General features: G+C 35.2%; 53 protein-coding genes and 1 tRNA gene (1 of these 54 running past the window's edge). 30 read left to right on the top strand and 24 right to left on the bottom strand.

The features are described 5' to 3' along the window. Window positions 1-234: the start of an MFS transporter gene (locus AWV75_RS14860; protein WP_197429588.1), read on the bottom strand. Its footprint begins 933 nt before the window's first position; only the first 234 of its 1,167 coding nucleotides appear in the window; the start codon lies at window positions 232-234; the stop codon falls past the left edge of the window. Window positions 235-410: 176 nt separating this feature from the next. Here AWV75_RS14860 and trmD point away from each other — a divergent pair, with 176 nt between their 5' ends. The 4 genes from trmD to AWV75_RS14840 all read left to right on the top strand — a co-directional run bounded on the left by trmD (window position 411) and on the right by AWV75_RS14840 (window position 6,458). After that, window positions 411-1,097 (top strand): tRNA (guanosine(37)-N1)-methyltransferase TrmD, encoded by a 687-nt coding sequence (gene trmD, locus AWV75_RS14855; protein WP_060875116.1) that lies wholly within the window; start codon window positions 411-413, stop codon window positions 1,095-1,097. Window positions 1,098-1,311: 214 nt separating this feature from the next. Continuing rightward, window positions 1,312-1,662 carry a 50S ribosomal protein L19 gene (gene rplS, locus AWV75_RS14850; RefSeq protein WP_002987216.1) on the top strand — a complete coding sequence of 117 codons (351 nt, stop codon included), beginning with the start codon at window positions 1,312-1,314 and terminating at the stop codon, window positions 1,660-1,662. A 309-nt stretch (window positions 1,663-1,971) separates the two neighbouring features. Continuing rightward, a complete protein-coding gene (locus AWV75_RS14845; protein WP_060875115.1) occupies window positions 1,972-5,532 on the top strand; it encodes an MBG domain-containing protein in 3,561 nt (1,186 codons plus the stop codon). 68 nt (window positions 5,533-5,600) lie between these two features. After that, on the top strand, window positions 5,601-6,458 hold the full coding sequence (locus AWV75_RS14840) for an outer membrane beta-barrel protein (RefSeq protein WP_060875114.1): 858 nt from the start codon (window positions 5,601-5,603) through the stop codon (window positions 6,456-6,458). Between the two features lie 88 nt (window positions 6,459-6,546). Here the strand turns inward: AWV75_RS14840 and AWV75_RS14835 are convergent, their stop codons facing one another. Next, window positions 6,547-10,203: an ABC transporter permease/M1 family aminopeptidase gene (locus tag AWV75_RS14835; RefSeq protein WP_060875113.1), complete on the bottom strand. Its 3,657-nt coding sequence runs from the start codon at window positions 10,201-10,203 to the stop codon at window positions 6,547-6,549. Between the two features lie 3 nt (window positions 10,204-10,206). Beyond that, window positions 10,207-11,079 (bottom strand): ABC transporter ATP-binding protein, encoded by an 873-nt coding sequence (locus AWV75_RS14830; RefSeq protein WP_060875112.1) that lies wholly within the window; start codon window positions 11,077-11,079, stop codon window positions 10,207-10,209. 189 nt (window positions 11,080-11,268) lie between these two features. Here AWV75_RS14830 and AWV75_RS14825 point away from each other — a divergent pair, with 189 nt between their 5' ends. Beyond that, complete coding sequence (locus AWV75_RS14825; RefSeq protein WP_060875111.1) at window positions 11,269-12,810, top strand: SulP family inorganic anion transporter; 1,542 nt, start codon at window positions 11,269-11,271, stop codon at window positions 12,808-12,810. 312 nt (window positions 12,811-13,122) lie between these two features. Here AWV75_RS14825 and AWV75_RS14820 read toward each other — a convergent pair whose 3' ends face one another. From AWV75_RS14820 to AWV75_RS14800, 5 genes are all read right to left on the bottom strand, one after another. Then, window positions 13,123-14,154, bottom strand: coding sequence for a PLP-dependent cysteine synthase family protein (locus tag AWV75_RS14820; RefSeq protein WP_060875110.1), 1,032 nt, complete (start codon window positions 14,152-14,154; stop codon window positions 13,123-13,125). A gap of 68 nt (window positions 14,155-14,222) precedes the next feature. Continuing rightward, window positions 14,223-16,283 carry a S9 family peptidase gene (locus tag AWV75_RS14815; protein WP_060875109.1) on the bottom strand — a complete coding sequence of 687 codons (2,061 nt, stop codon included), beginning with the start codon at window positions 16,281-16,283 and terminating at the stop codon, window positions 14,223-14,225. An 88-nt stretch (window positions 16,284-16,371) separates the two neighbouring features. Next, on the bottom strand, window positions 16,372-16,989 hold the full coding sequence (locus tag AWV75_RS14810) for a GNAT family N-acetyltransferase (RefSeq protein WP_060875108.1): 618 nt from the start codon (window positions 16,987-16,989) through the stop codon (window positions 16,372-16,374). Window positions 16,990-17,115: 126 nt separating this feature from the next. Beyond that, a complete protein-coding gene (locus AWV75_RS14805; RefSeq protein ID WP_060875107.1) occupies window positions 17,116-17,661 on the bottom strand; it encodes an NADPH-dependent FMN reductase in 546 nt (181 codons plus the stop codon). Between the two features lie 11 nt (window positions 17,662-17,672). Next, the gene (locus AWV75_RS14800; protein ID WP_002987234.1) at window positions 17,673-17,990 is read right to left on the bottom strand and encodes a GNAT family N-acetyltransferase; all 318 of its coding nucleotides are present in this window, start codon (window positions 17,988-17,990) and stop codon (window positions 17,673-17,675) included. Window positions 17,991-18,172: 182 nt separating this feature from the next. Between AWV75_RS14800 and AWV75_RS14795 the strand changes: the two genes are divergently transcribed. The 4 genes from AWV75_RS14795 (at window position 18,173) to AWV75_RS14780 (ending at window position 20,324) form a co-directional block, all read left to right on the top strand. After that, window positions 18,173-18,496 (top strand): YbaB/EbfC family nucleoid-associated protein, encoded by a 324-nt coding sequence (locus AWV75_RS14795; protein ID WP_060875106.1) that lies wholly within the window; start codon window positions 18,173-18,175, stop codon window positions 18,494-18,496. Between the two features lie 7 nt (window positions 18,497-18,503). Next, window positions 18,504-19,241, top strand: coding sequence for a DUF4369 domain-containing protein (locus AWV75_RS14790; RefSeq protein ID WP_060875105.1), 738 nt, complete (start codon window positions 18,504-18,506; stop codon window positions 19,239-19,241). 39 nt (window positions 19,242-19,280) lie between these two features. Next, window positions 19,281-19,838, top strand: coding sequence for a Crp/Fnr family transcriptional regulator (locus tag AWV75_RS14785; protein ID WP_060875104.1), 558 nt, complete (start codon window positions 19,281-19,283; stop codon window positions 19,836-19,838). Between the two features lie 75 nt (window positions 19,839-19,913). Then, window positions 19,914-20,324: an SRPBCC domain-containing protein gene (locus AWV75_RS14780; protein WP_060875103.1), complete on the top strand. Its 411-nt coding sequence runs from the start codon at window positions 19,914-19,916 to the stop codon at window positions 20,322-20,324. A gap of 54 nt (window positions 20,325-20,378) precedes the next feature. Here AWV75_RS14780 and AWV75_RS14775 read toward each other — a convergent pair whose 3' ends face one another. The 3 genes from AWV75_RS14775 to AWV75_RS14765 form a co-directional block, all read right to left on the bottom strand. After that, window positions 20,379-21,893, bottom strand: a complete 1,515-nt coding sequence (locus AWV75_RS14775; protein WP_060875102.1) for a PH domain-containing protein — start codon at window positions 21,891-21,893, stop codon at window positions 20,379-20,381. After that, window positions 21,893-22,474 carry a PH domain-containing protein gene (locus tag AWV75_RS14770; RefSeq protein ID WP_231738168.1) on the bottom strand — a complete coding sequence of 194 codons (582 nt, stop codon included), beginning with the start codon at window positions 22,472-22,474 and terminating at the stop codon, window positions 21,893-21,895. The genes AWV75_RS14775 and AWV75_RS14770 overlap by 1 nt, the downstream gene beginning before the upstream one ends. Window positions 22,475-22,602: 128 nt before the next feature. Next, window positions 22,603-23,310 carry a DUF4397 domain-containing protein gene (locus AWV75_RS14765; RefSeq protein WP_060875100.1) on the bottom strand — a complete coding sequence of 236 codons (708 nt, stop codon included), beginning with the start codon at window positions 23,308-23,310 and terminating at the stop codon, window positions 22,603-22,605. 257 nt (window positions 23,311-23,567) lie between these two features. On the opposite strand from AWV75_RS14765, the gene AWV75_RS14760 reads away from it, so the two are divergent. The 10 genes from AWV75_RS14760 to AWV75_RS14715 all read left to right on the top strand — a co-directional run bounded on the left by AWV75_RS14760 (window position 23,568) and on the right by AWV75_RS14715 (window position 33,618). After that, window positions 23,568-23,951, top strand: a complete 384-nt coding sequence (locus AWV75_RS14760; RefSeq protein WP_231738167.1) for a hypothetical protein — start codon at window positions 23,568-23,570, stop codon at window positions 23,949-23,951. Between the two features lie 132 nt (window positions 23,952-24,083). Beyond that, a complete protein-coding gene (locus AWV75_RS14755; protein ID WP_231738166.1) occupies window positions 24,084-25,469 on the top strand; it encodes a TolC family protein in 1,386 nt (461 codons plus the stop codon). A 12-nt stretch (window positions 25,470-25,481) separates the two neighbouring features. Continuing rightward, window positions 25,482-28,655, top strand: coding sequence for an efflux RND transporter permease subunit (locus AWV75_RS14750; protein WP_060875098.1), 3,174 nt, complete (start codon window positions 25,482-25,484; stop codon window positions 28,653-28,655). Window positions 28,656-28,678: 23 nt separating this feature from the next. Beyond that, a complete protein-coding gene (locus AWV75_RS14745; RefSeq protein ID WP_060875097.1) occupies window positions 28,679-29,758 on the top strand; it encodes an efflux RND transporter periplasmic adaptor subunit in 1,080 nt (359 codons plus the stop codon). A gap of 7 nt (window positions 29,759-29,765) precedes the next feature. Then, window positions 29,766-30,299: a TlpA family protein disulfide reductase gene (locus tag AWV75_RS14740; RefSeq protein WP_060875096.1), complete on the top strand. Its 534-nt coding sequence runs from the start codon at window positions 29,766-29,768 to the stop codon at window positions 30,297-30,299. Between the two features lie 298 nt (window positions 30,300-30,597). Beyond that, the gene (locus AWV75_RS14735) at window positions 30,598-30,945 is read left to right on the top strand and encodes an SdpI family protein (protein ID WP_060875095.1); all 348 of its coding nucleotides are present in this window, start codon (window positions 30,598-30,600) and stop codon (window positions 30,943-30,945) included. 449 nt (window positions 30,946-31,394) lie between these two features. Next, window positions 31,395-31,676 carry a DUF2089 domain-containing protein gene (locus AWV75_RS14730; protein ID WP_060875094.1) on the top strand — a complete coding sequence of 94 codons (282 nt, stop codon included), beginning with the start codon at window positions 31,395-31,397 and terminating at the stop codon, window positions 31,674-31,676. A gap of 31 nt (window positions 31,677-31,707) precedes the next feature. Beyond that, window positions 31,708-32,289, top strand: a complete 582-nt coding sequence (locus AWV75_RS14725) for a hypothetical protein (protein ID WP_060875093.1) — start codon at window positions 31,708-31,710, stop codon at window positions 32,287-32,289. A 39-nt stretch (window positions 32,290-32,328) separates the two neighbouring features. Continuing rightward, window positions 32,329-33,270 (top strand): alpha/beta hydrolase, encoded by a 942-nt coding sequence (locus tag AWV75_RS14720; protein WP_060875092.1) that lies wholly within the window; start codon window positions 32,329-32,331, stop codon window positions 33,268-33,270. A gap of 6 nt (window positions 33,271-33,276) precedes the next feature. Next, window positions 33,277-33,618 (top strand): SdpI family protein, encoded by a 342-nt coding sequence (locus AWV75_RS14715; RefSeq protein WP_060875091.1) that lies wholly within the window; start codon window positions 33,277-33,279, stop codon window positions 33,616-33,618. 3 nt (window positions 33,619-33,621) lie between these two features. Here the strand turns inward: AWV75_RS14715 and AWV75_RS14710 are convergent, their stop codons facing one another. Further along, a complete protein-coding gene (locus AWV75_RS14710; RefSeq protein ID WP_060875090.1) occupies window positions 33,622-35,820 on the bottom strand; it encodes a B12-binding domain-containing radical SAM protein in 2,199 nt (732 codons plus the stop codon). A gap of 136 nt (window positions 35,821-35,956) precedes the next feature. Here AWV75_RS14710 and AWV75_RS14705 point away from each other — a divergent pair, with 136 nt between their 5' ends. Further along, entirely contained in the window at window positions 35,957-37,861 is a 1,905-nt protein-coding gene (locus tag AWV75_RS14705; protein WP_060875089.1) for a gliding motility-associated C-terminal domain-containing protein, read from the top strand. Window positions 37,862-37,963: 102 nt separating this feature from the next. Beyond that, window positions 37,964-39,553 (top strand): bacillithiol biosynthesis cysteine-adding enzyme BshC, encoded by a 1,590-nt coding sequence (gene bshC, locus AWV75_RS14700; protein WP_060875088.1) that lies wholly within the window; start codon window positions 37,964-37,966, stop codon window positions 39,551-39,553. 60 nt (window positions 39,554-39,613) lie between these two features. On the opposite strand, the gene AWV75_RS14695 is transcribed toward bshC, so the two are convergent. The 5 genes from AWV75_RS14695 to porU all read right to left on the bottom strand — a co-directional run bounded on the left by AWV75_RS14695 (window position 39,614) and on the right by porU (window position 47,593). After that, window positions 39,614-40,009, bottom strand: coding sequence for a GNAT family N-acetyltransferase (locus tag AWV75_RS14695; RefSeq protein ID WP_231738165.1), 396 nt, complete (start codon window positions 40,007-40,009; stop codon window positions 39,614-39,616). A gap of 370 nt (window positions 40,010-40,379) precedes the next feature. Further along, complete coding sequence (locus AWV75_RS14690) at window positions 40,380-41,771, bottom strand: hemolysin family protein (RefSeq protein WP_060875086.1); 1,392 nt, start codon at window positions 41,769-41,771, stop codon at window positions 40,380-40,382. A gap of 218 nt (window positions 41,772-41,989) precedes the next feature. Then, window positions 41,990-42,472, bottom strand: a complete 483-nt coding sequence (locus AWV75_RS14685) for a cytidine deaminase (RefSeq protein WP_060875085.1) — start codon at window positions 42,470-42,472, stop codon at window positions 41,990-41,992. 87 nt (window positions 42,473-42,559) lie between these two features. Further along, window positions 42,560-43,705: a type IX secretion system outer membrane channel protein PorV gene (gene porV, locus AWV75_RS14680; RefSeq protein ID WP_060875084.1), complete on the bottom strand. Its 1,146-nt coding sequence runs from the start codon at window positions 43,703-43,705 to the stop codon at window positions 42,560-42,562. Window positions 43,706-43,744: 39 nt separating this feature from the next. Continuing rightward, window positions 43,745-47,593: a type IX secretion system sortase PorU gene (porU, locus tag AWV75_RS14675; RefSeq protein WP_231738164.1), complete on the bottom strand. Its 3,849-nt coding sequence runs from the start codon at window positions 47,591-47,593 to the stop codon at window positions 43,745-43,747. Window positions 47,594-47,798: 205 nt separating this feature from the next. Here porU and gldJ point away from each other — a divergent pair, with 205 nt between their 5' ends. The 5 genes from gldJ (at window position 47,799) to AWV75_RS14650 (ending at window position 52,838) form a co-directional block, all read left to right on the top strand. Continuing rightward, window positions 47,799-49,328, top strand: coding sequence for a gliding motility lipoprotein GldJ (gldJ, locus tag AWV75_RS14670; RefSeq protein ID WP_197429587.1), 1,530 nt, complete (start codon window positions 47,799-47,801; stop codon window positions 49,326-49,328). A gap of 68 nt (window positions 49,329-49,396) precedes the next feature. Next, window positions 49,397-50,701, top strand: a complete 1,305-nt coding sequence (locus tag AWV75_RS14665; protein ID WP_060875081.1) for a UDP-N-acetylmuramoyl-tripeptide--D-alanyl-D-alanine ligase — start codon at window positions 49,397-49,399, stop codon at window positions 50,699-50,701. 63 nt (window positions 50,702-50,764) lie between these two features. After that, entirely contained in the window at window positions 50,765-51,217 is a 453-nt protein-coding gene (locus AWV75_RS14660) for an NUDIX hydrolase (RefSeq protein WP_060875080.1), read from the top strand. A 632-nt stretch (window positions 51,218-51,849) separates the two neighbouring features. Then, window positions 51,850-52,194, top strand: coding sequence for a hypothetical protein (locus AWV75_RS14655; RefSeq protein ID WP_060875079.1), 345 nt, complete (start codon window positions 51,850-51,852; stop codon window positions 52,192-52,194). A 5-nt stretch (window positions 52,195-52,199) separates the two neighbouring features. After that, the gene (locus tag AWV75_RS14650) at window positions 52,200-52,838 is read left to right on the top strand and encodes a hypothetical protein (RefSeq protein ID WP_060875078.1); all 639 of its coding nucleotides are present in this window, start codon (window positions 52,200-52,202) and stop codon (window positions 52,836-52,838) included. 494 nt (window positions 52,839-53,332) lie between these two features. On the opposite strand, the gene AWV75_RS18775 is transcribed toward AWV75_RS14650, so the two are convergent. Continuing rightward, entirely contained in the window at window positions 53,333-53,491 is a 159-nt protein-coding gene (locus AWV75_RS18775) for a hypothetical protein (protein WP_156424209.1), read from the bottom strand. On the opposite strand from AWV75_RS18775, the gene AWV75_RS14645 reads away from it, so the two are divergent. The 3 genes from AWV75_RS14645 to AWV75_RS14635 all read left to right on the top strand — a co-directional run bounded on the left by AWV75_RS14645 (window position 53,492) and on the right by AWV75_RS14635 (window position 54,744). Continuing rightward, on the top strand, window positions 53,492-53,653 hold the full coding sequence (locus AWV75_RS14645) for a hypothetical protein (RefSeq protein WP_231738163.1): 162 nt from the start codon (window positions 53,492-53,494) through the stop codon (window positions 53,651-53,653). 151 nt (window positions 53,654-53,804) lie between these two features. Further along, the gene (locus AWV75_RS14640; protein WP_060875077.1) at window positions 53,805-54,107 is read left to right on the top strand and encodes a hypothetical protein; all 303 of its coding nucleotides are present in this window, start codon (window positions 53,805-53,807) and stop codon (window positions 54,105-54,107) included. Between the two features lie 298 nt (window positions 54,108-54,405). Beyond that, window positions 54,406-54,744: a hypothetical protein gene (locus tag AWV75_RS14635; protein ID WP_060875076.1), complete on the top strand. Its 339-nt coding sequence runs from the start codon at window positions 54,406-54,408 to the stop codon at window positions 54,742-54,744. 271 nt (window positions 54,745-55,015) lie between these two features. Here the strand turns inward: AWV75_RS14635 and AWV75_RS14630 are convergent, their stop codons facing one another. The 6 genes from AWV75_RS14630 to AWV75_RS14605 form a co-directional block, all read right to left on the bottom strand. Further along, window positions 55,016-55,309 carry a DUF805 domain-containing protein gene (locus tag AWV75_RS14630; protein ID WP_060875075.1) on the bottom strand — a complete coding sequence of 98 codons (294 nt, stop codon included), beginning with the start codon at window positions 55,307-55,309 and terminating at the stop codon, window positions 55,016-55,018. Window positions 55,310-55,726: 417 nt separating this feature from the next. Further along, window positions 55,727-56,059 carry a hypothetical protein gene (locus AWV75_RS14625; protein ID WP_060875074.1) on the bottom strand — a complete coding sequence of 111 codons (333 nt, stop codon included), beginning with the start codon at window positions 56,057-56,059 and terminating at the stop codon, window positions 55,727-55,729. A gap of 54 nt (window positions 56,060-56,113) precedes the next feature. Further along, the gene (locus AWV75_RS14620; RefSeq protein ID WP_156424208.1) at window positions 56,114-56,569 is read right to left on the bottom strand and encodes a hypothetical protein; all 456 of its coding nucleotides are present in this window, start codon (window positions 56,567-56,569) and stop codon (window positions 56,114-56,116) included. Between the two features lie 22 nt (window positions 56,570-56,591). Continuing rightward, window positions 56,592-56,834: a glucosaminidase domain-containing protein gene (locus AWV75_RS14615; RefSeq protein ID WP_060875072.1), complete on the bottom strand. Its 243-nt coding sequence runs from the start codon at window positions 56,832-56,834 to the stop codon at window positions 56,592-56,594. Further along, window positions 56,806-57,024, bottom strand: coding sequence for a hypothetical protein (locus tag AWV75_RS14610; protein WP_060875071.1), 219 nt, complete (start codon window positions 57,022-57,024; stop codon window positions 56,806-56,808). The genes AWV75_RS14615 and AWV75_RS14610 overlap by 29 nt, the downstream gene beginning before the upstream one ends. A gap of 414 nt (window positions 57,025-57,438) precedes the next feature. Beyond that, a tRNA-Leu gene (locus tag AWV75_RS14605) sits at window positions 57,439-57,520 on the bottom strand. On the opposite strand from AWV75_RS14605, the gene AWV75_RS19155 reads away from it, so the two are divergent. Further along, the coding region (locus tag AWV75_RS19155; protein WP_231738162.1) for a hypothetical protein at window positions 57,490-57,671 on the top strand (182 nt) is incomplete at its 3' end. The genes AWV75_RS14605 and AWV75_RS19155 overlap by 31 nt on opposite strands.

Raw genomic sequence — 57,671 nt, 5'->3', positions numbered from 1 at the left:
GGTGGTATAGGTAATTTGTTTTTTGCGCTCTAATCGATCCCCTAATGGAATCATCAGAAACATACCTATCGCATAGCCTGCCTGGGTTAAATAGGTTAAGGTACCTGCCGAGGCTTCTGAAACACCAAACTCATCTGCAATTAGTGGTATTAAGGGTTGACAATAATATAAATTAGCAACAATTAACCCTGTAACTGCTGCCATGAATAATACATTTGCTTTAGATAAACTCATACCCACAAAGGTAAACATCTCCTTTATCTCAATCCAAATAAAGGGATAATTTCTACAACAAATAAATAATACACCCAGCGATTAAAATCAAAAATTCACAGGAAACTGATCTTGATGCGCATATAACCATTGGATTGTACAAAAGAGGATTGTACCTTTGCTCAAATTTAAAACCCATGCGCATAGATATCATTTCGGTTGTTCCTGAATTAATTGAAAGCCCTTTTCAAGCTTCTATTTTAAAACGAGCGATTGCTAAAGGACTCGTTGAAGTACACTTCCATAATTTACGTGATTATAGCACCAACAAGCACAAAAATGTTGATGACTATCAATTCGGTGGTGGTGCAGGGATGGTCATGAGTATTGAGCCGATTGATCGTTGCATCAGCAAATTAAAAGAAGAACGTGAATACGATGAGATTATTTATATGTCTCCTGATGGAGAAACACTAAATCAATCTATGGCTAATAGCATGTCACTATTAAAGAATATCATTATTCTATGTGGACATTATAAAGGAGTAGATCAGCGCGTACGAGATCATTTTATCACAAAAGAAATTTCAATAGGTGATTATGTGTTATCTGGTGGAGAATTAGGTGCCGTTATTTTATGTGATGCTTTAATTCGCCTAATTCCTGGTGTATTAAATGATGAAACCTCAGCCTTAACGGATAGTTTCCAAGATAATTTGCTTGCTCCTCCTATTTATACAAGACCTGCTGAATACAAAGGATGGAAAGTTCCTGATGTATTACTCAGTGGTAATTTTGCAGCTATTGATAAATGGCGAGAGGACATGGCATATGAACATACCAAAACGAGAAGACCTGATCTTTTAGAAGACAAACAAAAATAAAGCTAAGTTTCTAGTTTTGAATTCGTTTTTGCATTCCTTATGAGGTAAAACGCATGATTTCAATGCTAAAACAAGTAAAGAACAATATCTCAATTATTTAGCCTAAAAATTAGGATTATTTTATTGGATTTTCATATATTTGCACTCGCTTTAAACTAACCTCTGGCGAGGTCCGTGCATGTTGGTTTAAATTAATTAATTATTTTTTTCAGAAATGGCAGATTTAATGAAATTCGTTCAAGACGAATTAGTTGCAAAAAAAGACTTCCCAGCATTTAAAGCTGGAGACACAATTACTGTGTACTACGAAATTAAAGAGGGTGACAAAAAAAGAACTCAGTTCTTTAAAGGAGTAGTTATCCAAAGAAGAGGTTCAGGTGCTACTGAGACTTTTACAATCCGTAAAATGTCTGGTAACGTTGGTGTAGAGCGTATCTTCCCAATCAACATGCCTGCTTTAGAAAAAATCGAATTAAATCAAAGAGGTAAAGTTCGTAGAGCTCGTATTTTCTACTTCAGAGAACTTACTGGTAAAAAAGCAAAAATCAAAGAAAGAAGAGGATAATCTTATTTCTGAGACGAATAAAAAAGGGAAAGCACTTGTGTTTTCCCTTTTTTATTTACACTCTTTTTATCTTTCATTTCAGTTTTTATTTAGTCAAAGTATACAAATTCACCTATCCTATTTATTAGTCTATTTAAATAAAAAAACCTATAATTAACCAAATAATTAAATATCATCTATTAAAATTTTTATTATTGATTTTTTTTAAATATTTTCATAACTAAATTATGTTATATTTTTCTTAATTTTAAAACCTTATTCTCTAAATAAAGAATTAATAAAGGAAAATAAATCTAAAAATCAATATACATGAATCCAAAACTACTACTAACAGGAGTGCTGCTCTTCTGTTGTTCACTCTTGGTGTTTCCCTTAAATAAAGCATCTTCTTTTGTCCCTAACGAAAACAAAGATGCCTTACCCATACAAACAGAAATTGTATTTTCGGATTCAGGTGAAATAACCGTTGAAAATCCTTTTTTCTGTGCACCAACAGCTGTCACAGCAATTAGACTTCGTACTAGCTGTACAGGCCAGCCTAGATGGTACGCTTCAGCAACGGACGCTACTGAATTGACTACAATCACCCAATCAGGAACGTACTACGTTGAATTGAGTAACGGAAACTGTAAAGTGGAACGAAAACCTGTAGAAATCATTATTCTCACTCCCCAACCTCCTCGAGCAGATAGTACTCAATACTTATGTAATGCCCCTACCTTAGCACATATGCGAGTAGCGGTAGAAGATTTATACGTTGTACGTTGGTATGCAACCGCTACCTCAACAACACCTTTAGCTTACAATACACCCATAATTAGTGGAACGACTTATTACGCCTCAAGTTATCATTTGATCGCTGGTTGTGAATCAACACGCATTCCTATAACCGCTACTGTGGTCAATACAGCAGCACCAACTGCAGAGGAAGAACAGGTATTCTGTCCTTCTCTTCAGCCCACAATTGCTAATTTAGATGCTACTGGAAGTGCAATCAAATGGTATAATGCAGCTGAGGGTAGCACGCCTCTTGCTGTTACCGATAGATTAATCAATAATAGAACCTATTACGCTTCTCAAACCATTCACAACTGTGAAAGTAGTACGAGAACAGCTGTTACTGTTCGAATGGAAAATATTACCAGACCTACTGTAGAAAACAATGCAATCGAATTTACCTATGGTGATATTTCTACTCCTTTCACAATAGATACTGCTCCTCATCATGTATTGGTGTGGTATACAACTGCCACTGGAGGGCAAGGGACTACAGTTCCACCAACCATCCCAACAGATGCTGTGCGCACTTTTTCCTATTGGATTAGTCAGCGAAGCCCTAGCGGATGTGAAAGTGAACGCTTAGCTATAAAAGTACACGTACGCCCAGCAAAATTAACAATCACGCCAGATACATTAACAAAAGAATATGGAGAAGCCGATCCTACTTTAACCTATACCGTTAGTGGATTTATTAACCAAGAAGATATTGTTCCCCTTCGTGGCCAACTTCATCGTTTACCTGGTGAAAACGTAGGTCGATATGACCTTACATTGGGATCACTTACCCCAATACCTAACTATACCTTTAATCTGGTACCAACCAAGTTCAGTATTACCCCGGCTCCTTTAACCATCACAGTAGATGCAAAAACAAAAGTATATGGAGAGAGAGAACCCCAATATAGTTATACAGCTGAAGGTTTCAAATTTTCAGATACTACACGCTCTTTAACAGGAAATATCACTAGAGAACCTGGAGAAAATGTAGGTATATACCGCTTTTTACAAGGTAGTTTACGCAATTCCAATTACAACATCATTTTTATCGATAATATTTTTACGATTACACTTGCTGATTTATTTATCATTGTCCATAGTCCTTATGAGCTTCCACCTAATAATGCAAATATCAAAACATATGGAAACCCTGATAATCCAGAAATTTATTATAGAATTGAAGGTTTAACAAATGGAGATTTTCCAGAAACTATTGTAACAGGGGTATTAACTCGTGATCCAGGTGAAAATGTAGGATTTTACGCTATCCATCGAAATGATTTAACGATACATTCTAATAACTATACGGTTCATTACATTCCCAATGTATTTTTCATTGAACCTGCTCGTTTAGATCTTTATCCAACTCCAGGTCAATGGAAAACCTATGGACAACCCGATCCAGTTATGACTTATGACACGATTGTAGGATTCAAATTTGATGATACTATTGATTTAATTCGCGAAGTACGATTGGGAAAATTAGCTGGAGAGAATGTAGGATTTCATTATTATACACTTACCTATGCTTCTATGGATACACAAAACTATTACATCAATATCATGTATGAACAATTTGAAATTAAACCCGCCCCACTTGCTATCATAGCTAATCCCAATCAATACAAATACTATGGTAATGCAGACCCTATTTTACAATTTACAGGGGTAGGACTTCAATTTAATGATACAAACTTTCAAGCTACACGAGGACGCTTAAGTAGAGAAGAAGGCGAAGATATTGACCTCTATCCCATTACAATAGGAACTTTAGAAGGTGGTCCTAATTATTACCTAACCGATTTTACTTCCGCTGATTTTGAAATTCGCAAAGCCGAATTTAAAGGAAAAGATGATCTCGAATTTTTATCTAAAACATTTGTTTATGACGGAACAGTAAAAAGCTTAGCGGTTACAGGAACCATTCCGCCTAATACTGTTATTACCTATATTAATAATGACCAAACAGAAGTAGGAGTATACACCGTAAAAGCAAGAATAGATTTTGGTCCAAATTACGAAATACTCGAATTAGAAGCGGAACTGACTATTGTCAAAGCTCCTCAAGAAATTAATTTTGAAGAACTGGACCTTATTTATATAGAGGATACGCCATTTTTACAATTACATGCAACAGCTAGTTCAGGGCTTCCAGTTCGTTTTGAAGTAACCTATACTAGCTTACCTAATCTTTTAACAATGACAGCAGCAGGATTAGTGACGCCATTACAAGTAGGAACGGCTAAAATTACCGCTTATCAAGATGGAAATGAGAACTATTTACCTGCCACACCAGTAACAAGAACACTCATCATCAAAACCAACGTTACAGATATTTTAGATCTAATTGTTGATGGAGTGTCTTATGGTAGAATACAAAAAGAAACCTATATTCTGTTAGATTGTGATCCTAACAAAAACAGCGTCCTACTAGAGGTTCTTGTCAACGAAGGGATGACAGTAAAACCAAGCAACCGTATTGTAGTTGATGTCAGTACATATGGAATACACAAACAAGAAATTGAAGTATTCTCAGAAGATGGTACGAAGAGTACGAAATATTATGTCTATATCGACAAACGCTTTCCTACCACAAACATTGTTTATCAAAAATACGAGAACGTCTTATTAGTCAATAATAATGCAGCAACCAATGGAGGCTATAAGTTTACAAAATACGAATGGTATAAAAACAACGAGTTAATTGGCACACAACAGGCCTATTCCGCAGGAGATAAATATGGGATGAAATTAGACGACACAGCAATCTATCATGCAGTTTTAACCTTGGCCAATGGAACTAAACTCACTACTTGTCCGATTGAAATCATCTTAAAAAAGAATGGCAAACTCAAAGTTTATCCGAATCCTGTGTCAAAAACACAAGCATTACAAGTTGATTTAGAAGAGAACAAAGTATACGAGAATAGCTATACCATTTACAATGTAGTCGGTCAAATTATTTTTCATGGCGTATTTACTGACGAGAAGAAAGAAGTAAATTTACCTGCTACAATCGCTTCAGGTTCTTACTTCTTAGTACTAAAATCAGAAGGAAAACACCAATCGGTTCAATTCATTGTAAAAGAATAACAACATACAAAACTTACTAATTATCAGGCAGCAGTTAGCGCTACTGCCTGATTTAAAAAAACAACTTTATGAGAAAAGTTATATATGCATTAAGCCTAGTAGGGCTATGTTTAGCCGCTCAAACGGCAACCGCTCAGTTCAGTCGTTATTACTACAACAAACACGAAGTAGGCGTTAGCGTACAAGGCGGTTATTTAGGCATTCAAAATAGTTTGCCTTACGATTTAAAATCGGATGGAGGAATGTCTTATGGAGCCGGAATCCACTACGATTACCACTTGTCTCACAAATGGAGTGTAGGTATTGCTGGAATCTATAGTATGAATAATGTAAAGTATGAAAAGAATCGATATGAAGGTAGTATGCCTGTTACGGATTATGAAGGTGCCAATTTTATCTTGAGATACAAGACCAATTCTTTGAAAGAAAAAATAACATTAAATGAACTGAGTATTCCCCTTACAGTAGCCTATACAATGGAGAATAATATTTATTTCAGAACAGGAGTACAGGTTGGTTTGAGTATGACAAGTGAAGTTGAAACAACGTTCAATCAGCTCGAAACAGAGGCTTATTTCCCTCAATATGAATTGGTTTTAACCGAACCTAATTATTTGGACTTAGGCTCTTTAGGAGATAAAAAAGAAAAGAAAGATGTGGATGTAAATACAAGAGTCGCTTGGGTAGGAGAAGTAGGATACAAGTATGAGTTAGCGGAAAGACAAAACTTGTATATCGGATTGTATTTTGATGTTGCATTAAACGACATTAAAAAATCAACCAATGCTGCTAATACATCTTCGTTATTAGGTTATAAATCGGTCGATGAGCATCCTTTGGTTTACAACAAAGCGTATGACAATCCAGCATATAAATTAAAAACGTATGCGGTTGGAATTAAAATAAAATATGGTTTTGGCTTATAATAGAGAAGAATCTAGGCTAAAAAACAATATTCTTTGTCTTACTAACCTTTACAAATGAAAAAAGGGACCTTAGAGGTCCCTTTTTACTTTATATTGCTTTTCTATTGTCATACGAACGCGTATCAATCAACTTATAATAAGGATCAATTCCCACTTCTGTTGGTTTTTCATCTACAATAATCGTAAACTCATTTTCAATGGCCGTTACTTTTACTTTTTGCAGATAAAGCACTTTCTCTTTACTCTTCGCTTCTTTCGCTTTGGTAAAAATACCAATCTCAACATAGTCTGCTAAAGGCAATGATTCTATTTTCAAATTCTTATCACCAGTAAATACAAGTGGCGTTGTTCCTTGATCAGCATAAATCTTCTCCCCCTTATCTCCTGCTCTATATTTGCTTACATAAGCCTTGATTTTTACTTCATATTTACCTCCATCTAATGGCTTAATTTCAACTTTATCCACATAATTATCATATAGCGTAATAGTTTCAAACATATCTTTTACCATATAACGCAAAGAATCAGGAGTAGCCACTTTAATATCATGGACTAATTCAGCAGAAATGGTATAAGGAGCCTCTTGGAAGGCTACTTTTTTCACATACTCTTTTAATACTCCATTTAAAACAGCATCTCCTAAATAATCACTCATCGTATAAAATACTAAAGATCCTTTATTGTAATGGATATACTGTTGGTTTTCATTGTACATCAAAGGTTTCTCTTTTTTCGATTCTCTCGATCGTCCACTTAAATACCCATCTAATGCATCTTTTAAGAAACGCTGCATTTGACCTTTGCCATATTCTTTTTCCAATACTTTCAACGAGCTGTATTCCGATAAACTCTCGGATAACATTGTCGCTCCTTGTACATTCGCTCCAATTACTTGATGTGCCCACCATTGATGTGCAACTTCGTGTGCCGTTACTGAAAAAGGATAATCCACTGCATTTTCATCCGTATCATCTACGTCTGCTACAAATCCAATTGTTTCAGAAAATGGAATCGTATTCGCAAAAGACTGAGCAAAAGTTCCCATACTTAATGGAAATTCAATGATTCGCACCTGCTTGTGTTGATAAGGACTAAAAGCCTCTGAATAATAAGCTAATGATTTTTTCACTCCAGACATCATGCGATCCAAATTGTATTCGTGTCCCTTATGATAGTAAATCTCAATGTTTACATCCTTCCATTTATCTCGTTTCACTTCATATCGCGCGGAATTATAGGCATAGAAATTCAGCATCTTTTGATCCATTTTATAATGGAAGTAACGACGATTTCCTTCGGTCCATTCCTTTTGTAAATAACCTGGTGCAATCGCTATCTGATCAGCCATTGTACTCACTGTGGTTTCAAAATGAATCCAATCGGCATCACTGCTAATATACGTATTTTGTAAAGCGCGCTTATCCGTCTGTTCCGCCATACGCTCTTTCGGAGCTAACCCGTGTTTTTTGCGAATTTCATCATCTGTCAACTCTCCACGATCACTATAACCTAAGGAAGGGAAAAAACTATTATTTAAGAAGGTTCCATTGTTTAAAATAGGAGATTCTGAGCGAATCAAAGTATTCGGTTTATTCTCTACAACAAACTCCAACGTTCTCGTTTCTCCTGCTTGCATCGGTGTATCCAAGCGATAAAAACTCACTCCTTGAATAGAATCAGTAGACAAAAACGTTCCTCCTTCCACGACAATCGTATTCTTTAAACTTGGATAGTAAGACACGTATAAACTATCTAATGCTTGTGTTGTTTTATTTTCAAGTATGTAGGTTCCCCTAGCTTGGAAATTGTTTTGCTCTGGATATAAATCGACATCTACCTTAACATCTACAATGCGAGGTTGTGCCATCCATTGATATTTTTTATATGTTTTTTCGTATGCTACTTGAAGAAGTTCTGTTTCTTTGGATGAATGAAATACATTCAATACCGTATTTTCATAATATAAATAAGCACCTAAGCCTATAAAAGTCGCAAAGAAAAGTAAAGTTGGTACGATAACAATCGCTTTTGAACGTTTCTTCGCATAGTAAAATCGCTCTTTCACCCCACTAAATACACCTCTCCTCCAAAATAATAAAGTCAATCCGCTCAATCCTGCTACAAATAAACTCCAATAAAGGGCATAGATTAAGAACTTACCTAAATCAGCACTTGATCCAAAGCCATTCATATCCGAATAAGAAGGCGTTGGAATGGAATTAAAGAAGAAAATCGGTTGCTCTATTCCTATTTTACTAATTGCAGGCCATCCCATGTTAAGCACAAGTAAAACGAAGAATCCAATAATATAATTTTTGAAAAACGTTTGTACAGCCAATGCCATTAACGCCCAAATAATAAATTCGATCCAATCATATCCCAATAAGCTTTGAAGGTATAGACCAATTTCGAACTGATAAAAGCCGTTATATGCTTGAATACCCATACTGGTTATCATGATTAAAATCAACAACATCAATTGCAATCCGATTAAGGCAAAAAACTTCGAAACAAACAGCACCCAGTTAGGAACTGCAGTTGAATCAACAAGTAAATTCATCCGTGTATTTTCTCCACGGTGCACAAGTAATCCTGCTCCTAAAAAGGTAATCATCAAAATAAAGAAATGGAAGGTTCCTCCTGGAATCATCAACATCTGTCTTGTTAAAGGATAAGTTGATGTGCCATACATGGTCATAGCAAAACTGGCGACTAAAATCATAAACAATAGACCTACACCAATCAAAATCAAGAATACGCGATTACGAGCTAAAAACGTAAAATCAATCTTCGCAAAAGCCAACACATTGCTCCAATTGGCTTTGAAAGAAAAATCATATCGCACTTTAGGTAAGACAATTTTAAAAATACCACTAAAGTTATTTTTAACTACACGATCTCCTTTTACTTTTCTTCTACACGAGAATGTTGCCGGTTGTTGTTCAAATTTAAATACTTTACCTAAAACAAATAGAGAGATCAAACTAATTAGCAACCAAATCAGACGATTTAAAAGATAATATTTCTCTAATGGTAAATTATTGACATTCAATTCCTCTACACTCCAATAGCGCGTATAATAGCTCAAGGCTTGTCCACCAGAAGGGTCTAACAAAGCACCTAATTCTCTATAGTCTACATCAGCTGCAATACTATTAATAATCCCCTGCACAATCATGATGATGATGATGGTTATAAAACCAGTATAAATACTACGTGTCAGCGTTACTACAGCAAAGACAATCACGCCAATAAACAACATATTAGGGATTAAATTGATCAAGTACACTTGTACGTAGTTCCACAATTCATTAGGTCCTAACAACTCTGGATTCGCCCAAGGCACTAGAGTCGCTAAGAATGAACCAATTCCCATCATGATACTAATCAAGAGCGTCACTAGAAAAGAACTTGTAAACTTACCCAGTAAATATTGCCATTTTGAAAAAGGATATGAATATAAAATATGGTGTACATTATATTTGTAGTCCCTATAAATAGCCATCCCAATAATAGAAGGAAATAAAAAATACAGCAACATATTGAATGAATCCAGCATCGTATTGAGCACATAGGCAGAATTCATTTGCAATAAGGAAGCAGATGTATTTTTCACGGCATCAAAAACACCAATGGTTGACATCATCGATAAGAAACTGATCACAAAAAAAATCGCTAGGTATAAATAAAACACCCAGCTCTTAAACCAACGTTTAAGTTCAAAAGAAAAAACTGTTTTAAACATCCCTTAATCGTTTTTTAATGCAACAAAATAAACATCTTCCAAGGTTGGTTTAACTGACTCAAACCCTTCACTTGCTAAAGAATCCTCAGCATATACGCGGATTTTTAATCGATTTTCTTGGTTGTATTTTCCAGAAAGAATATTCAATTGATTGTATTGATCCACCTCTTCTCTATTGATTTCTTTTAACCAAATACGTCCCGCTAACTTTTGTTCCGCTTCTTTAGGTGTACTTCTTTCCAAAAGATGTCCGCCATTTAAAATAGCCATCTCATGGCATAATTCATTCACGTCATCTACGATATGCGTTGAAAAGATTACAATATTATTCGTTCCGATTTCTCTTAGAACATTTAAGAAACGATGACGCTCAGCTGGATCTAATCCAGCCGTTGGTTCATCCACAATAATTAATTTCGGATCATTTAACAACAATTGAGCAATACCAAAACGCTGTTTCATCCCTCCTGAATATCCACTTACACTTTTGCGTCTCACTTCGTATAAATTGGTAACTTCTAATACGCGATTGACAATTTCACGGCGTTCTGAAGCATTGGAAATTCCTTTTAAGCGCGCAAAATAATCCAATAAATCCACAGCAGACATATTAGGATAAACACCAAAGTCTTGAGGTAAATACCCTAATACTTTACGAAATTCATTTTGCTGTTCTAAAATATTTATATCGCCAAATCGAATACTCCCCGCATCTGGTTTTTGTAGTGTAGCTATTGTTCGCATTAAAGTTGACTTTCCTGCTCCATTAGGCCCTAGCAAACCAAACATTCCTGGTCCTATTTCTATTGATAAATCATCTAATGCTTTTACCCCATTTTTATAGGTCTTACTTAAATTTTCAATAACTAATTTCATACTTCTATTTTTTTGGTTTATCCTATAAGTATCCCGATTTACTCTTTTGTTACACAACTCACTAACATATTCTTCTCTCTTCACTTCCCTGCCTTATTACTATTCCCCTTCTCAACCTGCAATCCCTTCATGCTTTTATCCTTTACTTGAATTAAAATTTTTAATTTTGTCATCCTATATAGAATCACAATGACGCATTCTTTCTTGTCAATTTCGACATTCAAAAAAATAAATTTCAAAAATGAAATCCTCGCAGGTTTAACTGTTGCGATGACCATGATTCCTGAATCTTTGTCTTTTGCTATTCTAGCAGGTCTAACTCCACTAACGGGGCTGTATGCTGCTTTTTTAATGGGGATTATTACGGCCATTTTTGGTGGTAGACCTGGCATGGTTTCCGGAGGTGCCGGAGCAACTGTAGTGGTATTAATTGCCTTAGCCTCCCTCTATGGCGTAGAATATCTATTTGCCGCTGTAGTCTTAGCGGGTTGCATTCAATTTCTTGTTGGGGCTTGTAAATTAGGTCGATTTGTTCGACTCATTCCCCAACCTGTTATGTATGGCTTCTTAAATGGATTAGCAGTTATTATTTTCTTGGCCCAAGTAGCTCAATTTAAAGTTACAACAACAGATTCAACCTCTTGGTTAACGGGAACATCCCTTTATCTCATGCTAGGGTTAACCGCATTAACCATTGGTATTGTTTGGCTTTTCCCCAAACTAACTAAAAAAGTACCAGCCTCACTCGTTGCTATTGTGGTCATTACCTTATTGGTTTTCTTTTTTCAAATTGACACAAAAAAAGTCATAGACATTGCAACAGTTAGTGGTTCTTTTCCTAGTTTTCACTTGCCACTTGTTCCCTTTACTTGGGAAACCCTCCAGATTATTTTCCCCTTTTCTTTGGTCATGGCCGGGGTTGGACTAATTGAATCTCTCCTCACCTTAAATATTGTCGATGAAATAACCAATACCAAAGGCGATAGCAACAGAGAGGCTATGGCACAAGGTGGTGCCAATATAGTCAATGGATTTTTCGGAGGAATGGGTGGTTGTGCCATGATTGCTCAAACCTTAGTCAATATAGGAGCGGGGGCAAGAACCCGAATTGCGGGTATTATTGGAGCCTTGACCATTCTGTTCATTATTCTCATTGGTGGACCCGTCATAGAACAAATCCCGATGGCGGCTCTTGTTGGTGTTATGATGGTTGTAGCCATCTCCACTTTTGAGTGGGTTTCGTTTCGCTTAATTACCAAAATGCCAAAAGCTGATATTTTTACCCTTTTTCTAGTGACTGCCATTATTATTTTCTCTCATAATTTAGCTTTAGCTGTATTGATAGGTGTTATCGTTTCTGCTTTAATCTTTGCCTGGGACAATGCCAAACGCATTCGAGCTAGAAAATCATTCAACCAACAAGGTCATAAAATATATGCAATCTATGGCCCTTTATTTTTTGGTAGTACAACCTCTTTCTCAGAAAAATTTACTCCCAAAGAAGACCCAAGCAAAATCATTATTGATTTCAAAGAATCTCATATTGCTGATATGTCAGCACTAGAAATCCTCAAAAAAGTAATTGCAAAATATCGAGAACTAGATAAACAAGTAGTATTGCGCAATCTTAGGGCAGATAGTATTCGTTTACTTGAAAACAGTAAATCCTTTGAACAAATTGAAATTGAATTAGAGGGCAATCAAGAAGAATCAGCTTACGATATTAGTTAACGAAAAAACAACTGTTTTGATTCAAAACAACCCAACTTTATTCTTTAAACAGAGAATAAAAACGAATATCATATTTATTTAACAAAAAAACCTATTGTAAAATCATTTATTAGATTTTTTTATCTACATTTGTTTACTATTAATTTAGAATAACTGAAAATCAAGCACAAATATGTGCTTGATCTTATATATGAGGAAAAATTAAAAATCCAACTAGTTTTACACGACTACGGATTCTTTCTGATAACCCCTTAATCTGAAAGAAAAAAAGGCTGTTTTTTTATCAAAAACAGCCTTTTTCATTTTTATCTATTAGATATAATTAATTTCATTCTTTGGTTCATTTTCATCGAGAAACCCTTGTTGACGCATCCAATCATCACTATAGATTTTACTCATATAACGAGATCCGTGGTCAGGAAACAATAACACTACCACGCTATTTTCATCAAACATTCCTTGTTCTGCATATAAACGCGTCGCTTGTAAAACCGCTCCCGAAGTATACCCTAAGAATAGTCCTTCTGTACGAGCTAATTCTCTAGCGACTAAAGCAGCATCTTTATCAGTTACCTTTACAAATTGGTCAATCACAGCAAAATCTGTAGCCGATGGGATCAAGTTTTTCCCTAGTCCTTCAATTTTATATGGTGCTATTTCATTTGGATCTAGTTCTCCTGTTTCGTGGTATTTTTTCAAAACAGACCCATAAGCATCTACTCCCAAGATTTGAATTGCTGGATTTTTCTCTTTCAGATAACGAGCAGTTCCTGAAATCGTTCCTCCTGTTCCTGAACAACAAACAAAATGAGTGATTTTTCCTTTCGTTTGTTCCCAAATTTCAGGTCCCGTAGACAAATAATGCGCCTCCGTATTTAATTCATTGAAATACTGATTAATATAAATTGACCCTGGTGTTTCTTCATGTATTCTTTTTGCTACTTCATAATATGATCTTGGATCGTCCGCAGCTACGTTAGCTGGGCAAACATATACTTTTGCTCCCATTGCACGCAACATATCAATTTTATCTGGAGATGATTTATCACTCACAGAAAGGATGCATTTATATCCTTTAATCGCGCTAATCATTGCAATACTAAAACCTGTATTTCCAGAAGTAGTTTCTACAATTGTTCCACCCGGTTTTAAGATTCCTTTTTTCTCTGCTGTTTCAATAATATGTAAAGCAATTCTATCTTTTGCTGAATGCCCTGCATTAAAAGCTTCTACTTTTCCATAAAAATGCCCTTTTAATGAAGCGGTCACTTTGTCCAATTTCACTAAAGGCGTATCTCCTACTAAGGAAATCACATTATCAAAAGCTTGGATTTCTTCTTTCATCTTTTTGTTTTTTAATGTGATATTGCGCACAAAAATTGAGCGCAATACCTATATTAATTTAATTCTTTTTACTGTTTAATTCCCACTAAATCGAACATAAAAGCAAACTCTTTCGCCACTTCTTTTAAGGATTCAAATCGCCCTGAAGCTCCTCCATGTCCTGTATCCATATTGATATCAAAATACAACTGCTTGTCATTGGTTTTGGTATCTCTTAATTTAGCTACCCATTTTGCTGGCTCCCAATATTGCACTTGTGAATCGTGTAATCCAGTTGAAATATACATATTAGGATAATCTTGTGCTTTTACATTATCATAAGGAGAATAAGACAACATATACTCATAGTATTCTTGTTCATTCGGGTTTCCCCATTCATCATATTCACCAGTAGTTAAGGGAATGCTGTCGTCTAGCATTGTAGTTACTACATCTACAAAAGGAACTTGTGCAATTATTCCTTGGTATAAATCTGGGCGTTCATTCGCAATTACTCCCATCAATAAACCACCCGCAGAACCACCTTCTGCAAACAAATATTCTTTGGAGGTATACCCTTGCTCAATAACATAAGATGAACAAGCAATAAAATCCGTAAACGTATTTTTCTTTACCAACAATTTTCCGTCTTCATACCAGTCGCGTCCCATATCTTCTCCACCGCGAACATGCGCAATCGCATAAACAAAACCACGATCAAGCAAACTCAATCTCGTAGTAGAAAAATAAGGTTCCATTGTAATTCCATACGATCCATACGCATATAATAAAAACGGATTATTTCCTTTACGCTCCATTCCTTTTTTGTACACCATCGATATAGGTATTCTTACCCCATCTTTTGCTGTAGCCCAAATTCGCTCTTCTACGTAGTTATTCTTATCGAAATCTCCCAATACCTCTTGTTCTTTCAAGATTTCTTTTTCTTGAGTACGCATATTAAAATCAATCACTGAAGACGGTGTATTCAACGATTGATACACAAAGCGAAAATTTTCTGTTTCAAAATCAGCATTAATCTGTGCTTGTGCATTATATGTTTCGCTTTCAAAAGGCAAATAATATGCCTGTTCTCCTTCTTTCCAAGGCTGAATTTTAATATGAGGCAATCCATTAGAACGTTCTGAAATCACCAAATAATCTTTGAAAATATCAACACCTTCTATTAGTACATCCTCACGATGGGGAATCAATTCAGTCCAATATTCAGTTGTAGTCTGTGTTTCTGGACAAGACATTAATTTAAAATTATCTGCATCATCCTTATTAGTCAGTATATAAAATCGATCGTTATAATGCGAAATCCCATACTCTACTCCTCTTTCTCTTTTCTGGAAAATTCTAAATTCTCCCTGTGGATTAGTAGCTTCTAGAATTTGATACTCACTCGTTAATGTACTTTCACTTCCGATTACGAGGAATTTTCTAGATTTCTCCTTGTAAATAAAAGTATCAAAAGTATCATCTGTTTCATGGTACACCAAGACATCCTCCGTCATAGACGTACCAATCACATGCTTATAAATTTTATCTGAACGCAAGGTAACAGCATCTTTTCGGGAATAAAATAACGTTTTATTATCACTCGCCCAAGTAGAAGCTCCTGTTGTATTGGTGATTGCAACCTCTAAAACTTCTCCTGTGAAAAGATTTTTTACATGCAGTGTATATTCTCTTCGAGATACGGTATCCACACCATACGCTACCCATTGATTGTCTTCTGATACGGTAATTCCTCTCAAATGAAAATAAGCATACGGAGCAGCCATCACATTACAGTCGAACATAATTTCTTCTTCGGCCTCTAAGCTTCCTTTTTTACGTGAATGAATCGGATAATCTTTTCCTTGTTCAAAACGCGTAATATAATAATAGCCATTGTAAAAATAAGGCACAGAGGAATCATCTTCTTTGATTCTGTTTTTCATTTCTGAAAATAAAGTCTCTTGCAAAGCTTTTGTATGGGCAGTAGAAGCTTGATAATACGCTTTTTCAGCTTCTAAATAAGCTAATACTTCTTTATTTTCTCTATCGTTTAACCAAAAATAATTATCAATACGCACCTGATTATGCGCTTTTAGTTCATAGGGTATTTTTTTAGCTACAGGAGCTTGAATCGATTCGTTCATTTCTTTGATTTAAAATACAAAAATAAGCGTTTTTCGGGGGAAGACTAGGATTAAGCCTAGAGTTTTAAAACTCCCCCTGAGGTATAGACTACAATTTAGCTTGTAATTTCTCTTTGGCTGTTGCGAGCCATTCTTCACGCAATAAACCAAAAATGGCACTATCTCTACGGGTACCATCTGTTCTAATTTTATTTTTTCTCAAAATACCTTCTTGTTTGCAACCCAAACTAAGAATAGCAGCTATACTGCGTTGATTTTCATTATCTGCTTCAAACTCTACGCGCTCAAAACGAAGTTTTTCAAATAAAAACTCAAACAACAGGTATTTACAATTTTTATTGACTCCTGTACCTTGAGCAGATTTACTATACCAAGTATAACCAATTGCACTAACCTTATTGCGAGTATCTACGCGATAATAACGAGTAGAACCCACGAACTTCTGCTGTATTTTATCCCATACGACAAAAGCATATCCTTGCTTCTCTTTACGCATGGCTAAAGCAGATTTTACATATTTAATCATATTTTCATTATCTGTTGGCTTATCAGAAGAGAAATACCAAATATCGGATTCATTTAAAGCGTAATATAGTAAATCAACGAGGTGTTTTTCACTTAAAGGAATGAGTTTTACACGATCATTCTCTAAAACATATTCTTTTGAAAAATCAAAAGTAGCAGGAATTTCAAGGGTTGGAGTCATAAATTATTTGGTTAAGTTTTACCCGTATTCAACTCAAAGGTATTCATACTTTTTGGGCTAAGTATGAACATTTAACAGCATACTAACAAAAAAAGAGATAGTTCCTCTCCTATCTCTTTTTTTGTATCAATTTACCTCGTTGAGTTTATTTTTAAAGTTACTCACTTGTTTTTTAAATTCCGCCAATAAGGCTTCATCTTTAATCCCTTGAGCGGAATCAAAATTATCATAAAACTTAGGTAAAGCAAATGATTCTAAGATATTTCCTCCAAATTGAGGAAAAACTTTCAATGCAATATTCAAAGAATTTTGAGCACCATATCCACCAGGTGACGTTGACATCAACAAGATAGGTTTTTGTTGTAATAATTCTAAATTTATTCTCGAACACCAATCAAATAAACTTTTAAAAGCAGCAGTCCAATTTCTATTATGTTCCGACATAGAACAGATGATAATGTCTGTTTCTGCTATTTTAGCTAAAAAGGCTTTCGCTGTTTCAGGAAAGTGTTCCTTTTCTAGGTCCACTGAAAAAACAGGAACTGCAAAATCATTCAAATCGACTAATTCAACCTCATATTCGGGAAAAAATGTCAAAGCATATGCTGCAAATGCTTTATTGATTGAAGTCGTAGATATACTAGCTCCAAATCCTATTATTTTCTTTTTCATCTCTGGTTGTATTACAATTTATCGTAGGCAGGGAATCCTAAATCAACGATTCTTTTCCACTCGGGATGTTTTTTAATATAAGCAAACACCAGAGGACAAAATGGCATCACCGTTTTATTGTGTTCTTCTATAAACATCAATGTCTTTTCAATTAATGCTGTTGCAACACCTCGACCAGCTAATTCTTCTGGGCTTTCGGTATGAATTAAGTGAATACGCTTACTGTCCTCTTTGTAATCAATAAAAGCAGTATAGCCATCTACAGTCAATTCAAATCTGTGATTTGCTGTATTTTGTTTCACAGCTAAGGGCAAAAATTCTTCTTTCATCTTTTTTTGTATTAACGGGTGTGATAGTATCAAAAATACGGATTATAAATTCGCTAATCCTTAATGTAAATTAATTTATAGGGAAAATAGTACAAAATTTGTTCTGGTCTTTCTCCAGATCATGAACAAAACTTGAAAAGAATATACTATTTTTGTCACACTAAATTTTAATGTACTATATTATGTTTGGCGACTTAATGGGAATGATGGGTAAATTACAAGAAACCCAAGCTAAAATTGAAGAAACAAAAAAGAGATTAGATACCATTCTAATTGACGAAAAAAGTAGTGACGAATTACTACACGTTACTTTAACAGCAAACAGAACAATTCGTTCCTTATCCATTTCGGATGAATTAATGGAAGACAAAGATCAATTGGAAGATTATCTTGTTCTAGTATTAAACAGAGCCATTGAAAAAGCAACAGCAATTCACGAGGCTGAATTAGCAGCGGCAGCCAAAGATGGTATGCCTAATATCCCAGGGTTAGATTTATTTAAATAAGAATAGGATGAAAAAATATATTGGTGTTGCCTTAATTTTAGGCGCCTCACTTCTTGCTTCATGTAGCAAAGACACAAAAGGAACAGACAACCTAACTATTACAGGAAAAATAGATGGTTTAAAGCAAGGGAAAGTATATCTATACCATGTTCAAGACACTGTTTTCACTGCTTTAGATTCTGTCGTTTTTGATGGAAAATCATCCAATTTCACTTTCAAGCATCATTTAGAATCACCAGAAATGCTTTTCCTTTCATTAGATCGTGGACATAGTAATTCTATTGATAATCAATTGGCCTTTTTTGCAGAACCTGGAACAATGACCATCGAAACGACATTGAAAAACTTTTACAAGGACGCAAAAGTACAAGGATCTCAAAGCAACGAAATCTACAATGAGTATCTGAAATCAAGGGCTATTATTACAGATCGTCAAAACGATTTATATGTTGCCTTATTTGAAGCTCAAAAAACAGCAAATGCAGCTCAATTGGACAGCTTGCAAGGAGTAAGTAAAAAATTAGCAGGCCGTTTATATCTAAATGCAATTAACTTTGCTTTAAACAACAAACATTCTGATGTTGCCCCTTATATTGCGCTTACTGAGCTATATGATCGTAATATTAAATACTTGGATACTATTTACAATGCGTTAACTCCTGAAGTACAAAATCACAAGTACGCAAAAAGTTTGAATGAATTTATTCAAGAAAGAAAAAAAGAAGAAACGAAAGTAACCGAATAATTGTAAATTGTCCTTTGAATCAAAGGACAATTTTATTTTATGTCATTACAAGCCGCTCTACAATTCATGCTTCATTTAACTGATGATGAAGCGCAGGAAGCAATCAATTTTTTTATTCCGCATACCTACAATAAGAATACCTCTTTACTAGAAGTAGGCAAAGAAGCCAACCAACTTTTTTTTCTTACGGAGGGTTACATTCGCATTCATGCCGATTTTGATGGAAAAGAAATTACACAGTGGATTAGTGCACCAGGATATTTCATTACAGATTTGTCTTCTTGGCTCTTTGATCAACCCGCGAAATGGAACTTTACAACCCTTACCCCTGTTTCTTTATTCTCTGTTTCCAAAAAAGACTACCAACAGCTAGAAACTAAAATCCCTAATTGGCAAACCAAAGAACGAAATTTCATGGGGCATTGCTTTAACCAAATGGAACAGCGAATTTTTCAATTCTTATCTCAAAATGGCGAAGAGCGTTACCTTGCCTTTTGTCAAGAGTATGCTTTTTTATTCAACCAAGTACCGCATCAATATATTGCCTCCTTGTTAGGGATGACGCCGGAAACACTGAGTAGATTAAGGCGAAAATAAATCTCCCCTGTTTTCTTGATGTATATCAAGAATTCCTAATTCAAAAGCAAAGATATTTGTGTAAAACAATACGATATGAAACTGGTTACACAAATAGAAATTAAAGCGAATGCAGAAACCATTTGGAAGGCATTAATTGATTTTGAAAATTATTATAAATGGAATCCCTTTATTACTAAAATAGAAGGAATTGCTGCACCTCAACAAAAACTGAAAGTAAAAATTCAGCAGATGCATTTTACCCCGACTGTTCAAATATACAAACCGAATCAAAAACTAGCCTGGTTAGGAAAACTAGGCATTAAAGGTCTTTTTGATGGGTATCACTATTTTGAAATTATTCCCATTGATGCACATAAATGCTTATTCGTTCAAGGGGAAAACTTCAATGGATTACTCGTTCCTTTCCTCAAAAAGAAATTGAAAAAAGAAACGCTTCCTGGATTTAACTGGATGAATTGTTCACTTAAAGAATATGTAGAATAGAGAGTGGTGGACAGTTTACGGTTAACTGTCAACCGTAAACTGTAAACCATCTCCCTACATCCAATGTTTATTTTCGCTTTCTATCTTATACAACCATTGATCTCTCAACTGTTTCATTTGCTCGTAATTCGATGTACTAAAATGTACAATTCCTCCCGCAGTATGCAACAGTAAACTACCTACATTCGCAGCTTTTTGCCACGCAAATTGAGACAGTACAATTTTTTGAATTTTATGAGGTTCTAAAATGGTGTGTGTGATATCCCAAGCTCCTGTTTTGACTATAATAAAATCAGCCGTAACAATTAATCGTCCTACTCTAAAATAACGCCAAATCAACAACGTTACGACAACAAAATAAGCCCCCGCACTGCTAAATCTCAAACTAGTATCTAGTGTTTCTTGTGTTAATCCTATAAATAAACCAATTGGAACAAGCACCAAAAAGAAAAAACGAAAACCAAAGAAACGATAGTTATATTTCAGCTCAACACCTTGAAAATCCAATGGTTTTTGGTAAATCATATCAAAGAACTCTTTGGTTTCTTCGTTTGAACAACCTGGAATTTCTAAGCCTGTTTTCTTATTTAGCGATTCCTTTCCAAAAACTTGGTGAATCTTAAAACTCGAAATTCCCCATAGCTTTTGGAAATAATTGCGCACAATTTTGACTAATTGAACACGAGAGGGTTTAATAATGGTACTCTTTGTATGGAGTAATCCGTAGGAAAGAAATAAACTTCCTTGTTGCACCACCACTTTATAGTTATAAAATTTGATAACGGTGCGAATAATATTGGCAATAAAGATAGCTGCTAAAAAAACAAGTATTAGAATCAATCCAACATAAAAGGTGATTCGTTCTTCGATAAATGTATCGATTGCTTCATCATTTATCGTATCTCCAAAAAACTTAGATCCTTCATATATCAGGGAGTTTGCAAATAGCAGAACAATACCCATCGTATACAGGTAATTGGTTGTTACTCCTACTTTTAATAAAGTCAGTACTTTAATATGTCGAACATCTTGTACTGCATTCCCTTCTTGGATTGTTCCATAATCTACAGTATTCTCCCCTTCCGCTTCTAGCAATCCTTCTCTATAGGCCAATAATGTTTCTTTCAATGCCTGTGCAACTTCATGAGAAACAGAAGCAATAACTCCTTCTTTAGATCCACTTCCTGCAGAATCAACCTCAATCGAATATAGTTGTAACAGCTTATTAATAAACGATTGATTGATATTTACCTGTTGAATCTTTCGGAGTTGAATGGTCGTTTTTGTTTTATTAAAAATTCCCTTCTGCAAAACAAAAGCATCCGTTTCCTTTTCAATATGAAAGGTAAAATTGCGGTAGCTGAAATAAGCAAAAACTAGGGCTAAGATAAGCCCAATAATTACACTCAATAGGATCCAATCCCACCTCCCTGTCCATTCCCCTTTGTTGATTCTCAGGGCTACTAAAATAAGGACAGGAAAAAAAGCGCGAACAAATTTTTGCAACCAATAAATAAAATTGACAATAATACCGATAGGTGCTTGTCGATTAGGAATATAGAAATTCATTATTGTTCGGTATTTAAAACGTTCGGGGTATTACTTTCACTTCTTTCTACGGCTTGAGGTAACACTTTTTCAATCACATAAGCCTTTATTTTATTGGCTTCTTCTAAGGGTAATCCTGGTATTTTCAAATCACCTAAACTCCCTCCTGCCGTAAAAAACTCAATTCTACAAAGTCCAAATAATCGCAGTAAAGCTCCTTCATAAATTTCGACGTGTTGTACGCGATTAAAGGGAATTGTCGTTTCTTTTTGATGTAGTATTCCCGATTTATATAGGATATCATGTTCTCGCACTGCATATCCTTTTTTACTTACCCCTAACATATTTAAAATCAGTACAAGCAAAGAAAACACAGCACTTGCACTAAACACAGCCACCTTGTATTTCAACAAAATAGAATCTTCTCCTAAAAAGGGCAAATAGAAACCACTTGCTCCCAATGCCAAAATAAACAAAAGAAAAATAATCGTACTGATTAGGACAACACGTTTATACTTTACATGTAAAGGTTGGAAAATTACTGCATCTGTAGTAGGCAATTCTGCGGTATTAATTTGCTGGTTGGAAAAGATTGTGTTCATATCTAAAATAAGCATTTGGATAAACAAATATATTCTTTTCGCTTTGATGAAACTAACGCCTATCCTATAAAAAAAATAGCCACCATATAGATGATGACTATTTTCCCAATTGATTTATAGATATAGAATTAAAACTGCTTTACAAGACCTATGTAATAAGGTTTTTCAGCAGAGTTAGAACCGACTAGAATTAAAGAAAAATACCTACCCTTTTCCAAAATGAGTTGATCGCGTTTAGCTATTTCTTTCCCATCTTTATCTTGTACACTCACGGTATACGTTTTACTCGCATGTGCGATAAATTTTTCATTTTCTTTCGCTGAAGCTTCTGTTTCCGTATTTCGATTCGCAAACACAACTTCATCGTCTAATTTGACATTTACAGCTAAATCCTCTCCTGTCAAATTAAAAAAACGAAGTCCCGAATGAGCAAGATTCCCCTCTTCTCCAAGGGTAATACGCTGATCATTGGTTATAAAGTGAATGACATTATCTTTTGATTTCCCTCCTACGAAAGAGGTATATCCTTGTCCATCCATCACTTGCACCCTTGCATTGGTCACAATTTTTTCATTCTGATTGGTGATAATATCCAAAGAACGATTTCCCGTATACAATCCGATATAATCATACCCCTTGTAAATTAACCCTTGATAAGGAGGTTGTACCAAACGTCCATTCGCTATATACCATATAGCCTCTGAACCACCATAACCATTCACCATAGTTAAACCACCGACTGGATAAGGTTTCCATCCACTATTGTCATCTGTACTACAACTTGTTACTACAAACAAGCTAAGAATTAATCCAAATAATACGAATACTCTTTTCATATTGTGTTATTTAATTTTTGTTTCTCTCCTAAATAACAATCAAAATTCGTACCAAAGGTTCCTCTTTTATTTGTTCTGTCATTATTTTTTTATTCTATGCTACAATTTTGTATTTGAAATGATTATCTCATTTGCTAAACAAATCTGACCAATTGCTATTCACGGAATTAAAAACAAAAAAAAACGTTGTATTTAATTTTGAAATACCCTATGTTTGTCTCTCTATGAAAATAAACACCTCCCATATCATCAAAAAAATGCAAAAAGCGTTCGCTTTGATGTGTGCGGTATGGCTTATTTTCTCTACTTGTTCCATGCAGACGAGTATCAACCACTTATTTGGTGACACGACAACTCCCATCGAACAAACTACTAAAACCAATAAAAGTAAAAAACAGACAACAGTAACAGAAAGAACTTGTGGCCAGCATCTTAGTATAGATGACCAAAGTCAACTGTTACAAAAAGCAGGTTGGGATATCACAAACCCTTTCATTGCTTTCGTTGTATCTACTTTTCTTATTTTCTTTTTTGGCATTCGCATCAAAGGCGAATCCAATGCAAATCCTGCCTATCAGGACACCTCCCAATTACAGGGCAAACTCCCTTTATTTATTGAATTTCAGAATCTGAGAATTTGATTTTTAACGTCTTTCTGGTTAGTCTATCGTGATTAGCATAAGCTATTACACGGTTTTACTACTATCTATCGTTAACAAAAATCCAATAATTTGCGATCTATCTCAGGACAGATCCCTTATATTCTCTTTCTAATGAAAACGATTTTTCGTTCAGCTACACATCTGTGGTTGATCTGTTTAAGCGTGACTATCTATGCTCAAGAGCCAGGAAAAAATTCCTTAGGTGACTTATGGGAAAAAGTAGCACATAATTATCCAGGTTTACAAGCACAGACAGCTTTAGTAGCCTCTACAGCAAGCAAAAAACAAGCGGTAAAAAGTCAAGCTTTACCTCAATTTAAAATTCAAGCCCAAAACTCTTATGGTACTTTTGAGGGGAGTAATGGGGCATTTTTTCCACAATCTGGCTTTTTTAATGTCAGTGGAAACCCCACTCTCTTGGATGGAAGTGACCAAACCTTCAATACCTTTGGTTCAGCCGTGGTTGAATGGGAAGTATTCGCCTTTGGTAAACAGCAGCAGGAAAACAAAGCTGCTACTGCCCAATATCAACAACAAATCGCACAAAAAGAAGCTTACGTCCTACAACTCAAAAAAGAATTAGCCTTTCGTCATATTCAGCATTTATATGCTACAGCCAATTATGATTGGATGAGCAAAAATGCAGATCGTTTAAGAAGCATCGAATTAATTACCAATGGATTAGCTGTGTCAGGATTAAAACCTGCGGCTGATAATCTATTGGCGCATTCTTCCTATCTACAAGCCGCAGGACAACAACGTTTTTGGACTGGAAGTAAACAGGCCACTCACATTGCCTTAGCGGAATTAGTTGGAGAGCCACTAGATACGCTTGATGCAACTCGTTTACACCACTTTCTAACCTTTCCTTTACACAAAACCAATCCTTCAGCTCCTATTGAAGAGCTCGAACATCCTGTTTTAGCTCAATACAAACAAGAGGCCTCTTATTTTGAACACAGCAGTAAGTCTATCACAAGAGCAGCGCTCCCAAGTGTAAAAGTATTAGGAGGATATGCGATTCGAGGTAGCGGTATTCAAACCAATACCGTTACAGACAAATGGAAAGACGGCTTTTCTAATACTGTTGATAATTATCTCGTGGGCGTTGGAATCACTTGGAATTTTTCATCCTTATTTACTAATCAATATAAAAAACAAACCTTAAGTAAACAGGCAGAAAGTGCGGAGAAAAAATACAGTGCATATGAGCAAGCCTTACAGGCCAATATAGAAGCTAGTCAAGTTCAGATTCAAGAACAAACAGAGCAATTACAGCAAACGCATCAAGCGATTGTACATGCAACTCAAGCCTATACCATGTATATGGCGCGTTATAAAAGCGGTTTAATCACACTCAGTGAGCTCTTACAAATTCAACAGTTACTTGAACAAGCAGAAAAAACACACATTGATGCAGCCCAACAATATTGGATGCAATTGGTTTCTGAGGCAACCTTAACCGCGAATTTCGACTTTTTATTTACTAACTTATAATATAGACTATATATGAATCTAATCAGATTTGCCTTAAGAAAGCCTATTGCCATTCTAATCATCGTATTAGCCTTGGGCTTCTTATCGATTAATTCGATTAAGAAAATCAATGTCGATATCTTTCCAGAAATAGAACTCCCTTCCATTTATATTGCCATGCCTTATGGTGGGCTTTCGCCAGCTTATATGGATGGGTTTATGGCGAATGAATTTCAAAAAGTATTACTTTTCGTAGGAGGAGTACAAAACATTGATTTTAAAAGTGTTCAAGGATTGACCTTGATGAAACTATCCTTCTATCCGGGGACGGATATGGCGCAAGCAGCAGGAGAAGTTTCTACCCAAGTATCCCGTGCTATGGGATTCTTACCACCAGGAGCTGTACCTCCTATGGTGGTGCGATTTGATGGTAGTTCTCTGCCTGTTGGGCAACTCGTTTTTGAGAGTCCTCAACGTACTATTACAGAACTACAAACCATGGTACAAACTAGAATTAGACCTATGTTTGTGGAAATTCCAGGGGTAACTGCTCCTGCTCCTTTCGGCGGTAATGTGCGCTCTATTATTGTCAATATTGACCCACAAGCCATGCAAGCCAATGGATTAAGTCCGGAAGAAATTACCTTGGCCATTACAAAAAATAGTCACCCTTCTCCTGCTGGAAATATCCGCATTGGAGAACAAAACTTAATGGCTCCGATTAACTCCATTGCGACCAATCCAGAAGTTTTTCTCAATACACCTATACGTAGTACAGACACTAGAACCATCTATATAAAAGATGTTGCACAAGTAATTGATGCGGCCGACCAAACAACGGGGTATGCCTTAATTAATGGCACGCGTTCTGTTTACTTACCGATTATCAAAAAAGCAGATGCTTCAACCATTGATGTAGTAAAGAACTTAAAAGCCTCTTTGCCTCTATTGGAAAATACACTTCCTGAAGATGTATCTATTCGCTATGAATTTGACCAATCCAAATACATTGAGCGTTCATTGACCAACTTGATTCACGAAGGAATCTTAGGAGCTCTATTTACAGGATTGATGATTTTCTTATTCTTAGGTGATACACGAGGAGCAATCATTGTAATATTGACGATTCCAGTAGCCATTCTCTCTGCTGTTGCAGCTTTGTATTTTATGGGTCAAACCATCAATATCATGACCTTGAGTGGACTTGCCCTCTCTATTGGTATTCTCGTCGATGAAGCCACCGTGACCATAGAGAATATTCACCAGCACTTTGAGATGGGAAAATCCAAGGCCCAAGCTATTTTAGATGCGCTTCTTGAGATTTCAATTCCCAAGTTGCTTATCCTACTGTGTATTTTAGCCGTATTGACTCCTGCTTTCATTATGACAGGGATTCCGAAAGACATGTTTATGCCTCTTTCAATGGCAGTAGCGTTTGCCATGATTTTCTCCTTCTTAGCTTCACAAACGTTCGTTCCTATTTTAGCCAATTGGTTAATGAAAAACAAACACCTTGCGATTTATGACAAGAAAACAAAAAGACAACGCAAATTTTTTGAGAAATTTCGCTTGCGTTACTCTCAAGTGGTGCGTGTTTGGCACAAGCGATCTCGTGCGCTTTTTGTCGGTTACATCCTCGTAGCTGTAGGATGTATTGCTCTTTTACTGCAATTCATTGGAACCGATATCATGCCTGCTTCGAACAGTGGCGATTTTCAGATTCGAATTGAAGCTCCTCAGGGAAGCCGCATTGAGAAAACAGAAGAAATTGTCAAAGATATCATCAGCGATATTGCTTCAGTATTACCAGAAAATGGAATTTCCATCACCTCTTCTTTTGTGGGGATGCACCCTTCAGGAACGCCGATTAACCCTATTTTCTTATTCACTAATGCTTCCCATGAGGCCGTATTGCAAGTAGCGATTGATCAACGTATTTACAAAGGGTCAATTTCAGCACTCAAAGAGCAAATCCGAGAAAAAGTTCAGGCCAATCGACCAGAAGTACTAATCAACTTTGAACCCATGGAATTGGTTGAAAAAATCATGGGGCAAGGAGCCATGACACCTATTGAAGTTAAAGTTGGCGCTAGACAGATTAAAATGGCAGAAAATCACGCCAAGAAAATTGAACAAGAATTAAAAGCGATTCCTTATCTACGCGATATTCGAATTGCAGAACCGTTAAATTATCCAACCTTGCAAATTGAAGTAAATCGCGATTTAGTAGGACAATTTGGATTAACGATGAGTGATGTTACCCGAAGTTTAGCCACAGCCACTTCTTCTACGCGTTATACGGACAAGAATTTATGGGTGGATCCAAATTCTGGATTGGTTTTCCAGGTACAAGTCCAAATTCCGGAAGGAACGATTGACAGTACGGAAAAACTCAAAGCTCTTCCATTGAAGAAAGGCAGTTTACGTCCCATTTTAGAAGATGTTGCAACTGTTAATTTAGTAGATGAAGCCGCTCAAGTAAATCGAAAAGGACCAAATCGATACGTAACCGTTATTGCTAACATCCACGATAAAGATTTGGGATCAGCCTCTAAAGCTGTAAAGAAAGCCATTGCCAATGTAGGAGAACCACCAAGGGGAACTATTGTTTGGACAGAAGGTACACTCAACCTCTTAGACGAAACATTGAGTAATTTACTGATTGGACTCGGTGTTGCCGTTGTTACCATTTATTTGATGTTATCGGCTTACTACCAATCGTTCCGATTACCTTTAGTGATTTTATCTGTATTGCCAGCAGTAATTGCAGGAAGTTTACTTTTATTATTCCTCAGTGGAAGTACGTTAAACTTACAATCCTATATGGGGATTATTATGTCGATTGGGGTTTCCGTTTCCAATGCCGTACTCTTAATTAATCAAGCCGAATACTATCGAAAAGAGATGCAATTGCGTACGGTTAATGCAGCTCGCCTAGCCGCTTCTTCTCGTTTGCGTCCAGTATTAATGACTGCCGCTGCCATGGTTGCTGGGATGTTACCGATGTCTTTAGGTTTAGGAGATGGTGGAGAACAAGTTGCTCCCTTGGGTCAAGCTGTTATTGGAGGTCTTTTAGCATCGACCGTTACCATTTTATTGCTACTGCCGCATTTCTTTACCTCAACGATGCAAAAGGCAACCTTAGTTGGTCCTTCTTTAGATCCTGATGATCCAAAAAGTAAATTTCACTCACTTGAAACCCATTAATTTTGATTTTTAATAACACAATTATGAAACAATACGTCATTTTATCTCTCGCGATATTAAGTAGCACTTTATTTTTCACAGCTTGCAAGGATAATGCTCCTACAGAAAAAACGGCTACCACGCCAACTGCTACCGTTGATTTGAGTGCCTCTCCTTTGCAGGAATTAAATCCTGTTTATTCTATTACTGTACCAGGTGAAATCAAACCCTATGAACAGGTTGCTTTATATGCTAAGGTTTCGGGGTTCATTAAACACTTGTATGTAGATCGTGGAGATCACGTAAAAAAAGGACAATTATTAGCCTTGTTAGAAGCACCAGAGATGAATCAACGAGCATTATCGGATCAGTCCATCCAAGATAAAGCCTATAGTGATTACCTTTTAGCCAAACAAGTATACGATCGTTTGGTAGAGGCATCCAACACTACAGGAGCAGTTGCACAAATCGAGTTAGAACGTGCTCAAAGTACGATGAATAGTACCAAATCCACTTTTGAATCTGCTAAAGCCAGCACAGCACAAGCCAAACAGCTTCAAGATTATTTGCGTATTGTAGCTCCCTTTGACGGAATCATTACCCAACGTAACTTATCCAACGGATCTTTAGTTGGCAATAACGGAAATACGCCTATTTTTGAAATGGCTCAAAATAATCAATTGCGTTTAACTGTAGCAATTCCAGAAAAACATGCAGGAGCCATACAACAAACAACTGTTGCTACATTTACCATTAGTGCTCATCCTGGAGAGCAATTTACAGCGCAACTGTCCAGAAGTTCTGGTGTATTAAATCAGCAGGACAGAGCCTTAATATTGGAGTTTGATCTTGACAATACCAATGGAAAATTACAAGGAGGAGATTATGCACAAGTGAAATTAGCCTTACAGCGCAAGCAACCGACCTTATGGATGGCTACGAAAAGCATTCTCAACACCCAATCTGGTAATTTTGTCATCCTCAAAAAAGGGGATCAGCTGTCGAGAATTCCTGTAGAATTAGGTGTACAATTGGATACACTTACAGAAGTATTTGGAGCACTTCACAGCGAAGACTTAGTCATCAACAAACCTTCAGAAGAAATGAAAAACTCAAAAAAATAAATGTAGTATGATGCAATTCACACCAAAATTAAACCGTTCTCTCGGAGCTTTTATGCTCCTACTAGCACTGGGATTATATGCAAGTGCTCCCTTACAAGCACAACAAAAAAATACCCCTGTTGTAAACACCAAAACTACGGATGCCGTATTTTTTGACGCTACAGGAAAAAAAGTATCCTTGAGTTCATTACAGGGTAAAGTAGTATTTGTCAACTTTTGGGCTACTTGGTGTCCACCATGTATTAAAGAAATGCCGTCAATTCAAGCATTAAAAGAAAAAATGAAAAACCAAGACGTCGTTTTCTTACTAGTTGATATTGATGGAAACTATGAAAAAGCAAAAGCTTTTATGGACAAAAGAAATTTAGATCTTCCTGTTTATATCCCCGCAGCTACAGTTTCAAGTACTTACTTAGGAACCTCTATTCCTACCACTGTAATTTTCGATAAAAAAGGAAATATGATTCAACGTATTGTCGGTGGTGTTGACTTTGCTTCGGAGGAAGTTGAAAAATTCATGAATCAAGTTTTAAAATTGTAAATTAATTGTTTTCAAATAGTTAGAATGAAGCTCACTTCTTGTAAGTGGACTTTTTTTACGCTCATTTTTTCACCAATTATTTCATCAACATAAAACAAATACTTTATTAACAACGTGATTTTTTTGAATTAAGCACAATAAAATCAGCTATTAACTAAAAACAAAAAAACAAAGCACACATAATAACTTAAATTATTGAAAAACAAATAATTCTTTCCTTTTACACTCCTAGATTAAGTTTAAGTTAATTTTTTGTTTATTTTAGCAAATACCAAAACCAACCAAAAAACAATACATTATGACCATACTATATATTTTTCCCATAGTTCTAGGCCTAATAGGATTTTTCAATCTTCTTTTTCACTTTAAACAAGTGCATATCATAGGTTATAGAAGTCATAATGCGTTAAAAGATGACAAACATTGGCGCGTAGCACAACGCACAAGTAGTTCATCTCTGATTGCAGCTAGTTTATTTTTGATTTGTATGAACTATACGCTAGCTCAATTTGATTATGCTACTCAAACACTACAAGCCATTATGATTACATCTAATATCTTTTGTGTGTTATATACTATTATTCATACAGAAACGGTATTAGAAAAAATCGATCAGAAAATCGACCAAAATTATATTCAAAAATAATTTCAATTATTATTATTTCTTCCTCTTTCTTGTGCTAACGATTACAACAGCCAGAAAAACATTTTACTTTGCTTTAAAATCACTACTACTACTAGACAAGAAAGAGGTTTTTTATCAATAATATTATTTTACTTACGCAAAAAAGGTATGAGCTTTATTTACTCATACCTTTTTTTATGAAAATAGAATAAGGGGGAATGAGGGGGTTGTGCTTTGTGAGGTTTGTTCTTTGCTCTTCGCTCTTTGCTCTTCGTGAAGTTGTAAGATTTTTCGATTAAAAGAAGAATTTTTTTAATCCGAAAATCTACTCCTCTCCCTTTTCTCATTTCCCTTCTCCAATTGCTTTGTGAGATTTATACTTGACAGCTTCTCAAAAAACAACCTAACAAAAAATATTTTTAATTATAATGTAAATTTTATTAAATTAGTCTTTAATAAAATTAAATAATTTGAAAACAAAACATAAATTACCTACACATTGTCCTAGTTGTAACAATAAATTACACGTTGTTCAACTAGCTTGCGAAAGTTGTGAAACAACAGTAGGTGGACAATTTGAATTACCGCTGCTCGCTCAATTAACACAAGAGGAGCAAGATTTCATCTTACAATTTTTTCTTTACAGTGGAAGTTTAAAACAAATGGCGCAACAAATGAATATTAGCTATCCAACTGTGCGAAATAAATTAGATGATATGATTGAACACATCCAAAAACTACAAAACCCATAACATAATTACAACCCAACCCAACTACAACTTTATGAAAAATGCTATTACCAAACCTTTTGAAACTCTTCAGGAAACTAAACTCTTATTCATTGGTTCACTTCTTTTAGTAGCTGGATCTTTGTTTGCTTTTCTTACTAATACCCGATTTGATGGGGTTTTAGATATGCATCTTACCACCCAAGTTCAATGGTATCAACCGCTGGCAGATAATATAATAAATACACTGTGTCTAACGGTTACCTTATTTATACTCTCGCGTTTTTTACCAACCAAAGCACGCCTTATTGATATTTTCAATGTAGCACTCATTTGTAGGGTTCCTTTTTATTTTTCACTAGTTGTCAATATAGGAAACATCCAACAAGAAACGGCTGATTTCTTAGTCGCCAATTTGCACAATCCTACAATGATAACAGAACTCCCTGCTATCAATCTCTTTCTATTGGGTTTAAGTGCCTTAGTAGGACTTGCAGCTATTGTTTTTATGGGATTTTTACTTTATAAAGGATACAAAAATGCAACAAATTCAAAACAGGCTTCTCATCATGTATTACTAATTGTAGCTGTATTACTAGCTGAAGTTGCATCTAAACTATTGGTTTATTTATACTAACACTTATAGAAAAAACTACTATTCTAACCTTATACGACTATGAAAACTTTATTACACTTCTTTATTTACCTTCTAACAGCCCTGTGTGCTTTATTTGGGTTTGCTCAGGCACCTCAAATTAAGGAGATTGCTATCGATTCGCAATTACTTGGAGATTTATATACTACAGCTACAAAAAACGACAATCTCGTTATTATCGTTCCTGGTTCAGGACCTACCAATCGCAATGGAAATAGTTTTGCTGGTTTAAAAGGCAATTCATACAAACTGTTAGCTACAGCTTTAACCTCCTATAGTCTTGATGTATTTACCTACGACAAACGCTTTATTACGCAATTAAAACTCAATCTACCTATAAAAGAAGAAGAAGGGCGTTTCGAAGATGGAGTGGATGATTTAGCTTTAATTGTTTCTTATTTTACGGCTCAATATCCTAAGATTACTTTGGTTGGGCATAGTGAAGGCGCGCTGCTTGCTAATCTTCTAGCGAACAGATCTGCTTCAATCACGAAGTACGTTTCTTTACAAGGACCTGGTACAACTGCAGATCAAATCATCTATGAACAAATCACTCAACAATTACCTGCTTTAGGAGCAAAAGTAACGGAAATCAATACGGCATTAAAAAACGGGCAAACCGTAACCGATATCCCTTCTATGCTTCAGGCCTTGTATCGCCCTAGCGTACAACCCTACTTAATCTCGTGGATGAAATACAATCCGAGCGCTGAAATAGCCAAAATAAAACAACCGACATTGATTATTGATGGAGATAAAGATATACAGGTTTCTTTAAAACAAGGAGATCTATTGAGTCAAGCAAACCCTAAAGCTAAACGCATGACCTTAAAAAACATGAATCACGTCTTAAAACAAATTGACAAAGACGAAGATAATATGAAAAGTTATGGAGATCCTTCTTTTCCCTTACATCCAGAACTTGCTTTGACCATTGCAACTTTTATACAAACAGTTAACTAACCGCTTATGTCAAACCCTACACTTTTCCATTATTTTTTTCTACCCATTATTTTCATTTTTGTTGGATGGCTTACACCACAGTGTAAAAATATTGGTCCTATAGGATATCGCACTCCTCGAAGCATGAAAAATCAAGAAAATTGGGATTTTTCTCAGCAATTAAGTGGTAAGCTTATGCTCCTGTTGGGTAGTATTATACTCCTTATCCATCTACTGTTCTACCTTGATATTCTTCCACCTACTCATTTTCAACTAGTAGATATGATTTTGATTGGTGGAGGTATAATTCTAGTAATCCTCATTACGGAGATACGCTTATATCTCTTCGAAAAAAATACAACGAATTAATACTTACACCACAAGAAGTGCCATTTCACGCAATTGTTGTACTGGCTTTGAAAATAAAAACAGTTCAAAGTCAGTAGAACACGTCGTTTCAAAACTCGTTTTCATCTCTTGATACGTTTTCGTTTGGGTAGGGCTTGCTTTTAGCTCTTCGATAAAAGAAGCAAACCAATCCCCTTCTTCTTTTGCAACATCTACCGTTATTGTATTATTTTTGGTATAGAAGATTAAACTAACCATCTCAAATACTTTTCCTTTTTTCTTTTTTTCGAAATATTCTTTATATGGATAGGTTCCTAGCCATACTACTTTTTGATTTGGACGATTCGCAACGGGTAATTCATTTTCTAAACAAGAAATAATATAATCGGGTTGAATAGACGTACGAGGAACTTTGAAGTCAAACCATTCATTCAACGGCCAATCCAAACACATGCCATGCATAAAGTTAAACAGGGATTTTTTCAATCCAAAAGAAAACTTATCGTGAATAGCGCCATTCATCTCGACATGTGGAACATCATTATTTGCAAAAGCACTATGCTCTGTTTTCTGCGCGATTACCTTATATTCATCTGGATTCATTCCTACTGGAGAGTGCGCAGTCATTGCAAATTGATGCCAAAATCCAGATTGCATAATCCCCGCTTCAAACAATTGACGTACCATTTCCAAACTGTCGATGGTTTCTTGCGCCGTTTGTGTTGGAAAACCATACATTAAATAAGCGTGAACCAAAATGCCTGCCTCGGTAAAATTGCGATTTACACGCGCCACTTGTTCTACTGTTACTCCCTTTTCAATCAACTTCAGCAAACGATCTGATGCGACTTCCAATCCTCCAGAAACCGCAATACATCCGGATGCTTTCAATAAGAAACACAGATCACGAGTAAAACTTTTCTCAAAGCGAATATTGGTCCACCAAGAAACCGTGATTTTTCTTCGAATAATTTCTAAAGCCACTTCACGCATCAAAGCAGGCGGTGCCGCTTCATCCACAAAATGGAATCCCGTTTCTCCCGTTTGCTCAATTAACGTCTCCATTCGATCGACAATTAATTTGGCGGCTACAGGTTCATAGACCTTGATGTAATCCAAACTAATATCACAAAACGTACATTTTCCCCAATAACAACCATGTGCCATGGTTAGCTTATTCCAACGTCCATCACTCCACATGCGATGCATCGGATTGACAACTTCTATTACGGAAATATAGTCATTGAGCTTTAAACCTGAATAATCCGGTGTTCCTACTTCTGCTTGTTTATAGTCTCGCTTCAGTGGGTTGTTGATATACACCACTTCGTTATTTTTACACACAAAGGTGCGTTTTAATTCTTCTTGTGCTAATTTTCCTTCAACGTGGAGAATTAGATTTTCTAGAGGAGCTTCCCCATCATCTAGGGTAATAAAATCAAAAAACTCAAATACTCTAGTGTCTGATAACGAACGTAACTCCGTATTAGGGTATCCCCCTCCCATCGTTACTTTTATCTCAGGATGATTTTGTTTAATCCATTGTGCACAGCGAAAAGCACTGTATAAATTACCAGGAAAAGGCACTGAAAACCCGACTATCTTTGGATTAGATTGGGCAACAATCTCAGTTAAAAGTTCGATGGTCAGTTCATCAATAAAAGTTAAGGGTTGCTGCAACGACGTATATAGCTCATCAAAGGTATGCGCAGATCGACCTAAACGCTCAGCATAACGACTAAACCCAAAATGCGGATCAACCGTATCGACAATTAAATCAGCAATATCTTCCAAATACAATGTCGCTAAATGCTTTGCCTGATCTTGAATCCCCATCGAACCAAAAGCCCATTCCAACTCTTCTAGTTGATCAAATCGAGAGGCTCGAGGTAAAAAATCCTCTTTGATAATGGTGTGTGCAAACGTTGGGTTTTTTCCCTGTAAAAATTTAATAACAGCCTCTATCGTAGCAATATACTCGTTTTCTAAAGCCAACATGCGATGCGTATTGCCATTAACTTCTCCTACTACTGCGTGAATATGATCATATAAACGAGTCAATCCTTTTTTGCTAAACAGTCGCAAAATCACTTCAATTCCCAAATCACTTTGATAGCTTGAAATGGATAAGGTATTCAAAAAACCTGTAATATAAGCTGTGGCTGGATATGGTGTATTCAGCTGTGTAAAAGGCGGAGTAATTAATGTAATTGTCGTTTGCACCCTAGATAATTTAAGAGACAAAATTACCTACATTTTCTTAGTATAAATACTATTTTAAAAAATTCTCTATAAAAAGATTTATTTTAAGTTAATTTTAAGTTATATTTACTATACACTCAACCCAAAAACTAACGATATGAAGCATTTTTTACTACTCATATTATTAATTACATCTAATTTAATATATTCTCAATCAATTAACCCTGACGACGTCATCGTGATATGTTCTAACCAACAAATAGTTGGGCAGACCCCTCAAAGTACCAATTATACGAATTTGAGGACGTCTTGTGGACCATTTAGCCCCTTAACTAGTTCATTGACTCTTTTCTATGTAGAAATAAAATCAGGTTCTACGTTTACATTTGTCATCAGCCCACAAGCAGCTGTTGATTATGATTTTGCATCTTGGAAAAATCCTAACTTTGCCAATCTAGGCCCAGGTGATCGAGGTTCCCAAAATGACGGAGTGGATGCTCGTCAATACAATATTGGTCTATCTCTTACCGAAACGATGCTATGTGAAGAGCCAGGGGCATCTACTTGGTTAGGAAACACAGCTACTGTACCAGGAATGGTTAGATATTATGATGTGCAACCTGGGGATGGTATTTTAATCGCTGTTAATCGTTGGTCAGCAACCGATGCTGGTTTTACCTTATCATTTGGCGGTGACGCTGTATTAAACTGTGACCTTACGAAAAAGACCTATGAACAATGTGATGAGAACTATGATGAAAAAGAAATTTTCGATTTAGATTTGATTAAAGCAGATATTAACAATATCGACCAAACCTTTGTCATTGATTTTTTTGAATCGGCAGATGATGCTACTAATCAAACGGCAACAAACTTCTTAGCCTCTCCTTATACTGTTCAATTCGAAGATAGTCCAAAACAAATTTATGCGCGTTTTAAAAGAGCTAATGGAATATATTTCAAAACAATGAAAATCAATCTCATTGTCAATGAAGTACCCAAAAAACCCAAAGAGCCTTTAAAATTTGCCTTATGCGTCGAAGAATTAAAAGACAAAGAAAAGCTAGCCACATTCAATTTAACCCAATTTGAAAACAAACTCAATGAAAACAATATTGGAACGATTGACTTCACATATTTCGAACCTTTTAATGATACCATCCGCAAGATTACTACCCCAACTAAATATAGTTCAACACGCAATACGATTACCATCCGCATGACCATTGACGATAAATGTCCAGTCGATATACCTTTGCAATTAATTGTCAATGATATCGATATTAAATCGACGGCTTTCACTTATTCAGAACTTTGTGCGACTGAAACAGAAACAGGATTGGTTTATGATTTAAATCAAACGTTAGGTACCTTATTAAGCAATAAAGACGAGACAAAATACAACATTCAGTTTTTTAACTCCCCTGAAGATGCGGAAAGTGAAACGAATGCTATAGCAGATCCTTCCAGTCACTTGGTGCCTTACTACCAAGAACAGTTCATCACCGTTAAAATAACAGATAACAATACCTGTTCGACGCAATCTGAAATTCGCTTGCATGCCGTGCCCAGATTTAGAATGGAAGACCAAGTAACCACTGAATGTACTCCATATAAACTTCCAGAATTACCTGAGGGGTATGCATATTATTTAGAACCAAATAAACAAGGGAACACCATCAAATTGAATACACCTGAAAGTATCTTTTACGGTCCTAAAACCATTTATATCTATGCGAAAAAAGACTATGGACTTCCTCAATTAAACGATTGTGCCTTTGAAGATAGTTTCACTGTGACAACTGAAGGCTGTATCATTGCGAAAGGAATTTCTCCTAATGGTGATGGACTCAATGACAATTGGGACCTCGAGCCTTATGGTGTAATTAATCTAAAAATATTCAACCGATATGGTATTGAAGTTTACAAAAAAACAGGTGGGTATACGAACGAATGGTATGGGCAATCCAATGGCAGTACAAAACTACCAAGCGGAACGTATTGGTACTATTTTGAATCCCTTAGAGGTGTTTATTCGGGTTGGATTGAATTAATGTATTAATATTTGAAATAAAACCGTATTTTTACTATGCTTAAAAAGTTTTACTATCTTGATAGTAAAACTTTTGTTTTAAAACAAACTTTCTAATTGACCTTGTGTCTTATGACTATACCTACAATTACATTTCAAAACTCTGGTTACTTTTCCAAATTAATGGTTGATTACCTCAACCAAACGGAGAAATTAAAACCACTGTATCAACATTTCCCTACTTTAGCTAATTTTAAATTACAGATAGAAGCCAAACAACAGCATTTTTCAACTGAAAAACGCCGCGTTTTACACGATGCTTTAGTTGAACAATATCAAGGCTTGGAGCTATCCTCTGCAACCCAACAAAATATAGCTTTATTGCGAGAGGAAAACACGTTTACCATTACAACGGGGCACCAATTGAACTTATTCACAGGTCCGTTGTATTTTCTTTATAAAATTGTTTCAACCATCAATTTGACGGTAGAATTGAAACAACAATACCCAGCTTATAACTTTGTTCCGGTCTTTTGGATGGCAACCGAAGATCACGATTTTGAAGAAATTAATCACTTCTATTTTCAGGATAAGAAGATTTGTTGGGATCAAGAAAGCAAAGGCCCTGTAGGTCGTTTGAATACGGCAACCTTAGACAAGGTATACGACGTATTTAAAGGCCAACTCAACGCTGGTGACCATGCTAAAAAACTCAAAGCTTTATTTGAGGAAAGCTACCTCAAACACGACAACTTAGCTGATGCAACCCGTTATTTAGCCAATGCATTATTTGAGTCTTATGGTTTGGTTATTATCGATGGAGATCATGCTCAACTCAAATCTCTTTTTGCACCTAGTATACAACAGGAATTATTGAAACAAAATGCCATTCACGAAGTAGAGAAAACCTATCCTATTCTTGAGGATTACTTTATTCAAGTAACACCGCGAGAGATTAACTTATTTTACATTCAAAATGATTTACGCGAGCGTATCATTTATGATCAGGATCGCTTCAGAATTAACAATACAACGCTTTCTTTTTCAAAAGAAGAGATACTCGTAGAACTGAACAATCACCCCGAGCGTTTTAGTCCTAACGTAATCTTACGCCCTTTATACCAAGAAACAATTCTACCGAATTTATGTTATATTGGAGGAGGAGGAGAATTAGCCTATTGGTTGCAATTAAAACCAGTCTTTGATTTACATCAGGTTGATTTTCCAATGCTATTGTTGAGAAACTCAGTACTTCTTGCTACAGAAAAACAGGTCAAAAAACTAGATAAGTTACAGCTTACCTGGTCTGATATTTTTGCTCCTGCAGCAGTATTGCTTCAAAAGAAATCAGCCGAATTATCTGATGTTTCTTTTGATTTCGAAGCACAACGTCAGGTCTTACAACAACAATTTGATCAACTCAGAGCGCTTGCCCAACAAACTGATGCTTCTTTTATTGGCGCAGTAAATGCACAAGAGAAAAAACAAATCAAAGGACTAGATCACTTGGAAAAACGATTACAAAAAGCAGAAAAGAAAAAAAATAAAGAACTCCTTGATCGCATCTTAGCTATTCAATTAGAGCTATTCCCTAAAAATAGTCTACAAGAGCGTTATTATAACTTTGCGCAGTTTTATCAAGAAGCAGGAGACGACTTAATACAAAAACTAGTTGAACAACTCCGACCCTTACACCAAGATTTTGATATTATAATCGTATAAAAAAATAGGGGGCGAATGATTCGCCCCCTATTTTTTTATTTGTACTACTTCAACAGTAGCCTATTCTTTTTTGGTATATCCCATTCCTCGGGATGCAGGCCAAACGGATTTAAACCCATATTGTTCATATAAGCGATAAGCCTCTCCATCTGCAATTAGATTAACATAGCAAGAAGCTGGCAAATTTGCATGAATATAGTCGTCTAACTTCTTCATAATTAGCTTCCCCAGTCCCTTTTTTTGATGCGCTGGTAACACACAAATATCCACAACTTGACAATGACAGGCTCCATCCCCTATTAATCGTCCCATGCCAACTACTTCTTTGTTGTTCGCTTCGTCTAAAACCGCAACACAACAGAGCGAATTACGCAAGCCAATTGCTGCTGCCTCTTTTGTTTTAGGAGATAATCCCGATTGTACACGTAAATTACAATACGTGTCTACCTCTATCATTTTATATACTGCTTGATAATTCATCTTACTTTACAATTCAATTACAGCATGTAAGTACCGTCTTTTTTTTTATCCAACAAATTCATCCCTTCCTTTTTATTTGTTAATTTCTATTTGATGCATTTGTTCTTGATGAGGTTTGTGCTTTGTGAAGTTTAAGCAACTCATATAAGATTAATCATACATGAAGGCGAATACCATTCGCCCTTACACTCTTTTCTTTTTTAACTAGCATAACCGTAACATAATAGGAGCGCTGGATGCGTCCCCTCCTTTGTCGGGGGACATACGGGTTGTGAATACTGGATGAAATTATATTGAATAGGCCCTATCTCTAATAAAAAAGGCAACCGATCGGTTGCCTTTTTTATTAGCTCTGTGCTATATCTTCTAAGTGTTCTTCTTTCAACGTCAATTGAACCTTTTCTACTGAGTTTCGATACATATTGACTACTTCTCCTGTATAATGTTCTAAATCGATGATGTCGCCTTCTTTTAATTCTTCGTCAGGGCAAACTTCACTGATTAATCCCGCCAACGTATCATAATGTTCACTTTCTTCAAATTTGAAAGGCAACCAACGGTTGATATCAGAAATATTCGAGTGAGCATCCACCATGTATACACCTTCACCTGTAGAAACTACAATCGGTTCTTCATTGTCGTACTCATCTTGAATTTCTCCTACTAATTCTTCAAGGATATCTTCCATCGTAATGATACCTGTAAATTCTCCAACCTCATTAGTCGCAATTGCCATTTGCAAGTGTTTCGCTTGAAACTGTTTCAATACATTTTTAATCAATGCATTTTCCGAAATATAAATAGGCTCACGCATTAACGAAGCAAGAGATACATCCTCTTTTTCTTTGATCATGGCTTTCATTAAATCTTTGGTATAAATCACTCCTTTGATATCATCTAAGGAATCATCATACACTGGAAAACGAGAATACCCTTCTGTAATGGCATAATCGATTGCTTCTTTTACGCTGGTATTAATTTCAATTGCTGAAACATTTTTACGCAGCGTTTGAATATTGTTTACACGTCTATCATCAAAATCAAAAACATTTTGAATCAAAAGTCGTTCTGTTTCTTCAATTGCACCACCTGCTTGACTTTCAGTGATGATCATTTTCAACTCTTCTTCTGTGTGTATATCTGAACCATGAATAGGTGTAATACCGAACATACGCAAAATACCATTTGCTAGTCCATTCATCAACCAAATAATTGGTTTGAATACAAAATAGAAAATGCGCAAAGGTAAAGCGATAGAGAATGTTGTTTTTGTAGGGAAATGAATCGCAATTGATTTTGGCGCTAATTCACCAAATACAATATGCAAAATCGTAATGATAGCGAAGGCTATTGGAAATGAAATACTCTTAGCTACTGAATACCATTCTGGTCCAGTCATGCCGAATAAATCAAATACCTTCATGATAACGGGAGTCAATGAACTTTCTCCAACCCAACCTAATCCTAATGAAGCTAATGTAATTCCTAATTGAGTTGCTGCCAAATAAGCATCTAGGTTTGCAACTATATTTTTAGCAACACCGGCTACTTTAGAGTTTAATTCTTGATGTACTTCAATTTGTGAGGTTCTTACTTTTACAATTGCAAACTCAGCTGCAACGAAAAATCCATTTAGGAATACTAAGAATAACGTAAGCAATAACTTACCAATTGAAATTTCTTCGGGAACAATAGTAGCGCTAGCTAATATTGTGATGATCTGGGGGTATGTGTCCATTTTATAAATTCAAAAGGTCCGCGTTTAATTTTTTTAGGGACCAGGAAGCGAAGTTTTAGTTTCATCGCCTTTTCATATCAAAATTAATAATTTATTTGATATAATATCAAGGTTGACACTCGTTTTTTTTAAAACGGGTAATCAACTAGGTATCAATAGGGTAAAACTTTTTACTTTATACCCTATTCTACTTAAATCTTCTTATTTATTCTTGCCTTTTACAGTGATTTTGCATCAAAATGAAAAGGCAACATATTAAGAAGAGAAGGGGAATAACACACCGTTCCCTCAGCTCCCATAAAAAACAGCTCGATGGGTTGCGCTTGTTTCACTTCATATTCTAATATGCTCTGTCTACATGCACCACAAGGCGGAATAGGATGATTGGTTACTTTTAAATCTGAAGTTGCTGAAATTGCAATTTTTACTATTCTTTGGGTAGGATACAACGCTCCTGCTTGAAAAATAGCGGTGCGTTCTGCACATAAACCCGATGGAAAAGCAGCATTCTCTTGATTCGATCCCAATACAATCGTTCCATCCTCTAACAGTAAAGCAGCTCCTACGCGAAATTGAGAATAAGGGGCATAAGCATTTTTTCGAATGGCAACAGCCTGTTCCATCAATTCTTGATCTTGTTGTGCTAATTCGCGAATCGATTCATATTCAATGAATGTCGTTACTACTTCTACTTTTTTCATAAGTCAAACGATTAGAGATAAAAAATCCAAACTCGTTTTAGGTTAAACGGTTTGGATTAGGGTACAAATATAATACTTTTCTTCTTGTTATCCTTTAGGGTATGTCTTTCTTCCTAAATCAAACGTTAGGGAAAAACGAAGGGTATTTTCTAGAGGGTTGTTGATTTTTGATGTAGAGAACAAATACGATAAATCGACTGTAATCATACTGTATTTAAATCCTGCCCCTAGTGTTGCATACTGTCTTGCTCCTTTATTTTTATTTTCATTGAAATAACCTGCGCGGAATGCAAATGTATTGTCATACCAATACTCTGCTCCCATTGCCCAAGCAATTTCTTTCATTTCTTCGCTAAAACCACCTGGTGCATCACCAAAAGATTTGAATACTCCTTTAAACCAACCCGTATCGTTGTACTCGCGCATCTCTTCACTATTTTTATCTAGTGGTGGAGTTGGTACCATTAATTTATTAAACTCCGTGGTGATTGTTAAGGTGTTATAATCATCCAAAATAAAGTCAAAACCAGCTCCTAGTTTTAAATTTGCAGGTAAGAAATCTCCCGCATTTTCTGGTCTATCATTACTACTCATCTTCGGCCCAAGATTTTGTAAGTTAAAACCAAATCTCCAACGTCCGTCAAAATCAGAAAAAGACATTCGATCTGATTGATAGAATCCAGAAATATCCACCGCAAATGTACTTACACTTGATGCATCTCCGTCTCCTGTATCAGGTAATTTCAGATTGGAATTGATGAAACGCCCAGTAACGGCCATACCAAATTTCTCACTTAATTTCAATGCGTAAGAAGCATCAATCGCAAATTCACTTGGTTTATACGTTGCTCCTATGCTATTATAATCCTCTCTATACGTCACTTCTCCCATTCCAAAATAACGGAACCCTACAGAAAATGCGCTTCGTTCGTTGTATTTATTGAAATAATTTACTTGAGCAAGAGACATTCCACTAGAGATTTTAGACATATAGGGCGTATAGCTCATCGCGAATCCTTGATCTTTTATTGCAAAAGCATATTTTGAAGCATTGTGTTGTTGTGAAAAAGCATCTGCTGTAGTTGCAACTCCCATATCTCCCAAAGCTGCTGATCTTGCGTCAGCTGCAATCGTTAAAAAGGGAACTGCAGTTGTTATCGGATTTATATCTGTCTGTGCATACAGTGCAGATCCTCCTAGTATAGATAAAACTAATGCTGTGAAATTTTTCATTCAGTTGTGTTTATAAAATTATACAAATATAATTGTTTCCTAAAGTATAACTAATTTTTCTATTTTTTCGACTTTTTTTCCTGTCTGTGATGAACGCACGGTTAGGCGATAAATATAGACCCCTTTTCCAATTCGATCTCCGAAATCATCACGTCCATCCCATTGTATCTCTCGACTTAAATTTCCTTCCGTCGTGATTTGTTGATTCATTGTTTTCACAATTCTCCCCGTAATCGTCATAATCTGTACTTGAACATCCAAGGGCTCCAGCGGTCTATTGTGGGTGAACCAAAACTCAGTGTAGTTGACAAAAGGATTAGGATAATTCAACACTTTTTCAATTTTTAATGCTTCATCTTGTTTAACCAAAAATTGAATTTCAGTAGTCGATAAATTGTTGTATACATCCCATACTTTAAACTGAATCGTATGCATTCCAGGATCCAATTCTTTCAGTTGGTAAGTCACCTTTCCTTTTCTAAAATTATCTAGTTCCGTTTCATAATAATCATTGAGTATGATATTTTTATCCTCCTTATCATCTACAATAATTACGATGTCATGTCCAATGCCACTAGCTGTATTAATCCCACTTTCATCTTCAACAAACGCAAGAAATACAGGATTATTGCTTGTTGCTCCTCCAGAAACAAAGGATTCATTATCCATATATAATCTCGCTATTGGTGGAGTAATATCTTTTGGTGCATTTTCGTTCAATCCGCCTATAACCAAATCATCGTTATTTCCTGTATATTCAATCTCTTGATTGGAAGAATAAAAACTCACTTTCCCTTTTCCTTCATTGAGTCGAATATCTTTTGGCATGATGAAATCAAAAGAAAAAGCCCCGTTTTTCACACTGGCATTTCCTCTAAAAACTACCTCTCCTAAAGTTTGATAATCCATTACCCAAGGGATTCCATTATTCATCACATTGTCATTCCCTAGTGTTTTCTTATCTAAATACTTATCATAAATCTCAACAGCTAAGCTGCCAGTGAAAGAATGAACAACATTGTTTCCTTCATCTTGTACCTCTCCTTTCATCTTTACATAGTCTAACGCTTTTACAGGGTTATTTGTTGTTAGCTGAACATCCTCTTCATTAACTTGAGACAGCACCACCTTTAAATTAGGCAGCGCAATTTTCAACGCTGGATCGCCAATAAATGAAACGACATTTTTATCTCTATTCGTATAGGAGTTTTTAGTATGTCTTAAAGCATCAGCCATAGAATACGTCGCAGCGTGTTCAAAAAATAAATCGGTAAACGTTCGATTTAACAATCGTCCAATATCAATTCCGATTTCTCTTGTCGTCCCAATCAACGCAATAGCCCCTCCCTTGCTATTGTTAAATAGCACTTCACCTCCACTTGTATAATTCGGATCATCAAATCGACTGAACTCACACGTTATAATAGAAAAAACAGGATATTTATTTTCATTGGTTAACTTTCGAGCATCTTCAATCGTAAAAACGCGTTCTTGCGCTAATCCATCCTCCCCACCATGTCCTAAATAATTAATAAACAACGCTCCTTTTTCAATAGCATCTAAGAAATCTAACCTAGCCTGCGGATAGCGATTTCCTCCAGCAGACGTTTCTTGTACATAAGCATCCAAATAGATTTTCTTGGCATTAAAAAACGGGTTATGCGTTAGAATACGATTCACAATGGTATCCGTTTCAACTTGTAAAACGTAATCAGACGATTTATCTACGTCATCTGCCATTGCAACCAGGTTATTTTTCCAACGCCCTCGTGCTTGCTCCCCGTGATAGGCTATTATTTTTTGTACTGCCTGATTCGCCTCTTCCAAATTCTTTGCGACTATTCTTCCAACCGTAACGTCAATTCCAAAAACAACATTATACATGTCTCCCTCTCCTTCATCGAGTAATCCATAAAAATCATCCGACATAAATGTAGTATACATTGAAAAGTTAGAATTGCTATTCTGTGCTTTTTTCGTTTTACTCATTCCATAATGCAACGGAACAATATTTGCGTTTTGTTCTATTCTCTGCTTATAATCGTAAGATCCTGTACCAAATAAATTGAGGTATTTCAACTCACTTCCTTTTTGTTGCATGCTCTCATAAACATATCGAACAAAATTTCGAATCGCTACACCATCTTGTTGCCCTGACGAGAACTCATTGTAAATTTGATCTACCGTCACCACCATCGGCTTTAAGTTGCTATTTTGGCGATGAAATTGTGCCAATTGTTGTGCAGCTGAAGCAAAAGCATCGTTTGTAATAATAAGGTAATCGACAGTTCCTTGTGCTTGTACCGCTCCTTTGAGGTCTTGATTGCGCACACGACTATTATTTACCATTTTAGGGGTGTAATAATCTGTTGGAATTTCTACTTGAAAAACGGGGTTGGTCCCACCATATGACTTAAAGCTATACTGACTCTGATTGGCTACAGGAAGCGTAGTAATAGCTGAAACATCCGTAACATTCCAAATTCGATTCACTTGATTGGTATTGGTCAAGCTCCAACGAACCACTCCTTCTATTGTTTTTACCTTATTATTAGAAAAACGATATTGCTTTGTTCCTCCGATTAAGTTTCCTGTATAGAAAAACTCAATATAATCAAGGTATCCTTTAGAATTGGGCACTCCGCCATTCTGATAGGTTAACGTCACCTCAACCGTAGGAGAACTTAAATACTCCTCTTTTTCTAAAAAGCTTTCATATCCTTTTGTCGTTGCACTTCGAATAGGAAAAAAAGTAACAGCCCCTACAAACCTATTATTAATCGCATAAGTAAACGATGTATTGCCATACGAACTAGAAGCAGTATTCACACCAAAGGTAACAGGCGCACTTGTTTTTAAATGCATCAATTCCAATGAAAAGCTTCGATCATTGACAATTCCAAACTCTTCACCAAACCATTTTCTACCGAGCTTTCCTATATTAACTAGATCTTGCTCGTGAAAAACCTGTCCATCAAATTCAGTGATAGTCGCTACTTCTCTTGCTGTAGGTTCCACAAAATTGCTAATTCTCAATCCTTGTTGTTGCCCATAGGTCAGAAAATAAATCGCTTCATCTCCATATAAGTTTTGATACGTTAAACTCTCCTCATTCCATTGATCAACACCAATTGCATAAAACAAAATGTAATCTTCTGCATCCATTGTTCCTTTAGATTCCCCCTGTACATAAATACTATTTTCTTGTAAATCGGTAGGATAACTCGCTTGATTCACTATAGGTAACATTGTTCCTCCTGCCCCATAAATCTGAATCGTACGTGGATCAACGGATGAAGGTACCCCCAATTGGGTAAGAAAGTTCTTATCTAACTTATAAATTCCAGACTTATTAACGCCAAATTTGAACCAATTTCCTTGTTTAAGTACGGTATTAGCATTGATATTTCGTCCTCCATTACTCAAACTTTGTCTTATATTCGGTTGAGAAGATTGATTTTCGATAAGATAAGAGATGCTTTTTACCCGTTTTAATCCACCATTTGTATAGACAATCGGAGAAAAATACACATAGCTTTGGGAAGTATGATTTACAATTGCCGATTTAATTTCAATCTTTACTTCTTCCTGATATAATTTTTTCTTGGCGTCTGACAGGAAATTCGCGTCTAAATCTTCGTAACTAACTTGAAGAATTCGTACATTATTTTTAAAACCAGATGGAATATTTGATTCCAAATTTGAGTAAATTAACTTATTATTAACACTTTCAAATGTTAAATTTTTATCTATTTTGGTGGCATCAAAATCATCTGTAGATAACGCTTGTTCGACTAATTTATTGTCCCACTTCAACTCCAATCTTCTCGACTGCGAAAAAAGTGTAAAGCAAGTAAGAATCAGTAGTGTATTAATAATTATTTTCATATATATTTGCATGAGGAAGAATTATTCCTTAGCAAAAATAATTATTTTTTCCATATACAATACACGAATAAAAAAAGCGTTATTTAGGTGATTATAATTATTTTTGAACACAAAAATTAAGTTTTTTTTAAAATATTCATAGCAAGGATATTGCTAATTAATCGTTAATTCTTATATTGCGTCAAATTATTTACCCGTTTTTAACATGAAGATTAATAGACTTATGACTTTACAACTGCTTGCTGGCCTACTAGCTACAGTTGGTTTAACGAGTTGCAGTAACACAAATAATGGAGTTTCTTCTGCTACTGGTTGGAAAATAAATGATAAAAAAGGAGGCTTTCAGTACAACACGAATTTTGAACAGCAGAATCCTAAGGGTATGGTATCCATTGAAGGGGGTGCTTTTACAATGGGAAGAGTGCAAGACGACATTATGGCTGATTGGAACAACAATCCTAAACAACAGTATGTCCAATCTTTCTATTTAGATGAAGCTGAAACAACTAACATTGCTTATAACGAGTATTTATACTGGTTAAAGAGTGTTTTCCCTCCAACAAATCAAGTTTATGCAGAAATCTACAAGAGTGCTTTACCTGACACGACCGTATGGAGAAGTGGAACAGGTTTCAATGAAACACTAATTTCTAGTTATTTAAGACACCCTGCTTATGCAAACTACCCTGTAGTTGGAGTAACTTGGTTGCAAGCGAATGACTATGCGAAATGGAGAACAGACAGAGTGAATGAGTTAACGTTAGAGCGAGCTGGGTATCTGAAAAAAGATGCTAAGATTATGGAAGCTTATGCTGACGCTCACTTTAGCACAGAAACATATTTAGCGAATCCAGAGGCTGTTTACGGAGGTAACACAGATATTGTATATCGCGGTGTAAAAAACAAAGCAAAAGAGGGAGAGAAAAACCTTTATGCTACAATGAACTACGGTCTTTTCACGGCAGAATACCGTCTACCAACTGAGGCAGAATGGGAATATGCTGCAATCGGAATGGCTGGAACTAGAGAGTACAACAACTACCAAGGAAGAAAAACATATCCTTGGGAGAATCCAACTAAAAAATCAGGAAATAAACGCAACAATACATTGAAGTCTCAATATGCTAACTTCAAACAAGGTCGTGGAGATTATGGTGGAATCGCAGGTTGGGCAACGGATAATGCAGACATCACAAATGCTGTAAAATCTTATGCTCCTAATGATTTTGGTCTATATGATATGGCTGGTAACGTAGCAGAATGGGTAGCTGATGTATACGATCCTCAAATTGATCAAATCGATACAGATTTCAACTTTTTCAAAGGAAACATTTATTACAAAAACCAAATCGGACCTGATGGAAAACCACAAATCGTAACAGATCAAACGGTAAAATTTGACACTTTATCTAACGGACGTTTACGCTTGCGTAACTTACCTGGACAAGTTGCTCAAGTTGCTTACGATGCAGATATAAAACAAGCTACAGGTCAAGAAGATGTAGAAGCTTTAGCTGAAACTTCAGTTACCAATAAAAAAGGAAACAAAATCACTAATATTTACAACGATAAGAGTCGTGTAATCAAAGGTGGATCTTGGAAAGATAGAGCATACTGGTTAGATCCAGCTACAAGAAGATTCTATCCAGAAGATCAAGCTACTGACTATATCGGATTCCGTTTAGCCATGACTAAAGTGGGTCAAAAACAAGTGATTCGCAAAACGAAAAACTAAAATAAGATAACCTATATTTCTTTTAAAAGTCCTAATTTTAATTAGGACTTTTTTTTTACTTTTGACTTATGAATATACAGGAATTATACAGCTGCTTCACAGAAGCTGACGGCATAGCAATTGACACGAGAAATATTACGCCCAACAGTCTTTTTTTCGCTTTAAAAGGCGATAATTTTGATGCAAATGAATTTGCTCAAGAGGCATTAGATAAAGGAGCGCGTTATGTAATCATGGATAATCCTAAACTCGTAACGGACCGAGATAAAATGTTTCTTGTACCTAATGCCCTACAAGCCTTACAACAATTGGCAAACTACCACAGACAGCAATTGGGACTTCCCATTATCGCCTTAACAGGTAGCAACGGAAAAACAACAACCAAAGAGCTAATCAAGGCTGTTTTGAGCCGTAAATACAACGTAAAAGCAACACAAGGCAACTATAATAATCACATTGGTGTACCTTTAACTTTACTTCAATTTGACGACGAAACTGATATTGGAATCGTAGAAATGGGAGCCAATCACCTCAACGAAATTGCACTTCTATGTACCATCGCCCAACCGGATTACGGCTATATTACCAACTTTGGCAAAGCCCATTTAGAGGGATTTGGCGGTTTTGAAGGCGTGATCAAAGGAAAAAGCGAGTTGTACGATTATTTAGAAGATAATCACAAAATGGCTTTTGTCAATGTAGATGACCCTAGACAAGATGCAAAAACCATCACTTTCTCAAGGTATACTTTTGGCTCAAAAGACACAGAAGCTAACCTAGAGATTGAACGTATTGAACACACAGAATTAGCTACAATACAACTAAGAGAACAACGCATCACCTCCCATCTTACAGGTCAATATAACGCAACTAATATGGCGGCAGCTGTAGCAATTGGTCAATATTTTGGCGTGAGTTTAGAGGAAGCAAATCAAGCCATTCAGGAGTACATCCCAACGAATAATCGATCACAGTGGATTAAACAAGAGCCATTTGCTATTTTATTAGATGCGTATAATGCAAATCCATCTAGTATGGAACTCTCCATAGCGAATTTCGATCAACTCCCATCCACTACGCCTAAAATTTACATCTTAGGGGACATGTTTGAGCTAGGAAAAGAAAGCGAAAAAGAACATAAAAACATCATCCAACAAGTAGAAGAGACTACTTTCGAAAAAGTTTTCTTCATTGGAAAAGAATTCTCAAAAGTAAAAGACACAAGTAGTTCAGCTGCCCTATTGTTTTTTGAAACACTTTCAGATTTCATGGCACAATATGACGATGTAGCCCAACTGTTGGCGCATCATACCGTTTTAATCAAGGGATCAAGAGGAATGGCGCTAGAAAAAATCATTTCATTTTTAAAATAACACAAAGGCTGAATGTAATTTTCAGCCTTTTTTTTTACCTTCATCTCCTCAAAACAACAAAAAATGCAAGAAAAAGTGTACCCAAACGCAATACCAACAGTTGATATTGCTGTTTTGCGATTAAATTCAGACCATACCTGCTCCCTCTTATTAGGTAAAAAGGAACACGAACCCAAATGGCGATTTGTCGGAGGTTTCGTTGACGCGGACGATTCAAGCTATGAATCAGCCGCTGTAAGAGAGTTATTCGAAGAAACCAACCTCGTAGCTACTCCTGATGAGATACGCTATTTAGGCTCAACTAAAATCGATGATCCCCGCTATCGCAACCACAAAGACAAAATCATCACCCATTTGTATCTGTTGGAAATTCCTGCAACAACAGCAGATATTCAGCCCAAAGATGACATCAAAGCCCTAAAATGGTTTCCCTTAACTTCTTTTTCTAAAGATGATATCATGGAAGTACATCATCCCATCGTTACGCTGTTTATGCAGTATTTTGAAAGACTTTAATTTTCTAAACATAGTCAAGGATAAGCTTTTGAGCTTATCCTTTTTTCTATCTCTTAAGAAAAAAGCTTCTCAGTATAAAGAAATTACTTCTTTTATCCCGCTACTATCGTTTAATTTAAGAGTCAGCCAATTTTAAATGGCAGTCATATAAAATAGGGATTTCTATTTGCTTCTATATTTCCTATAAAAGCTTTTGCTCAAATAGACCTCACCAATTGATCCCTATACTTCTTTTGCTATTGAAATTTATAATCATACTTCACCCTACTTGATTGGTTCAGACAAGCTGATAAAGCGAATTGTCAAAATACATCTTATCGCATGAATCCCTTTGACTAGTTCCGTGAATTCAACACTTAAAACCTAAAAGAATAACAGATAGACACAGCTATTTACATCATAAATTTCTAAATCATATTCACGTAAAAGCATTAAAAACCAATTACTATACCCGTTAATGTGGACATAAAAAACTCCACTTCCTTTTGTGTTTAAATAAACAATATTAATAATAAAATCACTATACATATAAAATACAGTTAAACTACCAAATTAGTTAACTATTCAATATTTTATTTTTAGTTAAATTAACATTATGTATATTTAAACAACCAATTTTAAAATTTTATATTATGAAAAAATTTTTTTTTCTAGCCGTAGGATGTGCGTTTTTTACTGTCAGCTGCAGTAATGAAGTCGAAAACAATGGAAATCTAAAAGATAACCATACTAAAACTGAAATGATCGATTATTCAGCTATCAAACAAAGCAATGAATACTTAGAATTTGAAAAAAGGTATATGGAATTTGTTAAGCGTGAAATTGATATAAAGCAATTTTTATATTCACAAGAAAGCTTAGATAAAGCTAAAGCTTTTTTGATCAAAATAGGTGAGCCTAATTATGGAGGATATACATCTATACAGGATATTGTATCATATGCTTTAGCAAAATATTTAGAAATTTCTAACTCTTAGTAACTATGAAAAAATTTTTAGCTTTATTATTTATTTGTGCTTTTTCACATGCAAGTTTTGCTACTAGAATACTAGAAATATACAATAATTCAAAGGTTGAGCAAAATTTTTACGCAATACAACTACGCCATTTTGACCCGACGATTGGTAATTGGAGTATTTATCGATATACCTTAGACCCTATTACGTTACAACCCGGTCAATACATACGATTTTCTCAATACTCACCTGGAGATAATGCCACATTTCCTTACTGTCCTGAACCACAACACGCGGCTAATAACTATGTGATTCATAATTATTGTAATTACTTAGAAGAATGGTCTTATTCAAAATTTCGTTGGTGGTCTGGATATGAATTAAACAATGTTTTTTATACAACAGAATATTGTTTTGATGTACCACAATACAAATTTTTTAATGACATTCAATTTCAAGGTTTTAAATTTTACAAATATATCCCTGAAAATGAAAGAACGAACTGTGACGGAACTCATATAGGGCAAAATTATGCCGTAGATTCCACTGTCCTTTATAATAGATTGAATCCACAGTATAATCCACATAATGTTCAATATGATACTATTGGAAATATGTCTCCTACTTCCCCTATTTTTTATGAATTAGTTACAATTAATTATTAGAAAATAAGATAATAAATCATCTCAGAGTCATGTGCAAAATTACTCTGAGATGGTTATTATAATATTATTAATCAACGATATAGAATAAATAAATTCTCTATAATACTGACAATCTGAAAAATAATTAAAGAAGTACTTGTAAGATTGATATGAATCTCAAAAAACCTTTTGTTTTAGTTCATTATTTACCCTCTGTCAGTGATAACAAACAAATAAAGTTTCTTTTCTAACCAATTCTATATGGTTTAAATTAAAAGTAATACACTTACCTCAACACATTTTAGAGCTAGTATAGTAGATACAACCTACGCAACTATTTATACCATTAATATTAGGAATCCTATCTCAAATTTCATTATTAGCTAACATTTCTTGAGAGGTCCTTAAAATTTCCTCTACTTTCACTTGAATACTAATTCCTGATCATCATTGTCATTCAATACCTAAGCTTAAAACATTGATTTTCTAGGTATTAAAGCTAATAACAACTGGCGTTATTTTCCATTTCGATGATGCGCAGTAGTATCAATTAAAAGCACAATTATACTATTTGATTTGATTAAATCTTTCCAAGGAATAGAAAATACAATACCGTATAGCTTAAAATCGATGATCCCCGCTACCGCAACCACAAAGACAAAATCATCACCCATTTGTATTTGTTAGAAATTCCTCTAACAACTGGAGATATTCAACCCAAAGATGACATCAAAGCTTTACAATGGTTTCCCTTAACTTCTTTCTCTAAAGATGATATTATGGAAGTACATCATCCCATCGTTACGCTGTTTATGCAGTATTTTGAAAGACTTTAATTTCCTAAACATAGTCAGGTCAAGGATAAGCTCAAAAGCTTATCCTTTTTTTGTCCCTCATCCCGAAGTCATTCACTTTTATAAAAAGGGGCTAATTACTAAAAAAAAGATATATTTAGGTTGCACAATCAAATCTTAAAAACATCCAACCATGTCACAAATTATAATTAAACGAAGTGCTGAATTTTCAAACAAACTTAGAAGCATAGCTCTATATTGTGGAGACCAAAAAATAGGCGAAATAAAAGATGGCGAAACCAAAGCATTTGATCTTCAACCAGGAAATTACACCTTATGTGCTAAAATTGATTGGTGTAGATCAAATGAAGAAACCTTCCACCTTCAACAAGGAAAAACGCTGTTTTTTGATTTAAGTGGAACTAATCCCTTTCTAGCTCTTTATTATATTACATTGGGAAAAAATAGCTACCTCAAGTTAAGATCACGTGTATAGCGAACTAGAAGTCAGAAAAAGTTTTGGATTACTACACAGTATAAAACAAACAAATTATTGCACAACACTATAAAAGCACACAAATTAAAGTACGTGTGCTTTTTTAGTCTCCTTGGTTATCGAAACCCAACTGCTACATACAGCATGCTAAGTAAAGCTTATCAATATTAAAGTTCACTTCGATAAAATCACTTAGAAATACAGTAAGACTACACATTAAGTTAATTTAAATCAAATCATTTTTAAATATCCAAATAAACCCTACCTTAATTCAACCAATTTTCAAACTATATTAATTATGAAAAAAATTCTTTTAGGATTCGCGTTGACGTTATCTATGGGAGCATTTGCTCAAAATCAAGAAGTACCTTGGATGGGAAAATTTGTTAATGATTTCGTCCCTGAATGTTATCTCATTGTCGACTCACCAACTGGTGGCTTTGGCACAATCATACTCGGAGGCACTATGGAATATGATTTCAGAGTAACAGATATGTTTTTTTTCAACAAAACCAATGCAGAAGTAGCGCAATGGATGCAAGACTATATTTGTGAACACCATCGATTTCCAAATTTTGCAGAAGTAAGTAAAGGTAGACGTATTTTCAAACCATTCGAACCTGTTTTTAATAATTAATGAGCTAAGCGTATTTTTTAATACGCTTTTTTTTTACCGCATAAATTACTTATTAACATTGGTTTTAATTTCACCAATCTCTCAACTGTTCCAAAATAAAAAAACGCAAATAACATGATGTTATTTGCGTTTACTTGTGACCGAAATGGAACTCGAATAAAAATTATTAAATAGTTAAAAAACAACATATTAATAATTTAAAAAATATACAATTGTATACTTTATGTATACTTATATTATTTTATTTATGTATAAAAACATTTTTAAACCTCTATTTCTTACTTGGTAACCCAGCTAGTATCAAATTAACAAGAGGAATTAAAAAAAACAGTTTATTAATTTTCGCATCATTTAATCTTCTAAATCCAAGAGAAATGGTAACTAGATTTAAAAAAAACACAAAAACTATAGTAACGATTTCAGGAAATTTAAAAACTGCCCTAAAGATTCCAAAAAGAAAGCAGAGAAAAATATTACATACAATAAAAACCCAAAACTCTAATCTTGAAGCTCTTCCATCAAAATCAAAAACTTTCCTAAAAGGATTTACAAATAAATTAATCATTTCTATTTAATTTAAAACCATTCATATAATTTACAATAGATTTGCTCGACTCTCCATCAACAATCTCATAAGCTTCTAAAACTTTTATCTTATCCTGAATGAAGTTTTTCTCATATAAAATATCATCTTCATATATATTAACAAGTTCTACTGTTTTATCTAAATCTGTACAATTAGCAACAAGGCAATCAGCATATAAAATAGGATAACAATATATATAAAAAGTGAAAGAGCATACTATTTTACTTACAAGCCCCGAGGTATATAATCTATAATTTGCACATTGTCTCAGTCCTTCTAAACTGCATTCACTTTTTCTAGGATAAGGCTCAAGTCTTCCGGCACTAAAATCTTTATTTACAACTTCAAATTCTAACTTATCACCATTATAATAATACGAAACATCTAATAAATCATTTATAAAATAATGAATAACATACCTTTGGTTACTTTTTTTATAAAATTTTCAAATTCAATTTCACTTTTAATATTTAAAGGTAATTCTTTATCAGTTTTTATAACAGAATAAAACTGATAATCTACATCTTCAAAATCAATTTTTCCTTTTAACCCTTTCTGTTTTGTCAAACTATTCATGTGAGAAATATAAACATATTCATTTTTAAAATTAAAATCATCAATAGTTAATGTTTCAATTTTCTGATCAGAATCCAGTTTAACATTTTCTTCTAAATCAGAAGCACATGAGAACAAAAATAGGAGTGAAAAAATAAAAATAAAATTTTTCATAATTTATATACAATTTAAGTAAACAAAAAGCAAATATAGTTTAGAAAACAAATACTATTTAAACAAATTTTTTAGATAAAAAAACACACTAATAAGTATTATAAAAATCCAAAAACACCACCAACTAAACTGCTCCCGCTCCACTTTCTTCCCATTCTCTTCTTCAGTTTTCTTTTCATCCTGATCAAAACTCAGCTGAGCAACTTCCTCCTTTGCTTTTGTAGATTCCACTTCCTCACTAGCTTCTTTATTTTTCAAATCAATCTCATCACCCTTGGCCGTGATGGAACCATCGGTATTAAAAGTAATCGAACCATTGCGAATATTTAGCTCTCGCATAATTTCAAACACCTTCTTTCGGTTAAAATGAATCTCAGTTACCTTGGTTTGTTCCCAGAGAGAAGTCTTGCTTTCGTTCAAAGATGACTTACTATATTTTTCGACTTTTCGAGATCCACAAGATTGCGCCACTAATCCAAGCATCACAATCAATAAAACAACTACTCTCATAAGCATTTAATTAGAGATTTAGCTACGCTTTTAAGGTGGTCTGCAAACTATCCGAAGTTGCATATCCAGCCTCGGCAATCTCCTCAAAAAATCGATTGTAATCCCCGCGAACTTCCCAGGCTTTGGCATAACGTTTATTCTTTTGAAAGAACAACGCATGGTCCTGGAAGCCTTGTTCCGGTGTATCGTATTTTCCAAAATAGTCTTTCACTTTATATACGTATTTTAAGACGACTTTATTTTTTCTCAGAGTCCCATATTTCATCTTTATTATCTTCTAAATAACGATTTAACCACCCCACGAATGTGGTTGGAACACCTTTTGCACTAGCAGGATCATAGTAAGATGCAATAGCACCTAACAACCACTCCTTCGAATATCTTTCGAGTGGTATTTGATTCGCACAATCTAAAATGAAGTTTTCAATACTACTCAACTCTCCGTTTAGTTCCACTTGAAAGTTTTTAATTGCAATATCATTAATGCGATTTGCTAAATGATACTTATCCCAATACTCTTAAGTGACTTCACTTTTTATTCTTGCTTCCAAAAATATCTTTTTCTTATCCACTGTATAAAAAATTCGCAGCGTCAAAGGAGCATTAACACGAACAGAGCGGTACAAAAAACTAATAGAAGCCATAATTAAGTATATTGTATACGAATCGGTATACAAGGTTTAAAACAGTATTGTATATAAAAATGTATACAATCTGTATACTCTCAAACATTAGCATACAATTTATAACAATCTAAACAGATTACAAAAAACACTTCTGAAGCAAGTTAAACAACTACAATTCAAACATATATAACTAAAAAAGCGATTTAGAAAAACCATTCTAAATCGCTTTAAATTGTACTACTGTGACCGGAATGGGACTCGAACCCATACGTCTTGCGACACCACCCCCTCAAGATGGCGAGTCTACCAATTCCTCCACCCGGCCTTGTGCGTGATAAATATAATTCTTTTTTCATTTTCGTTACTGAAGAAACAAGAAAAGAATTAAAAAAAGCCATTCGATTAGGAATAGCTTTTGTGACCCGACTGGGGCTCGAACCCAGGACCCCAACATTAAAAGTGTTGTGCTCTACCAA

The sequence above is a fragment of the Myroides odoratus genome (genome assembly GCF_001549985.1).
GTDB lineage: Bacteria > Bacteroidota > Bacteroidia > Flavobacteriales > Flavobacteriaceae > Flavobacterium > Flavobacterium odoratum_A.
The sequence above is the reverse complement of the archived record's forward strand: the minus strand, read 5'-3'. Positions and strand labels throughout refer to the sequence as shown.

Excerpts from the sequence above, each read along its gene's own strand:
- trmD (WP_060875116.1), top strand. The coding sequence starts at position 411 with ATGCGCATAGATATCATTTCGGTTGTTCCTGAATTAATTGAAAGCCCT.
- rplS (WP_002987216.1), top strand. The coding sequence starts at position 1,312 with ATGGCAGATTTAATGAAATTCGTTCAAGACGAATTAGTTGCAAAAAAA.
- AWV75_RS14845 (WP_060875115.1), top strand. The coding sequence starts at position 1,972 with ATGAATCCAAAACTACTACTAACAGGAGTGCTGCTCTTCTGTTGTTCA.
- AWV75_RS14840 (WP_060875114.1), top strand. The coding sequence starts at position 5,601 with ATGAGAAAAGTTATATATGCATTAAGCCTAGTAGGGCTATGTTTAGCC.
- AWV75_RS14835 (WP_060875113.1), bottom strand. The coding sequence starts at position 10,203 with ATGTTTAAAACAGTTTTTTCTTTTGAACTTAAACGTTGGTTTAAGAGC.
- AWV75_RS14830 (WP_060875112.1), bottom strand. The coding sequence starts at position 11,079 with ATGAAATTAGTTATTGAAAATTTAAGTAAGACCTATAAAAATGGGGTA.
- AWV75_RS14825 (WP_060875111.1), top strand. The coding sequence starts at position 11,269 with ATGACGCATTCTTTCTTGTCAATTTCGACATTCAAAAAAATAAATTTC.
- AWV75_RS14820 (WP_060875110.1), bottom strand. The coding sequence starts at position 14,154 with ATGAAAGAAGAAATCCAAGCTTTTGATAATGTGATTTCCTTAGTAGGA.
- AWV75_RS14815 (WP_060875109.1), bottom strand. The coding sequence starts at position 16,283 with ATGAACGAATCGATTCAAGCTCCTGTAGCTAAAAAAATACCCTATGAA.
- AWV75_RS14810 (WP_060875108.1), bottom strand. The coding sequence starts at position 16,989 with ATGACTCCAACCCTTGAAATTCCTGCTACTTTTGATTTTTCAAAAGAA.
- AWV75_RS14805 (WP_060875107.1), bottom strand. The coding sequence starts at position 17,661 with ATGAAAAAGAAAATAATAGGATTTGGAGCTAGTATATCTACGACTTCA.
- AWV75_RS14800 (WP_002987234.1), bottom strand. The coding sequence starts at position 17,990 with ATGAAAGAAGAATTTTTGCCCTTAGCTGTGAAACAAAATACAGCAAAT.
- AWV75_RS14795 (WP_060875106.1), top strand. The coding sequence starts at position 18,173 with ATGTTTGGCGACTTAATGGGAATGATGGGTAAATTACAAGAAACCCAA.
- AWV75_RS14790 (WP_060875105.1), top strand. The coding sequence starts at position 18,504 with ATGAAAAAATATATTGGTGTTGCCTTAATTTTAGGCGCCTCACTTCTT.
- AWV75_RS14785 (WP_060875104.1), top strand. The coding sequence starts at position 19,281 with ATGTCATTACAAGCCGCTCTACAATTCATGCTTCATTTAACTGATGAT.
- AWV75_RS14780 (WP_060875103.1), top strand. The coding sequence starts at position 19,914 with ATGAAACTGGTTACACAAATAGAAATTAAAGCGAATGCAGAAACCATT.
- AWV75_RS14775 (WP_060875102.1), bottom strand. The coding sequence starts at position 21,893 with ATGAATTTCTATATTCCTAATCGACAAGCACCTATCGGTATTATTGTC.
- AWV75_RS14770 (WP_231738168.1), bottom strand. The coding sequence starts at position 22,474 with ATGAACACAATCTTTTCCAACCAGCAAATTAATACCGCAGAATTGCCT.
- AWV75_RS14765 (WP_060875100.1), bottom strand. The coding sequence starts at position 23,310 with ATGAAAAGAGTATTCGTATTATTTGGATTAATTCTTAGCTTGTTTGTA.
- AWV75_RS14760 (WP_231738167.1), top strand. The coding sequence starts at position 23,568 with ATGCAAAAAGCGTTCGCTTTGATGTGTGCGGTATGGCTTATTTTCTCT.
- AWV75_RS14755 (WP_231738166.1), top strand. The coding sequence starts at position 24,084 with ATGAAAACGATTTTTCGTTCAGCTACACATCTGTGGTTGATCTGTTTA.
- AWV75_RS14750 (WP_060875098.1), top strand. The coding sequence starts at position 25,482 with ATGAATCTAATCAGATTTGCCTTAAGAAAGCCTATTGCCATTCTAATC.
- AWV75_RS14745 (WP_060875097.1), top strand. The coding sequence starts at position 28,679 with ATGAAACAATACGTCATTTTATCTCTCGCGATATTAAGTAGCACTTTA.
- AWV75_RS14740 (WP_060875096.1), top strand. The coding sequence starts at position 29,766 with ATGATGCAATTCACACCAAAATTAAACCGTTCTCTCGGAGCTTTTATG.
- AWV75_RS14735 (WP_060875095.1), top strand. The coding sequence starts at position 30,598 with ATGACCATACTATATATTTTTCCCATAGTTCTAGGCCTAATAGGATTT.
- AWV75_RS14725 (WP_060875093.1), top strand. The coding sequence starts at position 31,708 with ATGAAAAATGCTATTACCAAACCTTTTGAAACTCTTCAGGAAACTAAA.
- AWV75_RS14720 (WP_060875092.1), top strand. The coding sequence starts at position 32,329 with ATGAAAACTTTATTACACTTCTTTATTTACCTTCTAACAGCCCTGTGT.
- AWV75_RS14715 (WP_060875091.1), top strand. The coding sequence starts at position 33,277 with ATGTCAAACCCTACACTTTTCCATTATTTTTTTCTACCCATTATTTTC.
- AWV75_RS14705 (WP_060875089.1), top strand. The coding sequence starts at position 35,957 with ATGAAGCATTTTTTACTACTCATATTATTAATTACATCTAATTTAATA.
- bshC (WP_060875088.1), top strand. The coding sequence starts at position 37,964 with ATGACTATACCTACAATTACATTTCAAAACTCTGGTTACTTTTCCAAA.
- AWV75_RS14695 (WP_231738165.1), bottom strand. The coding sequence starts at position 40,009 with ATGATAGAGGTAGACACGTATTGTAATTTACGTGTACAATCGGGATTA.
- AWV75_RS14690 (WP_060875086.1), bottom strand. The coding sequence starts at position 41,771 with ATGGACACATACCCCCAGATCATCACAATATTAGCTAGCGCTACTATT.
- AWV75_RS14685 (WP_060875085.1), bottom strand. The coding sequence starts at position 42,472 with ATGAAAAAAGTAGAAGTAGTAACGACATTCATTGAATATGAATCGATT.
- porV (WP_060875084.1), bottom strand. The coding sequence starts at position 43,705 with ATGAAAAATTTCACAGCATTAGTTTTATCTATACTAGGAGGATCTGCA.
- porU (WP_231738164.1), bottom strand. The coding sequence starts at position 47,593 with ATGAAAATAATTATTAATACACTACTGATTCTTACTTGCTTTACACTT.
- gldJ (WP_197429587.1), top strand. The coding sequence starts at position 47,799 with ATGAAGATTAATAGACTTATGACTTTACAACTGCTTGCTGGCCTACTA.
- AWV75_RS14665 (WP_060875081.1), top strand. The coding sequence starts at position 49,397 with ATGAATATACAGGAATTATACAGCTGCTTCACAGAAGCTGACGGCATA.
- AWV75_RS14660 (WP_060875080.1), top strand. The coding sequence starts at position 50,765 with ATGCAAGAAAAAGTGTACCCAAACGCAATACCAACAGTTGATATTGCT.
- AWV75_RS14655 (WP_060875079.1), top strand. The coding sequence starts at position 51,850 with ATGAAAAAATTTTTTTTTCTAGCCGTAGGATGTGCGTTTTTTACTGTC.
- AWV75_RS14650 (WP_060875078.1), top strand. The coding sequence starts at position 52,200 with ATGAAAAAATTTTTAGCTTTATTATTTATTTGTGCTTTTTCACATGCA.
- AWV75_RS18775 (WP_156424209.1), bottom strand. The coding sequence starts at position 53,491 with ATGGGTGATGATTTTGTCTTTGTGGTTGCGGTAGCGGGGATCATCGAT.
- AWV75_RS14640 (WP_060875077.1), top strand. The coding sequence starts at position 53,805 with ATGTCACAAATTATAATTAAACGAAGTGCTGAATTTTCAAACAAACTT.
- AWV75_RS14635 (WP_060875076.1), top strand. The coding sequence starts at position 54,406 with ATGAAAAAAATTCTTTTAGGATTCGCGTTGACGTTATCTATGGGAGCA.
- AWV75_RS14630 (WP_060875075.1), bottom strand. The coding sequence starts at position 55,309 with ATGATTAATTTATTTGTAAATCCTTTTAGGAAAGTTTTTGATTTTGAT.
- AWV75_RS14625 (WP_060875074.1), bottom strand. The coding sequence starts at position 56,059 with ATGAAAAATTTTATTTTTATTTTTTCACTCCTATTTTTGTTCTCATGT.
- AWV75_RS14620 (WP_156424208.1), bottom strand. The coding sequence starts at position 56,569 with ATGAGAGTAGTTGTTTTATTGATTGTGATGCTTGGATTAGTGGCGCAA.
- AWV75_RS14615 (WP_060875072.1), bottom strand. The coding sequence starts at position 56,834 with ATGAAATATGGGACTCTGAGAAAAAATAAAGTCGTCTTAAAATACGTA.